Annotated in this window: 53 protein-coding genes (2 of these 53 running past the window's edge); 16 read left to right on the top strand and 37 right to left on the bottom strand. The window is 59.4% G+C overall.

Annotated elements, in window-relative coordinates; genetic code table 11:
• From recA to ACMDB8_RS05395, 4 genes are all read right to left on the bottom strand, one after another.
• Positions 1-23, bottom strand: the 5' portion of a protein-coding gene (recA, locus tag ACMDB8_RS05410) for a recombinase RecA (RefSeq protein WP_046041172.1). The gene continues 1,036 nt to the left of window position 1, outside the view; the window shows 23 of its 1,059 coding nt (coding positions 1-23); its start codon is at positions 21-23; its stop codon lies beyond the left edge, outside the window.
• A gap of 83 nt (positions 24-106) precedes the next feature.
• On the bottom strand, positions 107-607 hold the full coding sequence (locus tag ACMDB8_RS05405; protein ID WP_056722269.1) for a CinA family protein: 501 nt from the start codon (positions 605-607) through the stop codon (positions 107-109).
• Between the two features lie 118 nt (positions 608-725).
• Positions 726-1,067, bottom strand: a complete 342-nt coding sequence (locus tag ACMDB8_RS05400; RefSeq protein ID WP_056720923.1) for a phage holin family protein — start codon at positions 1,065-1,067, stop codon at positions 726-728.
• A gap of 171 nt (positions 1,068-1,238) precedes the next feature.
• A complete protein-coding gene (locus ACMDB8_RS05395; protein WP_056722271.1) occupies positions 1,239-1,973 on the bottom strand; it encodes a LexA family transcriptional regulator in 735 nt (244 codons plus the stop codon).
• A 209-nt stretch (positions 1,974-2,182) separates the two neighbouring features.
• Here ACMDB8_RS05395 and mutS point away from each other — a divergent pair, with 209 nt between their 5' ends.
• Positions 2,183-4,762 (top strand): DNA mismatch repair protein MutS, encoded by a 2,580-nt coding sequence (mutS, locus tag ACMDB8_RS05390; RefSeq protein WP_409078235.1) that lies wholly within the window; start codon positions 2,183-2,185, stop codon positions 4,760-4,762.
• A 142-nt stretch (positions 4,763-4,904) separates the two neighbouring features.
• Positions 4,905-5,243 carry a ferredoxin FdxA gene (fdxA, locus tag ACMDB8_RS05385; RefSeq protein WP_056720928.1) on the top strand — a complete coding sequence of 113 codons (339 nt, stop codon included), beginning with the start codon at positions 4,905-4,907 and terminating at the stop codon, positions 5,241-5,243.
• Positions 5,244-5,715: 472 nt separating this feature from the next.
• Here fdxA and rpoS read toward each other — a convergent pair whose 3' ends face one another.
• The 8 genes from rpoS to ACMDB8_RS05345 form a co-directional block, all read right to left on the bottom strand.
• Positions 5,716-6,723 (bottom strand): RNA polymerase sigma factor RpoS, encoded by a 1,008-nt coding sequence (rpoS, locus tag ACMDB8_RS05380; protein ID WP_056720931.1) that lies wholly within the window; start codon positions 6,721-6,723, stop codon positions 5,716-5,718.
• 105 nt (positions 6,724-6,828) lie between these two features.
• Positions 6,829-7,686 (bottom strand): peptidoglycan DD-metalloendopeptidase family protein, encoded by an 858-nt coding sequence (locus ACMDB8_RS05375; RefSeq protein ID WP_082562880.1) that lies wholly within the window; start codon positions 7,684-7,686, stop codon positions 6,829-6,831.
• 212 nt (positions 7,687-7,898) lie between these two features.
• Complete coding sequence (locus tag ACMDB8_RS05370; RefSeq protein WP_172435346.1) at positions 7,899-8,534, bottom strand: protein-L-isoaspartate(D-aspartate) O-methyltransferase; 636 nt, start codon at positions 8,532-8,534, stop codon at positions 7,899-7,901.
• 41 nt (positions 8,535-8,575) lie between these two features.
• Positions 8,576-9,325 carry a 5'/3'-nucleotidase SurE gene (gene surE / locus ACMDB8_RS05365; protein ID WP_056720938.1) on the bottom strand — a complete coding sequence of 250 codons (750 nt, stop codon included), beginning with the start codon at positions 9,323-9,325 and terminating at the stop codon, positions 8,576-8,578.
• On the bottom strand, positions 9,313-10,371 hold the full coding sequence (gene truD / locus ACMDB8_RS05360) for a tRNA pseudouridine(13) synthase TruD (protein ID WP_409078236.1): 1,059 nt from the start codon (positions 10,369-10,371) through the stop codon (positions 9,313-9,315). Before truD ends, surE begins: the two co-directional genes overlap by 13 nt.
• On the bottom strand, positions 10,368-10,841 hold the full coding sequence (ispF, locus tag ACMDB8_RS05355; protein ID WP_056720941.1) for a 2-C-methyl-D-erythritol 2,4-cyclodiphosphate synthase: 474 nt from the start codon (positions 10,839-10,841) through the stop codon (positions 10,368-10,370). Before ispF ends, truD begins: the two co-directional genes overlap by 4 nt.
• A gap of 43 nt (positions 10,842-10,884) precedes the next feature.
• The gene (gene fghA / locus ACMDB8_RS05350) at positions 10,885-11,730 is read right to left on the bottom strand and encodes an S-formylglutathione hydrolase (RefSeq protein WP_409078237.1); all 846 of its coding nucleotides are present in this window, start codon (positions 11,728-11,730) and stop codon (positions 10,885-10,887) included.
• Between the two features lie 8 nt (positions 11,731-11,738).
• The gene (locus ACMDB8_RS05345; protein ID WP_409078238.1) at positions 11,739-12,851 is read right to left on the bottom strand and encodes an S-(hydroxymethyl)glutathione dehydrogenase/class III alcohol dehydrogenase; all 1,113 of its coding nucleotides are present in this window, start codon (positions 12,849-12,851) and stop codon (positions 11,739-11,741) included.
• 107 nt (positions 12,852-12,958) lie between these two features.
• On the opposite strand from ACMDB8_RS05345, the gene ACMDB8_RS05340 reads away from it, so the two are divergent.
• A complete protein-coding gene (locus ACMDB8_RS05340; RefSeq protein WP_409078239.1) occupies positions 12,959-13,855 on the top strand; it encodes a LysR substrate-binding domain-containing protein in 897 nt (298 codons plus the stop codon).
• A gap of 90 nt (positions 13,856-13,945) precedes the next feature.
• Here ACMDB8_RS05340 and ispD read toward each other — a convergent pair whose 3' ends face one another.
• From ispD to rpsB, 23 genes are all read right to left on the bottom strand, one after another.
• Positions 13,946-14,653 (bottom strand): 2-C-methyl-D-erythritol 4-phosphate cytidylyltransferase, encoded by a 708-nt coding sequence (ispD, locus tag ACMDB8_RS05335; RefSeq protein WP_409078240.1) that lies wholly within the window; start codon positions 14,651-14,653, stop codon positions 13,946-13,948.
• Complete coding sequence (gene ftsB, locus ACMDB8_RS05330) at positions 14,650-14,928, bottom strand: cell division protein FtsB (protein ID WP_007996937.1); 279 nt, start codon at positions 14,926-14,928, stop codon at positions 14,650-14,652. Before ftsB ends, ispD begins: the two co-directional genes overlap by 4 nt.
• Before the next feature lie 171 nt (positions 14,929-15,099).
• On the bottom strand, positions 15,100-16,389 hold the full coding sequence (gene eno / locus ACMDB8_RS05325) for a phosphopyruvate hydratase (RefSeq protein ID WP_056720952.1): 1,290 nt from the start codon (positions 16,387-16,389) through the stop codon (positions 15,100-15,102).
• A 156-nt stretch (positions 16,390-16,545) separates the two neighbouring features.
• Positions 16,546-17,391, bottom strand: coding sequence for a 3-deoxy-8-phosphooctulonate synthase (kdsA, locus tag ACMDB8_RS05320; protein ID WP_409078241.1), 846 nt, complete (start codon positions 17,389-17,391; stop codon positions 16,546-16,548).
• Positions 17,392-17,396: 5 nt separating this feature from the next.
• On the bottom strand, positions 17,397-19,028 hold the full coding sequence (locus tag ACMDB8_RS05315; protein WP_056720956.1) for a CTP synthase: 1,632 nt from the start codon (positions 19,026-19,028) through the stop codon (positions 17,397-17,399).
• A 274-nt stretch (positions 19,029-19,302) separates the two neighbouring features.
• A complete protein-coding gene (tilS, locus tag ACMDB8_RS05310) occupies positions 19,303-20,631 on the bottom strand; it encodes a tRNA lysidine(34) synthetase TilS (protein ID WP_056720958.1) in 1,329 nt (442 codons plus the stop codon).
• A gap of 148 nt (positions 20,632-20,779) precedes the next feature.
• Positions 20,780-21,727: an acetyl-CoA carboxylase carboxyltransferase subunit alpha gene (locus ACMDB8_RS05305; RefSeq protein WP_008052761.1), complete on the bottom strand. Its 948-nt coding sequence runs from the start codon at positions 21,725-21,727 to the stop codon at positions 20,780-20,782.
• A gap of 139 nt (positions 21,728-21,866) precedes the next feature.
• Positions 21,867-25,388 (bottom strand): DNA polymerase III subunit alpha, encoded by a 3,522-nt coding sequence (gene dnaE, locus ACMDB8_RS05300; protein ID WP_056720961.1) that lies wholly within the window; start codon positions 25,386-25,388, stop codon positions 21,867-21,869.
• Between the two features lie 77 nt (positions 25,389-25,465).
• A complete protein-coding gene (gene rnhB, locus ACMDB8_RS05295; protein WP_056720962.1) occupies positions 25,466-26,092 on the bottom strand; it encodes a ribonuclease HII in 627 nt (208 codons plus the stop codon).
• An 11-nt stretch (positions 26,093-26,103) separates the two neighbouring features.
• Positions 26,104-27,234, bottom strand: coding sequence for a lipid-A-disaccharide synthase (lpxB, locus tag ACMDB8_RS05290; RefSeq protein ID WP_409078242.1), 1,131 nt, complete (start codon positions 27,232-27,234; stop codon positions 26,104-26,106).
• Between the two features lie 2 nt (positions 27,235-27,236).
• A complete protein-coding gene (gene lpxA, locus ACMDB8_RS05285; protein ID WP_056720968.1) occupies positions 27,237-28,013 on the bottom strand; it encodes an acyl-ACP--UDP-N-acetylglucosamine O-acyltransferase in 777 nt (258 codons plus the stop codon).
• Complete coding sequence (gene fabZ / locus ACMDB8_RS05280) at positions 28,010-28,450, bottom strand: 3-hydroxyacyl-ACP dehydratase FabZ (protein ID WP_007978374.1); 441 nt, start codon at positions 28,448-28,450, stop codon at positions 28,010-28,012. The genes lpxA and fabZ overlap by 4 nt, the downstream gene beginning before the upstream one ends.
• A gap of 108 nt (positions 28,451-28,558) precedes the next feature.
• A complete protein-coding gene (gene lpxD, locus ACMDB8_RS05275; RefSeq protein ID WP_056720970.1) occupies positions 28,559-29,614 on the bottom strand; it encodes a UDP-3-O-(3-hydroxymyristoyl)glucosamine N-acyltransferase in 1,056 nt (351 codons plus the stop codon).
• 3 nt (positions 29,615-29,617) lie between these two features.
• The gene (locus tag ACMDB8_RS05270; RefSeq protein WP_056720972.1) at positions 29,618-30,121 is read right to left on the bottom strand and encodes an OmpH family outer membrane protein; all 504 of its coding nucleotides are present in this window, start codon (positions 30,119-30,121) and stop codon (positions 29,618-29,620) included.
• A gap of 45 nt (positions 30,122-30,166) precedes the next feature.
• Positions 30,167-32,557, bottom strand: coding sequence for an outer membrane protein assembly factor BamA (gene bamA / locus ACMDB8_RS05265; protein ID WP_056720974.1), 2,391 nt, complete (start codon positions 32,555-32,557; stop codon positions 30,167-30,169).
• Positions 32,558-32,631: 74 nt separating this feature from the next.
• Positions 32,632-33,984 (bottom strand): sigma E protease regulator RseP, encoded by a 1,353-nt coding sequence (gene rseP, locus ACMDB8_RS05260; RefSeq protein ID WP_056720976.1) that lies wholly within the window; start codon positions 33,982-33,984, stop codon positions 32,632-32,634.
• 53 nt (positions 33,985-34,037) lie between these two features.
• Positions 34,038-35,228: a 1-deoxy-D-xylulose-5-phosphate reductoisomerase gene (gene ispC, locus ACMDB8_RS05255; protein WP_056720978.1), complete on the bottom strand. Its 1,191-nt coding sequence runs from the start codon at positions 35,226-35,228 to the stop codon at positions 34,038-34,040.
• Positions 35,225-36,031, bottom strand: a complete 807-nt coding sequence (locus tag ACMDB8_RS05250) for a phosphatidate cytidylyltransferase (RefSeq protein ID WP_409078243.1) — start codon at positions 36,029-36,031, stop codon at positions 35,225-35,227. The genes ispC and ACMDB8_RS05250 overlap by 4 nt, the downstream gene beginning before the upstream one ends.
• Complete coding sequence (uppS, locus tag ACMDB8_RS05245; protein ID WP_046041127.1) at positions 36,031-36,786, bottom strand: polyprenyl diphosphate synthase; 756 nt, start codon at positions 36,784-36,786, stop codon at positions 36,031-36,033. Before uppS ends, ACMDB8_RS05250 begins: the two co-directional genes overlap by 1 nt.
• Before the next feature lie 13 nt (positions 36,787-36,799).
• Positions 36,800-37,357 carry a ribosome recycling factor gene (gene frr / locus ACMDB8_RS05240; protein WP_008000041.1) on the bottom strand — a complete coding sequence of 186 codons (558 nt, stop codon included), beginning with the start codon at positions 37,355-37,357 and terminating at the stop codon, positions 36,800-36,802.
• Positions 37,354-38,097 carry a UMP kinase gene (pyrH, locus tag ACMDB8_RS05235; RefSeq protein ID WP_056720982.1) on the bottom strand — a complete coding sequence of 248 codons (744 nt, stop codon included), beginning with the start codon at positions 38,095-38,097 and terminating at the stop codon, positions 37,354-37,356. The genes frr and pyrH overlap by 4 nt, the downstream gene beginning before the upstream one ends.
• 211 nt (positions 38,098-38,308) lie before the next feature.
• A complete protein-coding gene (tsf, locus tag ACMDB8_RS05230; protein WP_008052779.1) occupies positions 38,309-39,172 on the bottom strand; it encodes a translation elongation factor Ts in 864 nt (287 codons plus the stop codon).
• Positions 39,173-39,361: 189 nt separating this feature from the next.
• Entirely contained in the window at positions 39,362-40,099 is a 738-nt protein-coding gene (rpsB, locus tag ACMDB8_RS05225; RefSeq protein ID WP_409078244.1) for a 30S ribosomal protein S2, read from the bottom strand.
• A 371-nt stretch (positions 40,100-40,470) separates the two neighbouring features.
• Here rpsB and map point away from each other — a divergent pair, with 371 nt between their 5' ends.
• From map to ACMDB8_RS05185, 8 genes are all read left to right on the top strand, one after another.
• On the top strand, positions 40,471-41,253 hold the full coding sequence (gene map, locus ACMDB8_RS05220) for a type I methionyl aminopeptidase (protein ID WP_008057306.1): 783 nt from the start codon (positions 40,471-40,473) through the stop codon (positions 41,251-41,253).
• A 41-nt stretch (positions 41,254-41,294) separates the two neighbouring features.
• Positions 41,295-43,997, top strand: coding sequence for a [protein-PII] uridylyltransferase (locus tag ACMDB8_RS05215; protein WP_056720984.1), 2,703 nt, complete (start codon positions 41,295-41,297; stop codon positions 43,995-43,997).
• 67 nt (positions 43,998-44,064) lie between these two features.
• Complete coding sequence (gene dapC, locus ACMDB8_RS05210) at positions 44,065-45,264, top strand: succinyldiaminopimelate transaminase (protein ID WP_056720986.1); 1,200 nt, start codon at positions 44,065-44,067, stop codon at positions 45,262-45,264.
• 166 nt (positions 45,265-45,430) lie between these two features.
• Positions 45,431-46,159, top strand: coding sequence for a M12 family metallopeptidase (locus tag ACMDB8_RS05205; protein WP_056720987.1), 729 nt, complete (start codon positions 45,431-45,433; stop codon positions 46,157-46,159).
• 598 nt (positions 46,160-46,757) lie between these two features.
• Positions 46,758-47,120, top strand: coding sequence for an ArsC family reductase (locus ACMDB8_RS05200; RefSeq protein ID WP_007978403.1), 363 nt, complete (start codon positions 46,758-46,760; stop codon positions 47,118-47,120).
• A gap of 32 nt (positions 47,121-47,152) precedes the next feature.
• Complete coding sequence (gene dapD, locus ACMDB8_RS05195) at positions 47,153-48,187, top strand: 2,3,4,5-tetrahydropyridine-2,6-dicarboxylate N-succinyltransferase (RefSeq protein ID WP_056720988.1); 1,035 nt, start codon at positions 47,153-47,155, stop codon at positions 48,185-48,187.
• An 84-nt stretch (positions 48,188-48,271) separates the two neighbouring features.
• Positions 48,272-49,477, top strand: a complete 1,206-nt coding sequence (locus tag ACMDB8_RS05190) for an aminotransferase class V-fold PLP-dependent enzyme (protein ID WP_056720990.1) — start codon at positions 48,272-48,274, stop codon at positions 49,475-49,477.
• Positions 49,474-49,881 carry a SufE family protein gene (locus tag ACMDB8_RS05185; RefSeq protein ID WP_056720991.1) on the top strand — a complete coding sequence of 136 codons (408 nt, stop codon included), beginning with the start codon at positions 49,474-49,476 and terminating at the stop codon, positions 49,879-49,881. Before ACMDB8_RS05190 ends, ACMDB8_RS05185 begins: the two co-directional genes overlap by 4 nt.
• Positions 49,882-49,962: 81 nt before the next feature.
• On the opposite strand, the gene tcdA is transcribed toward ACMDB8_RS05185, so the two are convergent.
• Positions 49,963-50,775 (bottom strand): tRNA cyclic N6-threonylcarbamoyladenosine(37) synthase TcdA, encoded by an 813-nt coding sequence (gene tcdA, locus ACMDB8_RS05180; RefSeq protein ID WP_056720994.1) that lies wholly within the window; start codon positions 50,773-50,775, stop codon positions 49,963-49,965.
• A 264-nt stretch (positions 50,776-51,039) separates the two neighbouring features.
• On the opposite strand from tcdA, the gene ACMDB8_RS05175 reads away from it, so the two are divergent.
• From ACMDB8_RS05175 to ACMDB8_RS05160, 4 genes are all read left to right on the top strand, one after another.
• Positions 51,040-53,631 (top strand): glycosyltransferase, encoded by a 2,592-nt coding sequence (locus ACMDB8_RS05175; protein WP_409078245.1) that lies wholly within the window; start codon positions 51,040-51,042, stop codon positions 53,629-53,631.
• A 257-nt stretch (positions 53,632-53,888) separates the two neighbouring features.
• Complete coding sequence (gene dapE, locus ACMDB8_RS05170) at positions 53,889-55,040, top strand: succinyl-diaminopimelate desuccinylase (RefSeq protein WP_057716181.1); 1,152 nt, start codon at positions 53,889-53,891, stop codon at positions 55,038-55,040.
• A complete protein-coding gene (locus ACMDB8_RS05165) occupies positions 55,040-55,849 on the top strand; it encodes a putative RNA methyltransferase (protein ID WP_223542168.1) in 810 nt (269 codons plus the stop codon). Before dapE ends, ACMDB8_RS05165 begins: the two co-directional genes overlap by 1 nt.
• A gap of 83 nt (positions 55,850-55,932) precedes the next feature.
• On the top strand, positions 55,933-56,310 hold the full coding sequence (locus tag ACMDB8_RS05160; protein ID WP_008052800.1) for a hypothetical protein: 378 nt from the start codon (positions 55,933-55,935) through the stop codon (positions 56,308-56,310).
• Between the two features lie 92 nt (positions 56,311-56,402).
• Here the strand turns inward: ACMDB8_RS05160 and ACMDB8_RS05155 are convergent, their stop codons facing one another.
• A complete protein-coding gene (locus ACMDB8_RS05155; protein WP_007954750.1) occupies positions 56,403-56,612 on the bottom strand; it encodes a cold shock domain-containing protein in 210 nt (69 codons plus the stop codon).
• 236 nt (positions 56,613-56,848) lie between these two features.
• Here ACMDB8_RS05155 and plsB point away from each other — a divergent pair, with 236 nt between their 5' ends.
• Positions 56,849-57,501, top strand: the 5' end (the start) of a protein-coding gene (gene plsB, locus ACMDB8_RS05150) for a glycerol-3-phosphate 1-O-acyltransferase PlsB (RefSeq protein ID WP_223542169.1). 1,843 nt of this gene lie beyond the right edge of the window; 653 of the gene's 2,496 nt are visible here — the first part of the coding sequence; it begins with the start codon at positions 56,849-56,851; the stop codon falls past the right edge of the window.

The raw sequence follows: 57,501 nt of genomic DNA, 5'->3' as shown, positions 1-57,501 counted from the left end.
GCTTTCTTCTTGTTGTCGTCCATTAAAGTCCTCACGTAATCAATAAGGCCTGACGGCCAACACCTGTATAAGTAGCCAGTATTATTCCACAGCGATTCCGGATCGCCTACCCCTGATTTGAGATTTCTGCCGCGGCATACCGCAGCAGCCCCTCTAGCGCGGCCTTCACCGTTTGTCGGCGGACGTCGTCACGATTACCCGGGAAGTGCTGCCGTTCACAGAACACCTGGTCTCCGACGCCCCAGGCCAGCCACACCGTGCCAACCGGCTTGTTCGCCGTTCCACCATCGGGACCGGCGATGCCACTGACCGCCACGGAGAAATACGCGCTGTTTTTTTTCTGCGCCCCCCGGACCATGGCCTCGACCACCTCGCGACTGACCGCGCCCACGGTGGTGAACAACTCCACCGGGACATCCAGTTGCAGGGTTTTCTGCCGGTTGGAGTAGGTGACATAACCGGCCTCGAACCAGGCCGAACTCCCGGGGATACGGGTGATTGCCTCGGCGATGCCGCCGCCGGTGCAGGACTCCGCCGTGGTGACGTGGGCATTGAGAACCTGCAGGCGTCTGCCGAGTTCGGCGGCGAGCTGGGTGATTTCGTTCACGGTCATCTCCTGATCGGGCGGGATGAGGTTAACCGTACACGAGCAGACCGCACTTGCAAGCGACAGGACCGATCAAAATGTAAAGAACCAGAGGCTCTGGAAAAGGCCTGTCGGGGAATCAATCTTCGACGTCACCGGACGGAAGATGTCCGATCCCCATACGCTTGGCCATCCAGCGCTCATACAACCCTAGAACCACGTCTGTACCGGCCATCGCCGCTAAACAACCACCCGCACAGGCAGCCCAGATGGAAACATTGGCGGCATGCAGCAGCATGATGACCGAGGCGCCGCAGATCATGCTGGAGCCAGACCGCAGGCCCAGGCGTCGGACAAGGGGCCAGCCACGAACGCCCTCTTTATCGGCACGCCACATTTCACCGGTAACGCCACCAAGTATTGGCAGACTGATGAGCAGCCACAGAGGCATGTCCAGCAATGCATATTGCTCAACGGTCATTTCATGCCTCCTTGAGTGAACGGTCACTCCGCGTTCTTGAATAGACAGGCAAGCAGATTATGCATTGATGCATAATCAGTCAATGCATTAACGCATTGAAAGATGATCCGATGTTTTCAGCACGCGAAAAAAAACCGCTCGGGAAGCGGTTTTTATCTGAGCGCAAGGGCGTTAGCGAGCGTACATGCCCCACCAGAAGACATGGCCGAGGATAACAATCGGCTCCTCCTGGACTTCCTGAAAGGTGTAGTCCTCGTCCGGATGCTCGTCACGATTGAAGCTGCGCAAGCGAATACCGGTCGGCAGGCGATACAGCTGCTTCACCCGCAATTGGCCGTTGTGATTGATTGCATAAAGGTCGCCGTCAACGATATCGCCAATGCCGCACTTGCCGGCATTGACCCCGACCGTGGCGCCGTCGCGCAGTACCGGCAACATGCTGTTGCCCCGCACTGTCACGCATTTGGCCTGGTCGAACTGCACACCGTTATGGCGCAGGCTTCGCTTGCCAAAGCGCAGGCTAGAGCGCTCGCTTTCTTCGATGACGAATCTTCCTGATCCCGCGGCCAATTCAACCTCGCGAAGAAAGGGGACCGACACCTCGTCGTCATCGACAGGGGTATCGTCATCCCACAGACTTATATCCTTGAGTTCCGAATGCACTGGAGCGCGCCCGGCATTAGCGGCAGACGAGACGTCCGCGCGGCCACGCAACTGGTCGGTGCTCAAGGAGAAATACTCGGCGATCTTCGAAATATGTCTATCCGAAGGATCGACGATCTTCCCGCTGAGAATGCGCGAGAGCGTGGATTGAGGCACGCCGGTGCGACGGTGAAGCTCCGTGGGGGAGATCCCGTGCTGATCGAGCAATGCTCTTAATACGGTAGACACGTTGCGTTTTTGCATATCTCGCATAGTGCTTGCTCTTCTCGATGAAGACAATGCCGATTTGCATAATCGATACATATCACGTTTTTTGCATCGTAAAAGATGTCACCCGGCCGTGGCGCCTGCGTCGGGCAGACCGCCCATGGTAACCTTGCGCCCATCGCGGAAAAGCCCGGCCATTGCCCCGCTTTTGCCCCACCTCTTTCAACGAGCTTCCTGACAATCCGATGAATAAAGCCGTCTCCGACCTGTCCTCCCACACCCCCATGATGCAGCAGTACTGGCGCCTGAAAAACCAGCACCCGGACCAGCTGATGTTCTACCGCATGGGCGACTTCTACGAGATCTTCTATGAAGACGCGAAGAAAGCCGCCAAGTTGCTGGACATCACCCTGACCGCCCGTGGACAGTCGGCTGGCCAGGCGATTCCGATGTGCGGGATTCCTTACCACGCCGCCGAGGGTTACCTGGCAAAACTGGTGAAGCTTGGCGAATCGGTGGTGATCTGCGAGCAGGTCGGCGACCCGGCCACCAGCAAAGGGCCAGTGGAGCGGCAGGTCGTGCGCATCATCACACCGGGGACGGTGAGTGACGAGGCGCTGCTCGACGAGCGTCGGGACAACCTGATCGCTGCAGTCCTGGGTGATGAGCGCCTGTTCGGCCTGGCGGTGCTGGACATCACCAGCGGTAACTTCAGCGTGCTGGAAATCAAGGGCTGGGAAAACCTGCTGGCGGAACTGGAGCGGGTCAACCCGGTGGAGCTGCTGATCCCGGATGACTGGCCCAAGGACTTGCCGGCGGAAAAACGTCGCGGTGTGCGTCGCCGCGCGCCGTGGGATTTCGAACGCGACTCGGCGCTCAAAAGCCTGTGCCAGCAATTCTCGACTCAGGATCTCAAGGGCTTCGGCTGCGAAAACCTGACCCTGGCCATCGGCGCCGCCGGTTGCCTGCTGGCCTACGCCAAGGAAACCCAACGCACCGCCCTGCCCCATTTGCGCAGCCTGCGTCATGAGCGCCTGGACGACACCGTGGTGCTCGATGGCGCCAGCCGTCGCAACCTGGAGCTCGACACCAACCTGGCCGGCGGCCGCGACAACACCCTGCAATCGGTGGTGGACCGCTGCCAGACCGCCATGGGCAGTCGCCTGCTGACCCGCTGGCTGAATCGCCCGTTGCGCGACTTGACGGTGCTGTTGGCGCGTCAGAGCTCGATCACTTGCCTGCTCGACAGTTACCGCTTCGAAAGGCTGCAACCGCAGCTCAAGGAAATCGGCGACATCGAGCGGATTCTTGCGCGGATCGGCCTGCGCAATGCCCGCCCCCGCGACCTCGCCCGCTTGCGCGACGCCCTCGGCGCCCTGCCAGAACTGCAAGTGGCAATGACGGAGCTTGAAGCCCCGCACCTCCAGCAACTCGCCACCATCACCAGCACCTACCCGGAACTGGCGGCACTGCTGGAAAAAGCCATCATCGACAACCCGCCCGCCGTCATTCGTGATGGCGGCGTGTTGAAAACCGGCTACGACAGCGAACTCGACGATTTGCAGTCGCTGAGCGAAAACGCCGGGCAATTCCTGATCGACCTCGAGGCACGGGAAAAGGCTCGCACCGGCCTGTCGCACCTGAAGGTCGGCTATAACCGCATCCACGGTTACTTCATCGAGCTGCCAAGCAAGCAGGCGGAATCGGCACCGGCCGACTACATTCGCCGCCAGACGCTCAAAGGCGCCGAGCGTTTCATTACGCCGGAACTCAAGGCGTTCGAAGACAAGGCACTATCAGCCAAGAGCCGCGCCCTGGCCCGCGAGAAGATGCTCTACGAAGCGTTGCTCGAAGACCTGATCAGCCAGCTGCCACCGTTGCAGGACACCGCCGGCGCCCTGGCCGAGCTGGATGTCTTGAGCAACCTGGCCGAACGAGCACTGAACCTCGACTTGAACTGCCCGCGCTTCGTCAGCGAGCCGTGCATGCGCATCACCCAGGGTCGTCACCCGGTGGTCGAACAAGTGCTGACCACGCCATTCGTGGCCAACGATCTGAGCCTGGACGACAACACCCGCATGCTGGTGATCACCGGTCCGAACATGGGCGGTAAATCCACCTACATGCGCCAGATCGCCTTGATCGTGCTCCTGGCGCACATCGGCAGCTTCGTGCCGGCAGCCAGTTGCGAATTGTCGCTGGTCGACCGCATCTTCACCCGGATCGGTTCCAGCGATGACCTGGCCGGCGGGCGTTCGACCTTCATGGTGGAAATGAGCGAAACCGCGAACATCCTGCACAACGCCACCGAGCGCAGCCTGGTGCTGATGGACGAAGTCGGGCGCGGCACCAGCACCTTCGACGGTCTGTCCCTGGCATGGGCGGCGGCCGAGCGCCTGGCGCACCTGCGTGCCTACACGCTGTTCGCCACCCACTACTTTGAACTGACCGTCCTGCCGGAAGCCCAGCCGTTGGTGGCCAACGTGCACCTCAATGCCACCGAGCACAACGAACGCATCGTGTTCCTGCACCACGTGCTGCCCGGGCCGGCCAGCCAGAGTTATGGCCTGGCCGTTGCGCAACTGGCAGGCGTACCGAGCGAGGTCATCACCCGTGCTCGCGAGCATTTGAGCCGCCTGGAAGACACCGCCCTGCCCCATGAAACACCGGCACCGGCCAAGGGCAAACCAGCGGCTCCGCAGCAAAGCGATCTGTTTGCCAGCCTGCCGCACCCGGTGCTGGATGACCTGGCCAAGCTCGACCTGGACAACATGACGCCACGTCGTGCTCTCGAAATACTCTATACACTAAAGACACGGATCTAACGCAGCGGCTTGCAAGCTGTTAGAATCTCGCGCGGTTTGGGATGCTGCTGGCTAATAGCCTGGCCAGCAGACTATCGCTCCCGAACCTGGCGACCCCTACGAGAAGGGGCGCAGCAAGCCGCGCCTGAGGAGAAAATTAGAAATGACCTTCGTCGTCACCGACAACTGCATCAAGTGCAAGTACACCGACTGCGTAGAAGTCTGTCCGGTGGACTGCTTTTACGAAGGCCCGAATTTCCTGGTGATTCACCCGGATGAGTGCATCGATTGCGCGCTGTGCGAACCTGAATGCCCTGCCGTGGCTATCTTCTCCGAAGATGAGGTTCCGGCCGGCATGGAAAACTTCATCGAGCTGAACGCTGAGTTGGCCGATATCTGGCCAAACATCACCGAGAAGAAAGATTCGATGCCTGATGCAGAAGAGTTTGATCGCGTCATCAACAAATCTGTAGGCAGCAAGCTCAAAGACCTCGAGCGCTGATTACCCCCCGCGTTCTCTGAAAAGGCCCCACAAGGGCCTTTTTGCTTTTCTGCAGGCAAAAAAAGGGGCGGTTTGACCCGCCCACATTTTTTCCCTATTCCCTGTGTTCCTTTTCATCGTCCTGATGAATCGCGTCCTGCGATATCCATATCCCTCATCCTTGAAGGACGTGTCTGTCCGTCGACACAACCTCAATACTAGAGTGTTCCCCTGCGGGATCAATGGCCCCTTGGCGCGAATTCCAACTGTCACACGTCATTAATAATAAAAAATAGTTATATAAATCAAAAAGATGAACACACAAAACGTTCAACATGGACGATTGCCAGGGTGTAAAAATAACGAACACTTACGCAAGTGTAAGCCTGGGCTTACAGCACGAAACCAAAATTCCGAGAGGATTCGGTCTTCTGCTCAGGCAATAAAAACCCCCGAACCAGTCGGGGGTTTCATTGCCTGAGCAGTGAGTGCCTTATTGGAACAGCGACTCGCTCGACAGACCATTTTTTTCCAGGATCTCGCGTAGCCGCTTCAAGCCTTCCACCTGAATCTGTCTGACCCGCTCGCGGGTCAGGCCGATTTCCAGGCCTACGTCTTCAAGGGTGCTGCTTTCATGACCGCGCAGGCCAAAGCGGCGTATGACCACTTCGCGTTGCTTGTCGGTCAGTTCCGAGAGCCATTGATCGATGCTCTGGGACAGGTCATCGTCCTGCAACAGTTCGCATGGATCGGTTGGACGGTCGTCAGTCAGGGTATCGAGCAGGGTTTTATCCGAATCCGGACCCAGCGAGACGTCGACCGAAGAAACCCGTTCGTTAAGGCCAAGCATGCGCTTGACCTCTCCCACCGGTTTTTCCAGCAGGTTGGCGATTTCTTCGGGTGAGGGTTCATGGTCGAGTTTTTGCGTCAGCTCCCGCGCGGCCCGCAGGTACACATTCAGCTCCTTGACCACATGAATCGGCAGCCGGATGGTCCGGGTCTGATTCATGATTGCGCGCTCGATGGTCTGGCGAATCCACCAGGTCGCATAGGTCGAGAAGCGGAAACCGCGTTCCGGATCGAACTTCTCCACCGCCCGGATCAAGCCGAGGTTGCCCTCTTCGATCAGGTCCAGCAGCGACAGCCCACGATTGACGTAACGCCGGGCGATTTTCACCACCAGCCGCAGGTTACTTTCAATCATGCGTTTGCGCCCGGCCGGATCGCCACTTTGCGACAGGCGCGCAAAATGAACTTCTTCTTCGGGTGATAGCAGGGGAGAGAAACCAATTTCATTGAGATACAGCTGCGTGGCATCAAGTGCCCGCGTGTAGTCAATGTACTTGTGTTGTTTCAAGGATGCGGAGTGTTTGGATTTGGCACGAACGGAAGGTGGAGCCGCCCCTTCATCATTCGACATCGAATCCGTATCGATGCTGCTCTCCATCAGGAGAACCTCATCGTCGATGTCAAACTCCGGCACTTCTTTACTGAGAGCCATTGTTATAGTCCTTTGGTGAGTTCGACCTCAAGCTCAAGCGGCGCCTTTATCCCTGGCAACGCTGGAGCCTGTCCCCTCTACGCGACGGAACAGGCTGGTAAGCGATCAACGACGTGGCAGGAATTGCAGCGGATCTACAGGTTTACCTTGGCGGCGAATCTCAAAATGCAGTTTCACCCGGTCTGTACCCGTTGACCCCATTTCGGCAATTGTCTGTCCGACCTTGACCTGCTGCCCCTCCCGAACCAACAACCTGCGGTTATGTCCGTAGGCACTGACGTAGGTTTCACTGTGTTTGATGATTACTAATTCGCCGTAGCCCCTTAAGCCACTCCCGGCGTATACCACCGTCCCATCAGACGCAGCTAAAACAGGCTGTCCCAAATCTCCGGCGATATCAATTCCTTTATTCAAACTACCGTTTGAAGAGAATTTTCCAATCAGAATGCCATTAGATGGCCATCCCCAGCCGGTCGGGGCTGGCCCGGGAGGGGGCAACGGAGCGGGTGCAGGCTTGCTCGCGACGGACGGTACAACCGTCGTGGTGCTGGTGGTCGTACCGTTTGCCGAACGACGGATGACCGTGGTTTTACTCGACGACGAAGGTGTTGAGCTGGACGAACTGACCACCGCCGTCGACGTTGAATCGGTACGACCATCAAAGCGAATCGTCTGACCCGGGCGGATGGTGTAAGGCGCGGGAATGTTGTTGCGTGCCGCCAGGGCCTTGTAGTCCCAGCCGTAACGGAAGGCAATGGAAAACAGGGTGTCCTTGGGCCGAACCACGTATTGTCCGGTGGTCACGGCCGGACGCTGGGTTGCGGCGTTGTTGCGGTCGACGACACGAACATCGCTGGACTTGTTGCTGGAACAACCGACCAGCAACGTGCTCAAGACAAGGCCAGTCACCAGGCGCTGAAAGCTCGTTTTACTCATACGCTGCGCAATGACTGTGAGACTCACCCGCCGCTCCCTCTGTGGTGGCTGAAAATGTGAAATACCGGAGTCCGGTAATGAACTGTCGCAAGTATAACGGGCCGTGCCCGCTTTACCTTTAATGTGGCGAATCGGTGTCGCGCACACGTTTGCTGCCTGACGATGAATCCCGTTTAACACAACGATGCCGCTGTAAGACAAAGGCAATCGAAGAGAATTCAGCGTGCCGAAACAAATGCTCAGGCCAGTGGCCCATTGAGCAATGGCACGAAGCGCACAGCCCCCAGGACATGCCTGGAAAAACCTTGTTCCTCGCGGATGATCAGCATCAATTGCTGGACTTCGCCGGCCCCGACCGGGATCACCATCCGGCCTCCCGGTGCCAACTGGTCAAGCAGTGCCTGGGGCACATCGGTCGCCACTGCGGTGACGATAATCCCGTTGTACGGTGCCAGTGCCGGCCAGCCCTCCCAGCCATCGCCCCAGCGGAACACCACGTTGCGCAGGTTCAGTTCGACCAGACGTTCCTTTGCCCGATCCTGCAGAACCTTGATACGCTCGACCGAGAACACACGCTCGACCAGTTGCGACAGCACCGCCGTCTGATAACCCGACCCGGTACCGATCTCCAGCACCTTGTCGAGGGGACCGGCCTCCAGCAGCAGCTCGCTCATGCGCGCCACCATATAAGGCTGGGAGATGGTCTGGTTGTTGCCAATCGGCAGCGCGGTGTCTTCATAGGCACGGTGCGCCAGCGCTTCGTCGACGAACAGATGGCGCGGGGTCCGGCGAATGACCTCCAGCACCCTGGCGTTGGAGATGCCTTCTTCGTACAGGCGCTGGATCAGCCGCTCCCGAGTTCGCTGGGAGGTCATGCCGATGCCGCGGCGCAGCATATCGTCTTGTTCGCGACCCATCAGCGCAACCCCTCCAGCCAGCCGTCCAGACTTCTGAAGGCATCATTGAAGGTGCGATCCAGTTGCAGCGGCGTGATCGAAACATAACCCTGCATCACTGCATGGAAATCGGTACCCGGGCCGCCATCTTCGGCATCCCCGGCCGCGGCGATCCAATAACCGGACTTGCCCCGCGGATCCACCACTTTCATCGGTGCCGCGGCTCGGGCGCGATGGCCCAGGCGAGTCAGCTGGATACCGCGGATACGGTCCAGCGGCAAATTGGGAATGTTCACGTTCAGTACCGTACGCGGTGGCAGATCCAGATCAGCATGGGCTTCAACCAGTTTGCGCGCGAAATGGGCAGCCGTGGGAAGGTTATCTACCTGGCGTGAGACCAGCGAAAAGGCAAAGGAAGGGTGTTTCAGGAAACGCCCCTCAAGGGCCGCCGCCACTGTACCGGAATACAGGACATCGTCCCCCAGGTTCGCGCCCAGGTTGATACCGGAAACCACCATGTCCGCTTCGCGCTCCAGCAGGCCGTTGAGGCCCAGGTGCACACAATCGGTTGGCGTGCCATTGAGGCTGATAAAGCCGTTGGCCAGGATTTGCGGGTGCAACGGACGGTCGAGCGTCAGCGAACTGCTGGCGCCGCTCTTGTCCTGGTCCGGGGCGATAACCACGCACTCGGTGTAATCCGCCAGCGCAGCATAAAGCGCGGCGAGACCGGGTGCTGTTACCCCATCGTCGTTAGAAATCAGAATACGCATGGGCTGTCCGTCTGCCCCACCGGCACCAGATCAACAAGCTCGCGCACCAATACGGTGGCGAAGCATCCGGCCGGCAGGACGAATTCCAGTTGCAGAATGTCCAGCGAGGGATAATGCCACGTCAACCCGCCAATGGGCAGCCGCAGGATGCGACGTTCGTGGCTCATTCCGGCGTTGATCAACCAGTCACGCAAATCCGCTTCGCGTGCGGCGATGGCCTGCTCCAGTTCATGGACAACGCCCGTGGCCGGCGAGTCACCTTCGCCCCACTGCGGACCGGTCGGATGCAGATCGAGAATCGCCAGGCGCGGGTCGCTGCACTCGGCTTCGCCTGCCGGGAAAAAGCTGCGGCTGTCGGTGAACGCCAGCAGATCGCCCACCTGGGCACGCTGCCAGGTGCCATCGGCAACTCGTGCGGCCAGCACCTGATTGAACAGAAAACTGCGCGCCGCGGAGAGCAGACGCGAGCGCACGTTGCGCTGCTCCGGCAAGGCCTTGCGCGCGGCCCAGGCGCGAGCATCGATGACGTTGCCGCCGTCATGACCGAAACGCTGGGCGCCGAAATAATTGGGGATGCCTTGTTTGGCGATCAATTGCAGACGCTCTTCAAGCGCGACCTTGTCGCCGGAAAATTGCGTCAGGCGCAACGTAAAACCATTGGCCGAGTGGGCACCGCGTTGCAGTTTGCGCTTGTGGCGGGCGGTCTTGAGGATCTTCAGCGTATCGTTTTCTGCCGCTGACAGATCAGGGTCGGCCTTGCCTGGCAGTTGCACGCTGAACCACTGGCGAGTCAACGCCTGACGGTCCTTGAGCCCGGCATAACTGACGGTGCGCAATGGCACGCCGGCAGCCTTGGCAATCCGTCGCGCCGCTTCTTCAGTATTGAGGCCGCGCTTTTCCACCCAGATCCACAGGTGTTCGCCTTCGCCGCTTAGGGGAATGTCGAGGACTTCGTCGACCTGGAAATCTTCCGCGATCGCTTTCAGGACCGCCGTGCCGAGGGCCTCACCGTAAGCCCGCGGGCCGAGCAATTGCAGTTCGTTCATGCGCGCAGCAACAAGGCAACGGAGTGCACGGCAATGCCTTCTTCGCGACCGACAAAGCCGAGCTTTTCGGTGGTGGTAGCTTTCACGTTCACTTGATCCAACTCTACTTGAAGATCCGCGGCAATCAGCGCGCGCATCGATTCGATATGCGGGGCCATTTTCGGCGCCTGGGCGACGATGGTGTTATCGACGTTACCGACTTTCCAGCCTTTGGCATGAACCAGTGCGACGACGTGACGCAACAGCGCACGGCTGTCGGCACCCTTGAATTTCGGGTCGGTATCCGGGAAATGCTTGCCGATGTCGCCCAGTGCCGCGGCGCCAAGCAAGGCATCGCTCAAGGCGTGCAGGAGGACGTCACCGTCAGAGTGAGCGAGCAGTCCGAAGCTGTGTGCAATGCGCACGCCGCCCAGAGTGATGAAATCGCCTTCAGCGAAACGGTGCACATCATAGCCGTGGCCAATACGCATAAAAAAACGCCCCGATTTTTGTCAGGGCGTGATTCTACCTGCATTAGCCAACCAGAGCATGCGCGTGATGCCGCAAGTGCTCATCGATGAAACTGGCAATGAAGAAATAGCTGTGGTCGTAGCCCGGTTGCAGACGCAACGTCAATGGGTGACCCGCCTGTTTGGCCGCCTGCTGCAAGGCTTCCGGCTTGAGCTGGTTGGCGAGGAAATCGTCGCGATCACCCTGGTCGACCAACAGCGGCAGCTTTTCATCGACCTCGGCAATCAACGCGCAGGCATCCCATTCGCGCCATTTCGAACGGTCCTCTCCCAGAAAGCGGGAGAAGGCCTTCTGCCCCCACGGGCAATCCATCGGATTGTTGATCGGCGAGAACGCCGACACCGACTGATAACGCCCCGGATTGCGCAAGGCACAGACCAGCGCACCGTGGCCGCCCATGGAATGTCCGCTGATACCGCGCTTGTCCGACGCTGGGAAATGGGCTTCGACCAATGTCGGCAATTCCTGCACGACATAGTCATGCATCCGATAATGCCGCGACCACGGTTCCTGGGTGGCATTCAGGTAAAAACCGGCGCCGAGGCCAAAGTCCCAGGCGCCATCCGGATCGCCCGGCACTTCAGGACCGCGAGGGCTGGTATCCGGTGCGACGATGATCAGCCCCAGCTCGGCGGCCATGCGCATGGCGCCGGCCTTTTGCATGAAGTTCTCATCGGTACAGGTCAGGCCGGACATCCAGTACAGCACCGGCAGCTTGCCGCCCTGCTCCGCCTGCGGCGGCAGGTACACGGCAAACACCATGTCGCAGCCGAGCACTTCCGAGCGATGGCGATAGCGCTTGTGCCAGCCGCCGAAGCTTTTCTGGCAGGAGATGTTTTCCAGGCTCATGGCGGACCTCAGAAATGGATGACGGAGCGGATGCTTTTTCCTTCGTGCATCAGGTCAAACGCCTTGTTGATATCTTCCAGGCCCATGGTGTGGGTGATGAAGGTATCCAGCGGAATCTCACCGGTCTCGGCCATCTCCACATAGCTTGGCAACTCGGTACGGCCGCGCACACCGCCGAACGCCGAACCCCGCCAGACGCGACCGGTGACCAACTGGAACGGACGGGTCGAGATTTCCTGGCCGGCACCGGCAACGCCGATGATGACCGACTCGCCCCAGCCCTTGTGGCAGCACTCCAGTGCCGCGCGCATCAGCTGCACATTGCCGATGCACTCGAAGGAAAAATCGACCCCGCCATCAGTCATGTCGACGATGACTTCCTGGATCGGACGATCGAATTCTTTCGGGTTCACGCAGTCGGTTGCGCCCAGCTGTTTGGCGATCTCGAATTTGGCCGGGTTTATGTCGATGGCGATGATGCGGGCAGCCTTGGCTTTTACGGCGCCGATGACAGCGGACAGACCGATGCCGCCGAGGCCGAAAATGGCCACGGTATCACCCGGTTTCACCTTGGCGGTGTTGAGCACTGCACCAATGCCGGTGGTAACGCCGCAGCCCAGCAGGCAGACTTTTTCCAGCGGTGCTTGCTTGGCAATTTTCGCCACGGAAATTTCCGGCAGCACGGTGTACTCCGAAAAAGTGGAAGTGCCCATGTAATGGAAAATCGGCTGGCCCTTGTAGGAAAAACGCGAAGTGCCGTCCGGCATCAGGCCTTTGCCCTGGGTCGCGCGAATCGCCTGGCAGAGGTTGGTTTTACCCGACAGGCAGAATTTGCACTGGCGGCATTCCGGGGTGTACAGCGGGATCACATGATCGCCGACCGCAACGGAGGTCACGCCCTCGCCAATCGCTTCCACGATCGCACCACCTTCGTGGCCGAGAATTGACGGAAAAATGCCTTCCGGATCTGCGCCTGACAATGTGTAGGCATCGGTATGGCAAACACCGGAGGCCACCACGCGCAGCAAGACTTCGCCGGCCTTGGGCATGGCGACATCGACTTCAACGATTTCAAGGGGCTTCTTGGCCTCGAAGGCAACGGCGGCGCGCGACTTGATCATGATGACTCTCCAGTGAATAAAAACGAGACAGGGAGTGTAATACATGGCTCAACGATGAATAATCGATGTAAATGCAAAATATTATTGCTGTACAGGGATAATCTTCGATGTCCGAAAATCGCTGGGAAGGGATCGACGAGTTTGTCGCCGTTGCCGAATGCAGCCAGTTCACCGCCGCTGCAGAACGGCTGGGCGTTTCTTCCTCACACGTCAGTCGACAAATCGTACGCCTGGAAGAGCGCTTGCAGACTCGTTTGCTCTACCGCAGTACCCGTCGGGTCACGCTGACCGAAGCCGGGCAAACCTTCCTGCAACATTGCCAGCGTTTACAGGACGGCCGCGAAGAGGCGTTGCGCGCGGTCGGTGACCTGACCAGCGAACCCAAGGGCATGCTGCGCATGACCTGCGCCGTGGCTTACGGCGAGCGTTTCATCGTGCCGCTGGTGACCCGCTTCATGGGACTGTATCCGCAACTGCGTATCGACATCGAATTGACCAATCGCCAGCTTGAGCTGGTACACGAAGGCCTCGACCTGGCGATTCGCCTCGGGCGCTTACAGGATTCACGGCTGGTCGCCACCCGCCTCGCACCGCGCCGCATGTTTCTCTGTGCATCGCCCTCCTACCTTGAGCGCTACGGTCGCCCGCACAGCCTGTCGGAACTGAGCCGCCACAACTGCCTAATCGGCAGTTCGGACCTGTGGCAACTGGAACAGAACGGACGGGAATTTTCGCAAAGGGTCCAGGGAAACTGGCGTTGCAACAGTGGGCAAGCGGTACTGGACGCGGCGCTGCAAGGCGTCGGATTGTGTCAACTGCCGGATTATTACGTGCTGGAGCACCTGAAAAGTGGCGCGTTGATTTCACTGCTGGAGGCGCATCAACCACCGAATACGGCGGTTTGGGCGCTGTATCCGCAGCAGCGGCATTTGTCGCCGAAGGTGCGCAAGTTGGTGGACTTTTTGAAGGAGGGGTTGGCTCAAAGGCCCGAGTACAGGATTTAAGATCAAAAGATCGCAGCCTGCGGCAGCTCCTACAGGACTTCAGGTGATACGTAATCGATCTTTGTAGGAGCTGCCGCAGGCTGCGATCTACTAGCGACGATTAGCCCAACGCTGTCTCAACCATTCAAGATCCTCAGGACGCGTAACCTTGAGGTTATCGGACCGCCCTTCGATCAGCCGTGGTGCCAAACCTGCCCACTCCATCGCCGAGGCTTCGTCGGTAATAACGGCATCGGCCACCAGACTGTCAGCCAGTGCGCGATGCAACGCCCCAAGGCGAAACATCTGCGGCGTGTAGGCCTGCCAGATCACACTGCGGTCCACGGTTTCGACCACACGACCGTGTTTGTCGACCCGCTTGAGCGTATCCCGCGCCGGAACCGCCAATAGCCCGCCCACAGGATCATCAGCCAGTTCAGCCAGCAATTTGTCCAGATCGTCACGACTGAGGTTCGGCCGCGCGGCATCGTGAACCAGTACCCAATCCTCATCGTCGGCACCCTGCGCATGCAAATGCAGCAAGGCATTGAGCACCGAGCCGGAACGTTCGGCGCCGCCCTCGACCCGGGCAATACGCGGATCATTCGCACACGCCAGGTTCGGCCAATAAGGATCGTCAACAGCAACACTGACCACCAGACCTTTCAGGCATGGGTGGTCAAGGAAACAGCCAAGGCTGTGTTCGAGAATAGTGCGCCCGCCCAGTTGCAGGTATTGCTTGGGACGGTCCGCGGCCATACGGGCACCGATGCCCGCGGCAGGAATCACGGCCCAGAAGGCCGGTAACGAATTAATCATTGGGCCAGCTGGTAAAGGGTTTCACCATCCTTGACCATGCCCAACTCATGGCGAGCCCGCTCTTCGACGGTCTCCATGCCCTTTTTCAACTCACTGACTTCGGCGTCCATCACCCGGTTGCGCTCCAGCAACGCCTGGTTCTCAGCTTGCTGATCGGCAATCTGCTGAGTCAACTCGGCCACTTGCGCCAGGCTGCCATTACCCACCCACAGACGGTACTGCAGGCCAGCCAGCAGCAGGAGCAAGACGAGGAACAACCAATTGGGACTGCGCATCGAATATCAGGTATCCAGTGAAAAAAGACAGCCATGCCAAAACGTGAAGCTTCTGATAGCACGAAGCCTGGAAGAACCAGGCTTGTGCATATAAGGCATCAGATTAGTGGCAAAAAACGTCGCCGTTGCGATTTTTTCGACACAATCCGCTGACTATTTACCATTTAACAATCAGCCGCGGAACTCGCTGCGACCGTTGTACTTGGCTTTGCCGTTCAACTGCTCTTCGATACGCAGCAGTTGGTTGTACTTGGAAACGCGGTCGGAACGGCACAGGGAGCCGGTCTTGATCTGGCCAGCCGAGGTGCCCACGGCCAGGTCGGCAATGGTCGAATCTTCGGTTTCGCCGGAGCGGTGCGAGATCACGGCAGTGTAACCGGCAGCCTTGGCCATCTGGATGGCTTCCAGGGTTTCGGTCAGGGTACCGATCTGGTTGAACTTGATCAGGATCGAGTTGGCGATCTTTTTGTCGATGCCTTCTTTCAGGATCTTGGTGTTGGTGACGAACAGGTCGTCGCCTACCAGCTGGGTCTTCTCGCCGATCTTGTCGGTGAGGATCTTCCAGCCAGCCCAGTCGGACTCGTCCAGGCCATCTTCGATGGAGATGATCGGGTAACGCTCGGTCAGACCTTTCAGGTAATCAGCGAAACCTTCGGCGGTGAACACCTGGCCTTCGCCGGACAGGTTGTACTTGCCGTCTTCGTAGAATTCGCTGGCTGCGCAGTCCAGAGCCAGGGTCACGTCGGTACCCAGTTTGTAACCGGCGTTGGCCACGGCTTCGGAGATCACTTTCAAAGCGTCTTCGTTGGAAGCCAGGTTCGGTGCGAAACCACCTTCGTCACCCACGGCAGTGCTCAGGCCACGGGCCTTCAGTACAGCCTTGAGGTGGTGGAAAATCTCGGTGCCCATGCGCAGGCCTTCCGAGAAAGACTTGGCACCAACCGGCTGAACCATGAATTCCTGGATGTCGACGTTGTTATCGGCGTGCTCGCCACCGTTGATGATGTTCATCATCGGAACCGGCATCGAGTAGACACCCGGGGTGCCGTTCAGGTTGGCGATGTGAGCGTACAGCGGCAGGTCCTGGTCCTGTGCTGCTGCCTTGGCCGCGGCCAGGGAAACGGCGAGGATCGCGTTGGCGCCCAGGGAACCTTTGTTTTCAGTACCGTCGAGCTTGATCATTGCCAGATCGAGCGCTTTCTGGTCGCTTGGATCCATGCCTTTCAACAGGTCGCGGATCGGACCATTGATGTTGGCTACGGCCTTCAGAACGCCCTTGCCCAGGTAACGGCTCTTGTCGCCATCACGCAGCTCGAGCGCTTCACGCGAGCCAGTGGAAGCACCGGACGGCGCGCAGGCACTGCCGATGATGCCGTTGTCGAGAAGCACGTCCGCTTCCACGGTGGGATTGCCACGGGAGTCGAGAACTTCACGACCTTTGATGTCGACGATTTTAGCCATTGTTGTAAACACTCCAAAGTTGACGAAAACGACGCAGCTGTAGGAAATCTTTGATCGTCGGCAAGTGAGGTGCAGCGGGCAGTCTTGCAGACGACAAGGCTCAGGCCCGAGGGCCTGGGCATTAAATCGTGCGGTACTTTACCGGAGAATTGAAGATTACGCGGTTTCTACCGTCGGAAAACTCTTCACCAGTTCGTCCAAAGCCTTGAGCTGGGCCAGGAATGGCTCCAGTTTGTCCAGGCGCAAGGCGCAAGGACCGTCGCATTTGGCGTTGTCCGGATCCGGGTGGGCTTCCAGGAACAGGCCAGCCAGGGACTGGCTCATACCGGCTTTTGCCAGGTCGAGGACCTGGGCGCGACGACCGCCGGCCGAATCGGAGCGACCACCAGGCATTTGCAGCGCGTGGGTCACGTCGAAGAACACCGGGTATTCGAACTGCTTCATGATGTCAAAGCCAAGCATGTCGACGACCAGGTTGTTGTAGCCGAAGCTCGAACCACGCTCGCAGAGGATCAACTGATCGTTACCCGCTTCCACGCATTTGTTCAGGATGTGTTTCATTTCCTGAGGCGCGAGGAACTGGGCTTTCTTGATGTTGATCACAGCGCCGGTCTTGGCCATCGCGACCACGAGGTCGGTCTGGCGCGACAGGAAGGCCGGCAACTGGATGATGTCGCAGACTTCAGCGACGACCGCGGCCTGGTCCGGTTCGTGGACGTCGGTGATGATCGGCACGCCGAAGGCTTGCTTGATGTCCTGGAAGATGCGCATGCCTTCTTCCAGGCCAGGACCACGATAGGAGGTCACAGAAGACCGGTTGGCCTTGTCGAAACTGGCCTTGAACACGTAAGGGATACCGAGCTTTTCGGTGACCTTCACATACTCTTCGCAAACCTGCATGGCCATGTCACGGCTTTCCAGCACGTTCATGCCGCCGAACAGCACCATGGGCTTGTCGTTGGCAATCTCGATGTCGCCGACGCGGATGATCTTCTGTGCCATCGGGGTTACGCCTTCTTCTGGTGTTGAGCCAACGCTGCCTTGACGAAACCGCTGAACAGCGGGTGACCGTCGCGTGGCGTCGAGGTGAACTCAGGGTGGAACTGGCAAGCCACGAACCATGGATGATCCGGTGCTTCAACCACTTCGACCAGTGCGCCATCACCGGAACGACCGGAGATTTTCAAGCCAGCCTCCATGATTTGCGGCAGCAGGTTGTTGTTCACTTCATAGCGATGACGATGACGCTCGACAATCACGTCCTTGCCGTAGCAACCGTGGACCAGGGAACCCGGCTCCAGCAGGCAATCCTGCGCGCCCAGACGCATGGTGCCGCCCAGATCGGAGGTTTCGGTGCGGGTTTCGACAGCGCCGGTGGCATCTTCCCACTCGGTGATCAGGCCCACGACCGGGTGACCGCTTGCACGATCGAACTCGGTGGAGTTGGCGTCTTTCCAGCCCATCACGTTACGTGCGAACTCGATAACGGCCACTTGCATGCCCAGGCAGATACCCAGGTACGGAACCTTGTTTTCGCGAGCGTATTGAACGGCAGTGATCTTGCCTTCAACGCCACGCAGACCGAAGCCGCCCGGTACCAGGATGGCGTCGACGCCTTCGAGCAGCGCGGTGCCCTGGTTTTCGATGTCTTCGGAATCGATGTAGCGCAGGTTGACCTTGGTACGGTTGCTGATGCCGGCATGACTCATCGCTTCGATCAGCGACTTGTAGGCGTCCAGCAGCTCCATGTACTTGCCGACCATGGCGATGGTGACTTCGTGCTCAGGGTTGAGCTTGGCGTCGACCACTGCTTCCCACTCGGACAGATCGGCACCGCCGCATTGCAGGCCGAAACGCTCGACGACGAAATCATCCAGGCCCTGGGAGTGCAGGATGCCCGGGATCTTGTAGATGGTGTCGGCGTCTTCCAGCGCGATCACCGCACGTTCTTCAACGTTGGTGAACTGCGCAATCTTGCGACGCGAGGAAATATCGATCGGGTGATCGGAGCGGCACACCAGCACATCTGGCTGCAGACCGATGGAACGCAGTTCCTTCACCGAGTGCTGGGTAGGCTTGGTCTTGGTTTCGCCGGCAGTGGCGATGTACGGCACCAGAGTCAGGTGCATCAGCATCGCGCGCTTGGCGCCGACTTCGAAACGCAGCTGGCGGATGGCTTCGAGGAACGGTTGCGACTCGATGTCACCCACGGTGCCACCGATCTCGACCATTGCCACGTCAGCATCGCCCGCGCCCTTGATGATGCGGCGCTTGATTTCGTCGGTGATGTGCGGGATCACCTGGATGGTTGCGCCCAGGTAGTCACCACGGCGCTCCTTGCGCAGGACGTGTTCGTAGACACGGCCGGTGGTGAAGTTGTTGTTCTGGGTCATGGTCGTGCGGATGAACCGCTCGTAGTGGCCCAGGTCCAGGTCGGTCTCGGCGCCGTCGTGGGTGACGAACACTTCACCGTGCTGGAACGGGCTCATGGTGCCCGGGTCGACGTTGATGTACGGGTCCAGCTTCAGCATGGTGACCTTAAGTCCCCGCGCCTCCAGGATGGCCGCCAATGATGCCGATGCAATGCCTTTCCCCAATGAAGAAACAACACCGCCCGTGACGAATATGTAGCGCGTCATGAAAAACCCTAGAAGTCTGCGTTAAAGCGGTCCGAGCCGCCGGGGAAAGCGAAGGAAGGCCGAAGCCCCCGATCACCTGCATTAATCACAGTGCACCTTTCAAAAAAACCGCCGCGTTGGGACAGACCGGAAAATGAAACACCGGTTCGTTGCTCGCTACACATTTTTTGGAATCGCCCAGCAAAGACTGCTTGGTAATCGGCAACTCCTGCAATTCAGGCGAATCCACAGAAGTTGTATCAAGAAGGGAGCGTAGTCTACCGGAAAGCCCCTTTCAGCTCAAACCTTGATCTTCGTTCAGTGGCCGCCAATGCAAATGCCAGTCGCCGAGTGCACCACCATCGAGCCCCTTGAGGTTCGCTACCGCCAGCAGTTGCCCGTCTTTGTAGAGCAGCGGCAATCTGCCGCGTACGAAGGACGGTACAGCGCTTTCATTGAGCAAACGTTTCAAGTCCCGATGGCCGCGGCCTGGCAATGCCATGATCTCTCCCCCTTCACGATAGCGGATATGCAGCGGGCCATCGGGGATTTGGCCGGTGAGCCAAAGCATTCCATTGCCCGGGATAGCCAGCGGTGACGCCGGATCCAGCCACGCCCCGGCGACGGGCAGAGGCCGCATCCAGTGGCCGGACAGCCACCAGATCCGCCCGTCCGACCGATGCAGTTCGCCATCGGCCAGCCGCCACACCGGGCAGGCATCACCGGTGGCATCGCGCAAGTCCTCCCAACCCGACCAATGGTCAGTATCCGGCAAGCGGCTCAACGGTCCGAGCCAATGACTCAAGGCGTTGCGCTGCCGGGCATCAGACAATTGCGCAAGGGGCGCCAGTTCAAGGGATCGCAATCCCAGCCAAGCGAACTCACTGGCAGAACTGGCCTTATGCAGATCCAATTCCGCCAGTTCTTCGAGCAGCCCCTGCGCTTCAGTCAAATGCGCCGCGCTGCGGGCCATGGTCGCCACCGCTTGCGGCCAGCGCTGGATCAGCACGGGGAAGACTTGATGCCTAAGGTAATTGCGCGAGTACTGCCGATCCTGGTTCGAGGGATCTTCGATCCAGCTCAAGCCATGCTCATTGGCATAAGCCTCCAGTTCAGCCCGCGTGACATCAAGCAATGGCCGCAGCAGATGCCCCTTGCCCAACGGGCGCTGACGCGGCATCCCGGACAATCCACGCACCCCGGCTCCGCGCAACAAGCGAAACAGCAGGGTTTCCGCCTGATCGTCGCGGTGCTGGGCCGTCAGTAGCACTTCGTTGTCCTGAACGGTTTCAGTGAAGGCCTGATAACGCGCATCCCGGGCTGCACGTTCAAGGCTGGCACCCGGCTGCACCTGCACGCGAACCACTTGCAGCGGCACACCCAGCGCAGTGCACACGGCACGACAATGTTCCGGCCACGCACCGGCCACGGCTTGAAGGCCATGATGGACATGGATGGCGCTCAGCGCCGGCAGGGATTCAGTTTTGGAGAGTGTTGCCAGAAGGTACAGCAGGACAGTGGAGTCAAGGCCGCCGGAGAAGGCAATGCGCCAGGTCGCAGCATTGCGCCATGGTTTCAGATTCAGCAAAAGCCTGGAAGGCAAATCAAATGCGGACCGCCCCATATCTGCCTCCTATGCACAAATCAAATGTGGGAGCGAGCTTGCTCGCGATAGCGGCCTGACATTCAACATACTCGTCGACTGTCATCCCCTCATCGCGAGCAAGCTCGCTCCCACAGTGGTTTGCGTCGCTGGCCGAATCGGTATTCGATCAGAGACCGTAGCTCATCAGTCGATCATAACGACGCTTCAACAGCGCATTGTTATCGAACTTCTTGAGCATCGCCAGTTGCGAGCTCAGTTCGGCGCGGATCGATGCGGCTGCGGCAGCCGGGTCACGGTGCGCGCCGCCCAATGGCTCGCCAATCACCTTGTCCACGATGCCCAGGCCCTTGAGGCGCTCGGCGGTAATGCCCATCGCTTCTGCGGCATCCGGCGCTTTCTCGGCGGTTTTCCACAGAATCGAAGCGCAACCTTCCGGCGAGATCACCGCGTAGGTCGAGTATTGCAGCATGTTCAGCTGGTCGCAGACACCGATCGCCAGTGCACCACCGGAACCACCCTCACCGATCACGGTGGCGATGATTGGGGTTTTCAGGCGAGCCATGACACGCAGGTTCCAGGCAATCGCTTCGCTCTGGTTGCGCTCTTCAGCGTCGATGCCAGGGTAAGCGCCCGGGGTGTCGATGAAGGTCAGGATCGGCATTTTGAAACGTTCGGCCATTTCCATCAGGCGGCACGCCTTGCGGTAGCCTTCCGGACGCGGCATACCGAAGTTGCGGCGAACTTTCTCGCGCACTTCACGGCCTTTCTGGTGGCCGATGATCATCACCGGCTTGTCGTCCAGACGTGCAATGCCACCAACGATGGCAGCGTCGTCCGAGAAGTGACGGTCACCGTGCAGTTCGTCGAACTCGGTGAAGATGTGTTCGATGTAGTCCAGGGTATACGGACGTTTCGGGTGACGCGCCAGACGTGCGATCTGCCAGCTGGTCAGCTTGCCGAAGATGTCTTCGGTCAGCGTTTTGCTCTTGTCCTGCAGGCGGGAGATCTCATCGCCGATATTCAGCGAATTGTCATTACCGACCAAGCGCAACTCTTCGATCTTGGCTTGCAGGTCGGCGATCGGCTGTTCGAAATCTAGAAAATTCGGGTTCATAGGCGTCCGTCTTGGGTCGAGTCCCAAGGGTTCTTGGGCCGGCCGGTTGTCTATTCGCGCCCTACCTTAAGGGACAGGCGCGTTGAGGTCGAGATTAAAAATTCAGGTCGAGGTCAGGGCAATCTGATAGCACTGACCGTCAACGGTATTGGAGGAAGACGTTGTCTCGCCCGAACTGGTCACGCAGGGCTTGAATCAACGCATCCGCCGGATCGATTCGCCAGCCTTCGCCGAACTGCAACATGGCCTTCGCATCGGGGCTGGTGTAGTCCATGGTGACCGGGCACGCGCCGCGGTGACGCTTCAACAGTTCACCCAGCCAACGTAGCTGATCGCCCTTGAGGTCCTTGGCATGCAACTTCAGGCGCAAGCTTTCGGCCAGATTGGTACGCGCATCCTCCATGCTCATCACCCGCTTGACCCGCAACTTCAGGCCACCGGAGAAGTCATCGTTGCTGACTTCGCCTTCGACCACCACCATCGCGTCGGTCTGCAACAGCGACTGCGCGGAATGGAACGCTTCGGAAAACAGCGAGGCCTCGATCCTTCCGGAGCGGTCGTCGAGGGTGATGAACCCCATCTTGTCGCCCTTTTTGTTCTTCATCACCCGCAAGGCGATGATCATCCCGGCAACAGTCTGGGTATCACGCGCCGGTTTCAGGTCGATGATGCGCTGGCGGGCGAAGCGACGGATTTCACCTTCGTATTCGTCGATCGGGTGACCGGTCAGGTACAGGCCGAGGGTATCTTTCTCCCCTTTCAGGCGCTCCTTGAGGGTCAGTTCCTTGGCCTTGCGGTGGTTCGCGTAGACGTCGGCGTCTTCTTCGACAAACAGACCGCCAAACAGGTCGGAGTGACCGCTGTCCTGCGTACGCGCGGTCTGTTCGGCCGCCTTGATCGCCTCTTCCATGGCGGTCAGCAGCACCGCCCGATTGCGGTCGATGTTGGCCTGGTAGGCTTTCTGCTCGTCGTGGAAATACGGCCCGAGGCGATCCAGTGCACCACTGCGGATCAAACCGTCGAGGGTGCGCTTGTTGATACGTTTGAGGTCGACCCGTGCGCAGAAATCGAACAGATCCTTGAACGGACCGGCCAGACGCGCTTCGGTGATCGCCTCGACCGGGCCTTCACCCACGCCCTTGATGGCGCCCAGGCCGTAAATGATCCGGCCTTCGTCGTTCACCGTGAACTTGAATTCGGACGTGTTCACGTCCGGCGCGTCGAGACGCAGCTTCATGGTCCGCACTTCTTCGATCAAGGTCACGACCTTGTCGGTGTTGTGCATATCCGCCGAGAGTACCGCGGCCATGAACGGCGCCGGGTAGTGCGCCTTCAGCCATGCGGTCTGGTACGACACCAGGCCATAGGCGGCGGAGTGGGATTTGTTGAAGCCGTAACCGGCGAACTTTTCCACCAGGTCGAAGATGTTACCGGCGAGGTCCGCGTCGATATTGTTGGTGGCGCAACCTTCAATGAAGCCACCGCGCTGCTTGGCCATTTCCTCGGGTTTTTTCTTACCCATGGCTCGACGCAGCATGTCCGCACCACCGAGGGTGTAACCGGCCATGACCTGGGCAATCTGCATCACCTGTTCTTGATACAGGATGATGCCGTAAGTCGGTGCCAGTACCGGCTTGAGGCCTTCGTACTGGTAGTCCGAGTGCGGATACGCCAACTCGGCGCGACCGTGCTTACGGTTGATGAAGTCGTCCACCATGCCCGATTGCAGCGGGCCCGGACGGAACAGCGCCACCAGTGCGATCAAGTCTTCCAGGCAGTCGGGCTTGAGCTTTTTGATCAGCTCTTTCATGCCGCGGGATTCAAGCTGGAACACCGCCGTGGTTTCGGCTTTTTGCAGCAGTGTGTAAGTCGGCTTGTCGTCCAGCGGGATGAACGCGATGTCGAGCGGCGGCTCGTTGACCTTGGCGCGGTCGCGGTTGATGGTTTTCAGCGCCCAGTCGATGATCGTCAGCGTTCGCAGGCCGAGGAAGTCGAACTTCACCAGGCCAGCCGCCTCGACGTCATCCTTGTCGAACTGGGTTACCAGGCCGTCACCGGCTTCGTCGCAATAGATCGGCGAGAAGTCGGTCAGCTTGGTCGGCGCGATAACCACACCACCGGCGTGCTTGCCGACGTTACGCACAACGCCTTCGAGCTTGCGGGCCATCTCCCAGATTTCCGCGGCCTCTTCATCGACCTTGATGAAGTCGCGCAGGATCTCTTCCTGCTCATAGGCTTTTTCCAGGGTCATGCCGACTTCGAACGGAATCATCTTCGACAGACGATCCGCCAGGCCATAGGACTTGCCTTGCACCCGTGCCACGTCGCGGACCACAGCCTTCGCCGCCATGGAACCGAAGGTGATGATCTGGCTTACGGCATTGCGGCCGTACTTCTCGGCTACGTAGTCGATTACCCGGTCACGACCGTCCATGCAGAAGTCGACGTCGAAGTCGGGCATCGATACCCGTTCCGGGTTGAGGAAGCGTTCGAACAGCAGGTCGTATTCCAGCGGATCGAGGTCGGTGATCTTCTGTACGTAGGCCACCAGCGATCCGGCACCCGACCCCCGGCCAGGACCTACCGGTACGCCGTTGTTCTTGGCCCACTGGATAAAGTCCATCACGATCAGGAAGTAACCGGGGAACCCCATCTGGATGATGATATCCAGTTCGAAATTCAGTCGGTCGACATAGACCTGACGCTTGGCTTCGTAGTCTTCGGTGGTGTCTTTGGGCAGCAGAACACTAAGGCGCTCTTCCAGGCCGTCGAAGGACACCTTGCGGAAGTACTCGTCGATGGTCATGCCATCGGGGATCGGGAAGTTGGGCAGGAAGTGCGTCCCCAGTTTCACTTCGATGTTGCAGCGCTTGGCGATCTCGACGGTGTTTTCCAGCGCCTCGGGAATGTCGCTGAACAGCTCGGCCATTTCCTTGGCGCTTTTGAGGTACTGCTGATCGCTGTAGTTCTTCGAACGCCGCGGGTCGTCCAGGGCACGGCCCTCACCGATGCACACACGGGTTTCGTGGGCGGCGAAGTCTTCCTGCTTGATGAAGCGCACATCGTTGGTCGCCACCAGCGGCGCACCGAGCTTCTCGGCCAGGGCCACGGCGCCGTGCAGCTGCTCTTCATCGTTGGGGCGATTGGTGCGCTGGATTTCCAGATAGAAACGATCCGGAAACACTTCCATCCATTCCCGCGCCAGGGTTTCGGCCTCGGCGGGGTTGCCGCTGAGCATGGCCTGGCCGATCTCGCCTTCTTTGGCCGCCGACAGCATGATCAAGCCCGAGTTGGCTTCAGCAACCCATTCGCGCTCGATGATGACCGCGCCATTGCGCTGACCATCGATGAAACCGCGGGAAATCAGCTCGGTAAGGTTGCGATAGCCTTCGGCGTTCATCACCAGCAGGCTGATCCGGCTCAGCGGGTTGTCCGGATCCTTGTTCGACAGCCACAGGTCAGCGCCGCAGATCGGCTTGATCCCGGCACCCATGGCGTTTTTATAGAATTTGACCAGGGAACACATGTTGTTCTGGTCGGTGACCGCTACGGCAGGCATGTTCATGCCAACCAGGGTCTTGACCAGCGGTTTGATCCGCACCAGACCGTCGACCAGGGAGTATTCAGTGTGCAGGCGTAGGTGAACGAATGAAGCCGGCATAGTGATCCTGTCTGTAAACATGAAGACAACAAGGCCCGGATTGTACCGGGCCTTGGTAAAAAAAATCAGCCTTGCGACTAACTCTCTACGACGCTCTCTAGCGCCTCATACGCCAGACGCACCGGGGCAAACGAACGCCGATGAATCGGGGTCGGCCCGAGCCGTGCCAGCGCTTCCAGATGAACGGGGGTCGGGTAGCCTTTGTGCCCACCAATGCCGTAGCCCGGGTAGATCAATTCGAATGCGGCCATTTCACGATCACGGCTGACCTTGGCCAGGATCGATGCGGCGGCGATAGCGGGAACCTTGCTATCGCCCTTGACCACGGCTTCGGAACGCATCGGCAGTTTCGGGCAACGGTTGCCGTCGATCATCGCCAGCTTCGGCTGAACGTGCAGCCCGGCGACCGCGCGCTGCATGGCCAGCATGGTGGCGTGCAGGATATTCAGCTCATCGATTTCTTCGACCTCGGCGCGAGCGATGCACCAGCTCAGGGCTTTTTCGCAGATTTCGTCGTAGAGCTTTTCGCGACGGGCTTCGGTGAGTTTCTTCGAGTCGTTCAGGCCGAGGATCGGGCGATTCGGATCAAGGATCACTGCCGCCGTCACCACCGCGCCACAGAGCGGGCCGCGACCCACTTCATCGACACCGGCAACCAACTCTTCGATTTCAGCGACCAAGGTGAAATCCAGCCCCATCTGCATATTCGGTTTACTCATTTTACTTGGCCGATCAGGTTCAGCACTGCGTCCGCAGCCTGGTTGGAGGCATCCAGACGCAGGGTCCGGTGTATCTCGTCAAAACCGCGGGTCTGCTCTTCGCCACCCTCGATCAGCGGCGACAAGGTCTGGGCCAGCGCTTCGACCGTGGCATCGTCCTGCAACAACTCGGGCACCAGCAGACGCTGGGCCAACAGGTTCGGCAACGAAATATAGGGGCTTTTCACCATGCGCTTGAGAATCCAGAACGTCAGCGGCGCCAGGCGATAGGCGACCACCATCGGCCGCTTGTACAGCAGCGCTTCAAGCGTTGCAGTGCCGGAGGCAATCAACACCGCATCGCACGCTGCCAGGGCCAGATGAGACTGGCCATTGAGCAGGGTCAGCGGCAGATCGCGACCGGCCAACAGTTCTTCCAGCTGTGCACGACGTTGCGCACTGGCGCAAGGCATGACAAACCGCACCCCCGGGCGCAGCGCACGCAAGCGCTGGGCCGTATCGAGAAACAACGCACCGAGCCGGCCAACTTCACCGCCGCGGCTGCCGGGCATCAACGCCACCAGCGGCCCGTCGGGCAAGCCAAGTTCGGCCCGCGCAGCAGCGCGATCGGCCTGGAGTGGAATGGCGTCGGCCAGGGTATGGCCGACGAACCGCACCGGCACGCCTTTCTCTTCGTAGAATCTGGCTTCAAACGGGAACAGCGTGAGCATCAGGTCGCAGCCTTCGCGAATCTTCAGCACGCGTTTCTGCCGCCAGGCCCAGACCGACGGGCTGACGTAATGCACGGTCTTGATCCCGGCCTGGCGCAACTTGAGTTCGATATTGAGGTTGAAGTCGGGCGCGTCGATACCGATGAACACATCGGGTTTCGCGTCGATCAGGTCGGCGACCAGCTTCTTGCGCCTTGCAAGCAGCTCGCGCAACCGGCCCAGCACTTCCACCAGGCCCATGACGGACAGACGTTCCATCGGAAAATACGAGGTCAGGCCTTCTGCCTGCATCAACGGACCGCCAACACCAATGAATTCGACGGCAGTGTGACGAGCCTTGAGCGCACGCATGAGGCCCGCACCCAGAATGTCACCGGAAGCTTCACCCGCTACCAGCGCAATACGCAGATTGGCCATGGTTAGCGAGTGATGCCGCGAGTCGAAGACTGGATGGAGTCGCGGAACACCGCTACTTCCGGGAATTGCGCAGAAGGCTCGGCGAGTTCGGCAAGCGCCTGCTCCACGGTCAGGCCCTGGCGGTAGACAATCTTGTAGGCACGACGCAGCGCGTGGATCGCATCTTCGCTGAAGCCCCGACGGCGCATGCCCTCGAAGTTCATGCTCCGGGCTTCAGCCGGGTTGCCGAACACCGTGACATAGGCAGGAACATCCTTGCCGATCGCCGTACCCATGCCTGAAAAGCTGTGGGCGCCGATGTGGCAATACTGGTGAACCAGGGTAAAACCGGAGAGGATCGCCCAGTCTTCCACATGCACATGGCCCGCCAGTGCGGTGTTGTTGACCAGGATGCAGTGGTTGCCGATAACGCTGTCGTGGCCGATGTGGGCATAGGCCATGATCAGGTTGTGATCGCCCAGGGTCGTTTCCGAGCGGTCCTGGATGGTGCCACGGTGAATCGTCACGCCTTCACGGATGACGTTGTGATCACCGATCACCAGGCGGGTTTCCTCGCCCTTGTACTTAAGGTCAGGTGTATCTTCGCCCACCGAGGAAAACTGGTAGATGCGATTGTGCTTACCGATTCGGGTCGGGCCCTTGAGAATCACGTGCGGCCCGATGACTGTCCCCTCGCCGATTTCCACACCTGCGCCGACGATCGACCACGGGCCGACCTCGACGCCGTCAGCCAGAACGGCTGTCGGATCGATGATTGCACGAGGGTCAATCAAACTCATAGCTTGCGTTCCGCACAGATGATCTCAGCCGAGCAGACAGGCTTGCCATCGACCGAAGCCTGGCATTCGAACTTCCAGATCTGACGCTTGCAGCTGATGAACTTGGCTTCAAGGATCAACTGATCACCCGGCAATACCGGCTGGCGGAAGCGCAGCTTGTCGGAACCGACGAAGTAATAGAGCGTGCCGTCGGCCGGTTTCACGTCAAGCATTTTGAAACCAAGGATTCCGGCAGCCTGAGCCATTGCCTCGATGATCAATACGCCCGGCATGATTGGATGCGCAGGGAAGTGACCATTGAAGAACGGTTCGTTGATGCTGACATTCTTGTAGGCACGAATGCGCTTGCCTTCAACATCCAGCTCCACTACCCGGTCCACCAGCAGGAACGGGTAACGGTGAGGCAGGTATTCGCGAATCTCGTTGATGTCCATCATTTCGGGGGGAAGCCTATGTAAAGATTGGGGGCGCGCGACGGGCGCACGCTCCACTAGCAAATCAGGGACGCAGTCTAGCGACTGCGCGCACTTGATATGGAAATGGTATCAGCCATCTGATGAAGCATTACCGTCAGGGGTCACTTCCCCTGCCTGCTTTTCCAGCTGTCGCAGACGTCGCGCGATGTCATCGAGCTGACGGATACGTGCCGCGCTTTTGCGCCACTCGGCTGCCGGCTGCATGGCCGTACCGGAAGAATAGGCGCCAGGCTCGGTAATCGAGTGGGTCACCATGGTCATCCCGGTAATGAAAACGTTGTCGCAAATGTCGATGTGTCCCACCAGGCCTACGCCACCGGCGAGCATGCAATGCTTGCCGATTCTGGTGCTGCCGGAGATCCCGACGCACGCCGCCATGGCGGTGTGATCGCCCACCTGAACGTTGTGGGCAATCTGAATCTGGTTATCGAGCTTCACGCCGTTACCGATGACGGTATCGGCCAACGCACCGCGATCTATAGCCGTGTTCACGCCGATTTCAACATCATCGCCGATCAGCACACCACCGATCTGGGCGATTTTCTGCCAGATACCTTTTTCATTGGCAAAACCGAAGCCTTCGCCGCCGAGCACCGCACCGGACTGAATGACGACACGCTTGCCGACGCGCACGTCGTGATACAAGGTCACTCGCGGCGCGAGCCAGCCACCCTCGCCCACCACGCTGCGAGCGCCAATGAAGCAATGCGCGCCGACAGTCGTACCGGCTGCCACCTGCGCACCGCTTTCGATCACCACAAAAGCGCCGATACTCGCCGCCGGGTCGACAACCGCATCCGCCGCGATCACCGCCGTCGGATGAATCCCGGCTGCCGCCTTGGGCTTGGGATCGAACAGGTGAGAAACACGCGCGTAGGCTGCATACGGATCCGGCACCACCAGCACATCCCCGCCATGACCTTCGGCGTCAGCGGCCTTGAGCAACAGGGCTGCTGCCTGACTGCCTGCCAGGTACTTGCGATATTGGGGGTTTGCAAGAAAGCTCAACTGAGCTGGGCCAGCCTCCTGCAAGGTGGCTAGCCCAGTAATTGCTTTCTCGGGGTCGCCACGTAGCGTGGCGCCGAGGAACTCGGCCAGCTGGCCGAGCTTAATGGTCACGGTCATGGGTTACTTCAGCTGATTCATGCGCTCGATAACCTGGCGAGTGATGTCGTACTGAGGTTTGACATCAATCACTGCGCCACGCTCGAAGACCAGGTCAAAAGCACCTTTCTTGATGACTTCTTCCACAGCGCTGTCCAGTTTCGGCTTGAGCTGCTTCAGCATTTCACGGTCGGCAACGGCTTTGGCTTCGTTCAGCTCCTTGGACTGGAACTGGAAGTCACGGGCCTTTTGCTTGAATTCAAGCTCCAGACGCTCACGCTCGCCCTGCTGCATTTTGTCGCCACCGGCCATCAGACGATCCTGAATGCCCTTGGCGCTGGTTTCCAGCGACTTGAGCTTGGTCAGTTGAGGACCGAACTTCTTCTCGGCATCCACGGCGTATTTCTTGGCCGCGTCGGACTCCAGCAGAGCCATCTGATAGTTCAGAACAGCAATTTTCATGTCGGCGAACGCCGGACCAGCGACCAGTACGCTGGCCAGGAGAACCAATTGAGTCAACTTACGCACGATGCACTCCTACAAAATTCATTGTCGTTATCTTGGGTCAGACGCTTAGAACGTCTGGCCGAGAGAGAATTGGAACACTTGAGTTTCAGCGTCATCCGGTTTCTTGACTGGCATGGCCAGGGCGAAACTCAGAGGCCCCAGTGCGGTGACCCAGGTCACTCCCACACCGACAGAACTGGCCATGTTGCTCAGACTGACATCGTTACACTGCGTATTGGACTTCGACGCAGGGTTGGTGTTGGTCGTCTGCTCGCATTTGGAGTCGAATACGTTACCCACATCCCAGAATACCGAAGTACGCAGGGATCGTTGATCCTTGACGAACGGCAGCGGGAACAGAATCTCTGCACCACCCTGGATCAGGACGTTACCACCGAACGGCAGTGGATCCTGGTCCGGGTCAGCAAGAGTACCCGGGTTGCCCGTTTCGAGTGCGCCGCGGCTCGGAGTACTACGCGGCCCCAGTGTACTGTCCTTGAAGCCACGAACCGAGTTGAAACCACCAGCATAGTAGTTTTCATAGAATGGCAAGCCTTCGGTCGAACCGTAGCCGTCGCCATAACCCAATTCGGTGTGCAGGCGCATGGTGTAGTTTTCACTCAGCGGCTGGAACAACTGACCACGGTAGTCGAGTTTGAAGAACGACAAGTCACTACCCGGCACAGTGACTTCCGCCGTCAAGCTTTGGGAGTGACCACGAGTCGCCAAAACGCCTTTGTTCAGGGTGGACTCGGACCAACCGGCCGAAGCCTTGAAGTTCAGGTACTTGTCGCCTTCCTGGTTAACGAAGTCGAAGATCTCGTCGACGGTGTAAACGCCAGTCTTGATCGTGTCCTGTTGCGCATTCAGGCCGAAGGTCAGACGCGAAGTCTCGCTGATTGGATAACCGACACTCACACCGGCACCCAGGCTGTCCACGGCGTAGCTGGCGACGTCGGTATCGAGTTCGTCATAGTCAGTGGTGCGGTAGAACGCGTTGTAACCCAGGCTCACGCCGTCGGCGGTCCAGTAGGGGTCGACAAAACCGAAGTTATAGCGGGTCTGGTATTCGCTTTTGGTCAAGCCGACGCTGACCTTGTTACCGGTACCCAGGAAGTTGTTCTGGGTGATCGAACCACCGAGGATCAAACCGGCGCTCTGGGCGAAACCGACGCTGGCGGTAATCGAACCGGAGGCTTGTTCTTCAACGCTGTAGTTGACGTCTACCTGGTCATCGACACCCGGCACGGCCGGAGTCTCAACGTTGACTTCCTTGAAGAAGCCCAGACGTTCCAGACGGGTCTTGGACTGATCGATCAGGTAGGTCGAAGCCCAGCCGCCTTCCATCTGGCGCATTTCACGACGCAGCACTTCGTCTTCGGACTTGGTGTTGCCACGGAAGTTGATGCGGTTCACGTAGGCACGCTTGCCCGGATCGACCGCGAACAGGATGTCTACGGTGTGATCTTCTTCGTGCGGTTGAGGCACGCCGTTGACGTTGGCGAAGGTGTAACCCTCGTTCCCCAGGCGACGGGTGATCAGTTCGGAGGTGGTGGTCATCAGCTTGCGCGAGAACACCTGGCCTTTTTGCACCAGCAGCAGGGACTTGACCTGGTCTTCAGGGACTTTCAGGTCACCGCTGAGCTTGACGTCACGAACGGTGTACTTGTCGCCTTCGTTGACGTTGACGGTGATGTAGACGTGCTTCTTGTCCGGCGTAATGGAGACCTGGGTCGAAGCGATATCCATGTTGATATAGCCACGGTCCAGGTAGTAGGAACGCAGGCGCTCCAGGTCACCGGACAGTTTCTCACGGGCGTACTTGTCGTCGTTCTTGAAGAACGACAACCAGTTGGTGGTCTTGAGTTCGAACAGGTCGATCAGGTCTTCATCAGGGAAAACCGTGTTGCCCACAACGTTGATGTGCTGGATAGCCGCAACGGTGCCTTCGTTGATGTTGACCTTCAGGCCGACGCGGTTACGCGGCTGTGGCACCACTTCGGTGTCGACGGTAGCCGAGTAGCGACCCTGGGCGACGTACTGGCGTTGCAGTTCGTTACGCACACCTTCAAGGGTGGCACGCTGGAAGATCTCGCCTTCGGCCAGACCGGATTGTTTGAGGCCTTTCATCAAGTCTTCGGTAGAGATCGCCTTGTTACCTTCGATCTCGATACTGGCGACCGACGGACGCTCGACTACCGTGATGACCAGGACGTTGCCATCGCGGCCCAGCTGGATATCTTGAAAGAAACCGGTTTTGAACAACGCACGAGTGGATTCCACCAGGCGACGATCATCCGCCTGTTCACCGACGTTCAACGGCAAAGCACCAAAGACGCTACCCGCGGAGACCCGCTGGAGGCCATTGACGCGAATATCAGAGATAGTGAAGGACTCGGCGTGAACTTCGGCGATCATCAATACGGTGAGAACCGCAGTTAGCAGCAGACGTTTCATGAAGTCCTTTCTTATTCCAACTGGCAATAAACAAACTGCCGCAAAATGCGGCAGATTCGCAATTCAGCGAAGCGTTACAGTCGACCCAGATCATTGACAAGAGCAAGCAACATCACCCCAATCACCAAACTGATGCCGATCTGTATCCCCCAACCTTGCACCCGATCTGACAAGGGACGACCACGCACCCACTCGATCAGATAAAACAACAAATGCCCCCCATCCAGTACCGGAATGGGCAACAAATTCAGAACACCCAAGCTAATACTCAGATAAGCAAGGAAATTCAGGAAATCAGCAACACCCGACTGGGCCGAAGCGCCCGCCACTTTAGCAATGGTTATCGGTCCACTCAAGTTTTTTACCGAGAGCTCACCGAACAACATTTTCTTCAGTGAATCGAGGGTCAGCACGCTCATGGTCCAGGTGCGTCGTGCCCCTTCGCCAATTGCTGCCAATGGCCCGTAGCTGACCTCGCGGATCATCTCCGGCGGCCAGTCGATCGCTTTCACCCCTGCCCCCAAATAACCGCTGGGCGATTTGCTCTCGCCGCGAGCGGCAAGCGTCACAGGGACGTCGATTTGAGCACCGTCGCGCTCAACCCGCAGCATGATTTTGGTATCGGGATGCTTACGGACGGTATCGACAACCTGCTGCCAGTCATCCAGCGCACGGCCATCAAGCGCCAGCAACCGGTCACCAGTCTTCAGGCCGGCAGCCTGAGCCGGCCCCTTTGGATCGAGTTCGGCCAGGACAGGCGGCAATGCCGGACGCCACGGACGAATCCCCAATGAATGGATAGGATCGGGCTCATCAGCCCCTTTGAGCCATTTGTCCAGCGCAAGTTCACGAGGAGAATCGGTCGTGGAGCCTTGTTCGCGCACCAATACCTGCAATGAACCGCTCTCGCCCAGGCGACGCACCAGTTGCAGATTCACCGCCGCCCAGCCGGAAGTCGCCTCGCCATCAATGGCCACGATTTCCTGGCCGGGGCTCAAACCCGCCTTGGCTGCAATACTGCCGGACTCGACAGCGCCGATGACCGGACGCACCTGCTCGCTGCCGAGCATCGCCAACGCCCAGAAGAACACCAATGCCAACAGGAAGTTGGCTATCGGCCCCGCCGCTACGATGGCTATGCGCTGACGAACGGATTTGCGATTGAAGGACTGGTCGATCTGGTCGAGCGGCACTTCACCTTCGCGCTCGTCGAGCATCTTGACGTAGCCACCCAACGGGATGGCGGCGACGACAAATTCGGTGCCCTGCTTGTCATGCCAGCGCAGCAAAGGCATGCCGAAGCCTACGGAGAAGCGCAGCACCTTGACCCCACAGCGACGCGCAACCCAAAAATGGCCGAACTCGTGGAAGGTAACCAGCACACCCAGAGCGACCAGGGTGCCGACAATCATATAGAGCGCGCTCATCTACTTTCTCCGCATTCCTATCCGCTGCTGCGTGGGCCAACTATCCACAGCATTTACCGCCCGTGACGGCTCAACCATTGTCCGGCCAGCAATCGCGCCTTCGCGTCTGCCGTGAACACTGCATCGAGATCATCCACAGCCACTACGGGCTCCAGATTCAGTACTTCCTCGATGATACTCGCGATTTCCGGGTAACGAACCCGTTCGTCGAGAAATGCCGCCACCGCCACCTCGTTCGCCGCATTGAGCATGGCCGGCGCGCTGTTACCCGCTTCGGCCGCCTGACGGGCCAGACGCAGGCAAGGAAAACGCTCTTCATCGGGCGCCTGGAAGTCCAGTCGCGCAATGGCAAACAGATCCAGCGGCGCCACACCCGAATCGATCCGCTCCGGCCAGGCCAGGGCATTGGCGATGGGCGTGCGCATGTCCGGATTACCCAGCTGTGCCAGAACGGAACCGTCGACGTAGTCGACCAGCGAATGGATCACACTTTGCGGGTGAATCACCACCTCGACCTGGGATGGCCTGGCATCGAACAGCCAGCAGGCTTCGATCAACTCAAGCCCCTTGTTCATCATGCTGGCCGAGTCCACGGAGATTTTTCGCCCCATGGACCAGTTCGGATGAGCACACGCCTGATCGGGAGAAACATGCGCCAGCTCAGCCATTGGCGTCTGCCGGAACGGACCGCCTGAAGCCGTCAGCAAAATCCGGCGCACACCGACCGACTCAAGGCCACGGGCATAATCCAGCGGCATGCACTGGAAAATCGCGTTGTGCTCGCTATCGATCGGCAGCAACACCGAACCACTCTTGCGCACGGCCTGCATGAACAGCGCGCCGGACATGACCAGCGCTTCTTTATTAGCCAGGAGGATCTTCTTGCCAGCCTCGACCGCCGCCAGTGTCGGACGCAATCCCGCCGCACCGACGATGGCCGCCATGACCGTATCGACTTCCGGATCGGAAGCGACCTGGCACAAACCCTCCTCGCCCACCAGGACACGGGTCGAAAGACCCGCCGCGCGCAAATCATCCTGCAGGGTACGGGCAGCTGCGACTTCAGGTACCACGGCAAATCGCGGGACATGGCGCACGCAAAGCGCCAGCAATTCACTCAAGCGGGTGAAGCCAGTCAAGGCAAAGACCTGATATCGATCCGGGTGACGAGCGATGACGTCGAGCGTACTCAGGCCAATCGAGCCGGTCGCGCCCAGAACGGTAATCTGTTGCGGGCGGCTCATGGGGCCGCCATCCACAGCAGCACCGCAAACAGCGGAATCGCTGCCGTCAGGCTATCGATACGATCCAGCACGCCGCCGTGACCCGGAAGCAGATTGCTGCTGTCCTTGATCCCGGATTGACGCTTGAACATGCTTTCAGTGAGATCACCCACCACCGAAATGAACACGATCAGCGCGGCACCGACCAACCCCTTGAACAGTTCGGCCACCGTCCAGTCGCGCACCAGAGCAACGATTGTGGTAATCACCAGGCTCAACGCCAGACCACCGTACACGCCTTCCCAGCTTTTGCCCGGACTGACCTGCGGTGCGAGCTTGCGCTTGCCGAAAGCACGACCGGAGAAGTAGGCGCCAATATCGGCCCCCCAAACCAACACCATCACTGCCATGATCAGCCAATTACCCAGCGGGTATTGCTTGATCTGCACCAAGCCTTGCCAGGCCGGCAGGAGAATCAGCAGGCCGATCACCAACTTGGTCGCCGCATTGGACCAATGCTCGCTCGAACGCGGATAGGTCAGCACCAGATACGTCGCCACTGCCCACCACAGCACCGAAGCGCCCAATACCCAAGGCGCGAGGCCGGGCAGGATGTACATGAGGAACAGCGCCAAAGCGACCACAGCGGCATAGCCGACGCGGAACGCTTGAGCGGCGAAACCCGCCAGACGCGCCCATTCCCAGGCACCGAGGGTCACGACCAGCCCGATGAACAGTGCAAAACCGGAACCTTCAAGCAGGAAAAACCCGCACAGGGCAATCGGTAGCAGGATCAGCGCGGTGATGATTCGTTGTTTAAGCATTAAACCCGGGCTCCAGCCTCGACCTGCTCGCTCGTTTTACCGAAGCGGCGCTGGCGGGAAGCGTAATCGGCCAGCGCATTGCGCATGGCATCGTGTTTGAAGTCCGGCCAGAACAGGTCGGAGAAATACAGCTCGGCATAGGCCAACTGCCAGAGCAGGAAGTTGCTGATGCGGTGCTCGCCACCGGTACGGATACACAGGTCCGGCAGCGGCAGGTCGCCCGTGGCCAGACAGGTCTGCAGCAGATCGGGCGTGATGTCTTCCGGACGCAGGTGTCCGGCCTGGACCTCTCGCGCCAGTCGTTGCGCTGCTTGCGCGATATCCCACTGACCGCCGTAATTGGCGGCTATCTGCAGGACAAATCGATTGGCGCCGGCCGTCATGGCCTCGGCTTCACGCATGGCAGCCTGCAGCTCTGGATGAAAACGCGAGCGATCGCCAATGATGCGCAGGCTGATGTTGTTGTCGTTGAGGCGCTTGGCCTCTCGACGCAGCGCCTTGAAGAACAGATCCATCAAAGCGCTGACCTCATCGGCCGGACGCTGCCAGTTCTCGCTGGAAAAGGCGAACAGGGTCAGCACTTCGACCTTGGCCTCGGCACAAACTTCAATGACGGCACGCACCGCATCCACGCCCGCTTTATGCCCGGCGACACCCGGCATAAAGCGTTTTTTCGCCCAGCGATTGTTACCATCCATGATGATCGCGACATGGCGCGGCACCGCGGACGGTGCAGACTGCTTGGTCTTTTCCATGAAAACGCGACCCTTATACGGCCATCAGGTCTTTTTCTTTCTGCGCCAGGTCCGCGTCGATTTTAGCCACGAACTTCTTGGTCAGATCGTCGATCTCGCCAGTCGCACGACGCTCCTCGTCTTCGCTGATCTCTTTTTCCTTGACCAGATCCTTGAGCTGGCTGTTGGCATCGCGACGGATGTTGCGCACGGCAACACGGGCATCTTCAGCGACGTCACGAGCCTGCTTGGTGAAGCCCTTGCGGGTTTCTTCGGTCAGGGCAGGCATGGAGATCAGCAGCAGTTCGCCGAGGTTGGTCGGGTTCAGGTTCAGACCCGCGCTACCGATCGCCTTGTCGACGGCACCCAGCATGTTGCGCTCGAAAGCAACGACTTGCAGGGTACGGGCGTCCTTGACGGTGATGTTGGCCACTTGCTTGATCGGGGTGTCGGAGCCGTAGTACGGCACCATCACGCCTTCCAGGATGCTCGGGTGCGCCTGGCCGGTACGAATGCGGCCGAAGTTGTGCGCCAGCGATTCCACGGATTTCTGCATGCGCTCTTGAGCGTCTTTCTTGATTTCGTTGATCATTGTGCGCCTTCCTCGATCAGGGTCCCTTCCGCGCCGCCGTGTACGATATTCAGCAGGGCGCCGGGCTTGTTCATGTTAAATACGCGTAGTGGCATCTTGTGGTCGCGGCACAAGCAAATGGCCGTCAGATCCATCACACCCAGCTTGCGATCCAGCACTTCATCATAAGTCAGATGATCGAACTTCTCGGCATGCGGGTCTTTGAACGGGTCAGCGGTGTAGACGCCATCGACCTTGGTCGCCTTGAGCACGACGTCGGCATCGATTTCGATTGCACGCAGGCAGGCTGCTGAATCCGTCGTAAAGAACGGGTTGCCGGTACCGGCCGCGAAAATCACCACGTCCTTGGAGTTCAGGTGGCGCATGGCCTTGCGACGATCGTAGTGATCGGTCACGCCAACCATGGAAATAGCGGACATCACGATGGCCGAGATGTTGGCGCGCTCGAGAGCGTCGCGCATGGCCAGGGCGTTCATCACAGTGGCCAGCATGCCCATGTGGTCGCCGGTGACACGGTCCATGCCAGCCTTGCTCAGCGCTTCACCGCGGAACAGGTTGCCACCACCGATAACCAGACCGACCTGAACACCGATGCCGACCAACTGGCCAACTTCCAATGCCATGCGATCCAGAACTTTCGGATCGATCCCGAACTCTTCCGAGCCCATCAGGGCCTCGCCGCTAAGCTTGAGTAGAATGCGTTTATAGCGAGCCTGATAACCACTGCCCTGCTGAGCCATTGCGAATCTCTCCTGCGGCGTATTTTAAAAATTCTTTGCGAGCTGTTTACAGCTGGCTGTTCAATCTAGCTTGGCGCTGCTTCAGCGCCATCGGAACATGGCTTTGTAAGCCAGTTCCAAAGGGAAACCAAATAAAAATTGATACCCCATCTGAAAAGAGGCTGCGCGCGTGAGCGGGCAGCCTCTTCTGGGCGACAGTTAAAAAACCGTCTTATTGCTTGGCGGCAGCCAGCTGGGCAGCAACTTCTTCTGCGAAGTTGTCCACTGGCTTCTCGATGCCTTCGCCTACTTTGAAGTAAGTGAAGGAAACGATTTCAGCGCCGGCTTTCTTGGCCAGGGCACCTACGGTGACTTCCGGGTTCATGACGAAAGCTTGCTCGACCAGGCTGGCTTCAGCCAGGAACTTGGTGATGCGGCCAGCGATCATCTTCTCGACGATTTCTGCCGGCTTGCCTTTCATCTTGTCTTCGTTCAGGGTCAGGAAAACGCCCTTCTCGCGCTCGATGGCCTCTGGCGAAACCTGCGATGGCAGCAGGAACTCAGGATTGCTTGCCGCCACGTGCATGGCGATCTCTTTGGCCAGCTGAACATCGCCGCCCTTGAGAACAACAGCAACACCGATCTTGTTACCGTGCAGGTAGGTGCCGACAACGTCGCCCTCTACGCGCACCAGGCGACGAATGTTGACGTTCTCGCCTACTTTGGCAACCAGTGCTTCACGAGCCGATTCCTGAGCGGCGATCAGCGGAGCTGCGTCGGTCAGTTTTTCGTCGAAAGCTTTTTCTACACAGGCAGCAACGAAGTTCTTGAAGTCGTCTTGCAGGGCCAGGAAGTCGGTCTGCGAGTTGACTTCCAGCAGCACGGCTGCCTTGTCGTCAGCCTTGATGGCGATAGCGCCTTCAGCGGCAACGTTGCCGGCTTTCTTGGCAGCCTTGATGGCGCCCGAAGCACGCATGTCATCAATGGCTTTCTCGATGTCGCCGCCAGCCTTGGTCAAGGCCTTTTTGCAGTCCATCATGCCTTCGCCAGTACGCTCGCGCAGTTCTTTGACCAACGCTGCAGTAATCTCTGCCATTTCAAAATCCTCTTGGATAGGTTTTCAACCATTCCACCCGATCGAACGGGCGATCAATTCTTCCCCAACCACCCTTGTTAGCTGCCGCACGTTACAGATAGAGCAGTGGGCGCCGACAAATGGTTTTCGAGGTGGCAAAAAGGGGGCCAAGCCCCCTTTTTGCTTACTGAGTCAACGCCAGGGCGTCAATTACTCAGCTGCAGCCTGAGTTTCTTCAGCTGCGAACTCAACGGTGCCGCCGGCAACATTGTTGCGACCGCGGATGACAGCGTCAGCCATCGCACCCATGTACAGCTGGATAGCGCGGATTGCGTCATCGTTGCCTGGGATGATGTAGTCAACGCCTTCCGGGCTGCTGTTGGTATCGACTACGCCGATAACCGGGATGCCCAGCTTGTTGGCTTCGGTGATCGCGATGCGCTCGTGATCAACGTCGATAACGAACAGAGCGTCTGGCAGACCGCCCATGTCCTTGATACCACCCAGGGAACGATCCAGCTTTTCCAGGTCACGAGTGCGCATCAGCGCTTCTTTCTTGGTCAGCTTGGCGAAAGTACCGTCTTCGGCTTGAACTTCAAGGTCACGCAGACGCTTGATGGAAGCACGGATGGTCTTGAAGTTGGTCAGCATGCCGCCCAACCAGCGGTGATCGACGTACGGCGAACCGCAACGTGCTGCTTCTTCAGCAACGATCTTGCCAGCGGAACGCTTGGTGCCGACGAACAGAATCTTGTTTTTGCCCTGGGCCAGACGCTCTACGAAAGTCAGAGCTTCGTTGAACATTGGCAGGGTTTTTTCAAGGTTGATGATGTGGATCTTGTTACGCGCGCCGAAAATGTACTTGCCCATTTTCGGGTTCCAGTAACGGGTCTGGTGACCGAAGTGCACACCGGCCTTCAGCATATCGCGCATGTTGACTTGGGACATGATAGTTCCTTAATAAGTCGGGTTTGGCCTCCACGTATCCCAATGACCAACCAGCAGCATCAGCTGAAGGCACCCAGGTCATCGTGTCGACACGTGTGTGGATTTAGGCTTTACGGGACATCCCCGGAAAGCGGCGCATTTTATACCATAAGGCAGGGCAAAACGGAACCCGGATTCTGAAATCCTGGCGAGCGTTTTGCTCAATCCCTTGGAATCCGCCAAGAATGCACCATTCTATAGAGAGAAGCGATGCACACAGGCGCAGATTTGCGCTGCTCGTCTGGTAGAATCGCATTTTTCAGGGCCGCGAAGTTCGATCGCGCAATGCCCTTTCCGTTTAGAAAGCGCCGCCTGGCGCAGAGAGAGCCTGTATGACCGTCACCCTCAAAACCCCCGAGGATATCGCCAAAATGCGTATCGCCGGCAAACTGGCCGCCGATGTGCTGGAAATGATTGCCGAATACGTCAAGCCGGGCGTTACCACCGACCAACTGAACCAGATCTGCCACGACTACATCGTCAATGAGCAGAAAGCCATCCCTGCCCCGCTCAACTACAAGGGCTATCCAAAGTCGATCTGCACGTCGATCAACCATGTGGTCTGCCATGGCATCCCGAACGACAAGCCGCTCAAGGATGGCGACACCCTGAACATCGACGTCACCGTCATCAAGGACGGTTACCACGGCGATACCAGCCGCATGTTCCACGTCGGCACCGTGCCGGTCTGGGCCGAGCGCCTGTCCCAGGTGACCCAGGAATGCATGTACAAGGCGATCGAGATCGTCAAGCCCGGCTGCCGCCTGGGCGACATCGGCGAAATCATCCAGAAGCACGCGGAAAAGAACGGCTTCTCGGTGGTTCGTGAATTCTGCGGCCATGGTATCGGCAAGGTGTTCCACGAAGAGCCGCAGATCCTGCACTACGGCCGAGCCGGCACCGGAATGGAACTCAAGGCTGGCATGACCTTCACCATCGAGCCGATGATCAACCAGGGCCGTGCCGACACCAAGGTACTGGGCGATGGCTGGACCGCGATCACCAAGGACCGCAAGCTCTCGGCACAGTGGGAACACACCCTGCTGGTGACCGAAACCGGTTACGAGATCTTCACCTTGCGCAGCGATGACACCATCCCTCGCGTTTCGGCCTGATCCCGTTACCGTACATCGCCTATAGAAAGGAAAGCCAATCGATGCCGCAGGTGGATCCCGAACTCTTCGACCGCGGCCAGTTCCAGGCTGAACTGGCCCTGAAGGCAAGCCCGATCTCGGCCTTCAAGAAGGCGATCCGCCAGGCCCGCGAAGTGCTCGACACGCGCTTTCGCAACGGCCGGGACATTCGCCGGCTGATCGAGGATCGCGCCTGGTTCGTCGACAACATCCTGCAAAAGGCCTGGGAGCAGTTCAGCTGGAGCGAGGACGCCGACATCGCACTGGTCGCGGTCGGCGGCTACGGCCGTGGCGAATTGCACCCCTATTCCGACATCGACTTGCTGATCCTGCTGGACAGCGCCGACCACGAGGTTTTCCGCGATTCCATCGAGCGTTTTCTGACGCTGTTGTGGGACATCGGCCTGGAAGTCGGTCAGAGCGTTCGTTCGGTCGACGAGTGCGCCGTCGAGGCCCGCGCCGACCTGACGGTCGTCACCAACCTGATGGAAAGCCGCACCATCGCCGGCCCCGAGCATTTGCGCCAGCGCATGCTGGACGTCACCGGTACCGGGCACATGTGGCCGAGCAAGGACTTCTTCCTGGCCAAGCGTGCCGAACAAAAGGCTCGCCACCACAAGTACAACGACACCGAATACAACCTGGAACCCAACGTCAAAGGCTCACCCGGCGGCCTGCGGGATATCCAGACGATTCTGTGGGTAGCCCGTCGCGAGTACGGCACCCTGAACCTGCGGGCACTGGCTGGGGAAGGGTTCCTGGTGGAGAGTGAAAACGCCCTGCTCGCCTCCTCCCAGGAGTTCCTGTGGAAGGTTCGCTATGCCCTGCACATGTTGGCTGGCCGCTCCGAAGACCGCCTGCTGTTCGATCACCAGCGCACTATTGCCGGGCTGCTGGGCTTCAAAGGCGACGACGCCAAGCAAGCCATCGAAAACTTCATGCAGCAGTATTACCGGGTGGTCATGAGCATCGCCCAGCTCAGCGACCTGATCATCCAGCACTTCGAGGAAGTCATCCTCGCACCGGAAGACGAATCGCCACCGCAGCCGATCAACTCGCGTTTCCAGTTGCATGACGGCTACATCGAGGCACGCAACGACAACGTTTTCCGCCGCACGCCGTTCGCCATGCTCGAAATCTTCGTGCTGATGGCCCAGCAGCCGGAAATCAAGGGCGTGCGCGCCGACACCATTCGCCTGCTGCGGGAACACCGCCACCTGATCGACGACGACTTCCGCAACGATATTCGCAACACCAGCCTGTTTATCGAATTGTTCAAATGCAAGATCGGCATCCACCGCAACCTGCGGCGCATGAATCGTTACGGCATCCTGGGGCGTTACCTGCCCGAATTCGGTTTCATCGTCGGGCAGATGCAACACGACCTGTTCCACATCTATACGGTCGATGCCCACACCCTGAACCTGATCAAGCACCTGCGTAAGTTGCAGTACACCCAGGTGTCGGAAAAATTCCCGCTGGCCAGCAAGCTCATGGGAAAACTGCCCAAACCCGAGCTGATCTACATGGCAGGCCTGTACCACGACATCGGCAAAGGCCGACATGGCGACCACTCGGACATCGGAGCGGTCGATGCCGAGGCGTTTTGCCAGCGCCATCAGCTGCCAGTGTGGGACAGCCGCCTGATCGTGTGGCTGGTGCAAAACCACCTGGTGATGTCGACCACCGCCCAGCGCAAGGACTTGTCCGACCCGCAGGTGATCCACGATTTCGCCCAGATCGTCGGCGACGAAACCCGCCTCGACTACCTGTATGTGCTCACCGTCTCCGACATCAACGCCACCAACCCGACCCTGTGGAACTCCTGGCGCGCCAGCCTGCTGCGCCAGCTCTACACCGAGACCAAGCGCGCCCTGCGTCGCGGCCTGGAGAACCCGGTGGATCGCGAAGAGCAGATCCGCCAGACCCAGAGCGCCGCCCTGGATATCCTGGTGCGCGGCGGCACCGACCCGGACGACGTCGAGCAGTTGTGGGCGCAGCTGGGTGACGACTATTTCCTGCGCCACACCGCCGGCGACGTCGCCTGGCACAGTGACGCGATCCTCCAGCAACCGGCCGACGGCGGACCACTGGTGCTGATCAAGGAAACCACCCAGCGCGAGTTCGAAGGTGGCACGCAGATCTTCATCTACGCCCCTGACCAGCACGACTTCTTTGCCGTGACCGTGGCCGCGATGGACCAGCTCAACCTGAACATCCACGACGCCCGGGTCATCACCTCCAGCAGCCAGTTCACCCTCGACACCTATATCGTGCTCGACACCGACGGCGACTCGATTGGCGATAACCCGGCGCGGGTAAAACAGATCCGCGAGGGCCTGACCGAAGCCCTGCGCAACCCGGACAACTACCCGACCATCATCCAGCGCCGGGTACCGCGTCAGCTCAAGCATTTCGCCTTTGCGCCACAGGTGACGATCCACAACGACGCCCAGCGCCCGGTGACGGTGCTGGAACTCACGGCGCCCGACCGCCCGGGCCTGCTGGCGCGCATTGGCACGATCTTCCTGGAGTTCGACCTGTCGTTGCAGAACGCCAAGATCGCCACCCTCGGCGAGCGCGTGGAAGACGTGTTCTTCATCACCGACGCCAACAATCAGCCGCTGTCCGACCCGCTGCTGTGCAGCCGCCTGCAGGATGCGATCGTCGAACAGCTGAGCGTCAACCAGGAACCTGATATCAAACTGTCGCGCATCAGCATCTGAATCAACATATTTCCCCTGTGGGAGCCCCCTAGCCACAAGCTCGCTCCCACATTGAAAGAGGCCCCCGATGAACAACGCTCTGTCCCAGCTCCAGCCCTACCCGTTCGAGAAACTCCGCGCCCTGCTCGGCAGCGTGACGCCAAACCCGGACAAGCGTCCGATCGCGCTGTCCATCGGCGAGCCGAAACACCGTTCGCCAAGCTTTGTCGCCGAGGCTTTGGCCAGCAATCTGGAAAAAATGGCCGTGTACCCGACCACACTCGGTATCCCGGAGCTGCGTGAAGCCATCGCGGCATGGTGCGAGCGGCGCTTCGATGTCCCCAAGGGCTGGATCGACCCGGCGCGCAACGTGCTGCCGGTCAACGGTACCCGCGAGGCCTTGTTTGCCTTCACCCAGACCGTAGTCAACCGTGGCGATGACGCGCTGGTAGTCAGCCCGAACCCCTTCTACCAGATCTACGAAGGCGCGGCGTTCCTCGCAGGGGCCAAGCCGCATTACCTGCCGTGCCTGGACGAAAACGGCTTCAACCCGGATTTCGACGCCGTGTCGCCGGACATCTGGAAGCGCTGCCAGATCCTGTTCCTGTGCTCGCCAGGCAACCCGACCGGCGCCTTGATCCCGGTCGACACCCTGAAAAAACTGATCGCCCTGGCCGATGAACACGATTTCGTAATCGCCGCGGACGAGTGCTACAGCGAACTGTATTTCGACGAACAGACTCCACCACCAGGCCTGCTCAGCGCTTGCGCGGAATTAGGCCGCAAGGACTTCAAACGCTGCGTGGTGTTCCACAGCCTGTCCAAGCGTTCAAACCTGCCAGGCCTGCGTTCGGGCTTTGTGGCCGGTGATGCCGACGTCCTCAAGGGATTCCTGCTCTACCGCACCTACCACGGCTGCGCGATGCCGGTTCAAACCCAACTGGCCAGCGTTGCCGCCTGGAATGACGAAGTGCACGTGCGCGCCAACCGGGCGCTGTATCGCGAGAAGTTCGATGCGGTGCTGGAAATCCTCAGCCCGGTCATTGACGTACAGCGGCCGGATGGCAGCTTCTATCTGTGGCCGAATGTAGCCGGTGACGACGCTGCGTTCTGCCGCGACCTGTTCGAGGAGGAGCACGTGACCGTGGTACCGGGTTCTTATCTGTCGCGGGATGTCGATGGCGTCAATCCGGGAGCCGGACGCGTGCGCATGGCGTTGGTTGCGCCGTTGGCGGAGTGTGTCGAGGCTGCCGAGCGCATTCGTGATTTTGTCACTCGTAATCGATAATTCAAAAACCACCCGCACTGTGCAATGCAGTGCGGGCGACCTTCAACTAGCGCAACACTCTCTAATAGTCAGAAACTTTACCTTCGAATAACTAAAAAACTAATCTCCACGCCTAACCCAAGCGTTTTTTTTCAACCTTAGGAAGTTATCGACAAGGAGATAGTCAATGCTGAATGAACAGCCCTGCAAAATTATCGGCCCATTAAATGAGCAAGATTCATACGAGACGGCCATCAATGAAAACCCCAGCAATGCCCCCACCGCATCACCAGGTGGTCGAAACAAACGCGGCGTCGCCATTCATTCCAAGTTCTGGGCTAGCCACAGAACGCTGAAAATTGCTTTCCTCAACCCGCCATCCAGCACACACCGTGAGGCAGCGATAAAGGCCATCAAAGTATGGCAACCCTCCATCAATCTCAAACTGGATTTTGTCAACGGCACAGAGGGCGATATCCGTATCACCATGGAGCCCCCCCTTAACTACTCCGCCATTGGCACTGATGCCATGTTGCGCGGTCCTGATGAAAACACAATGAACATCGGCACGGATCCAGAGCACCCCGGATTCGAAGCCACTGTTCTACATGAATTTGGCCATGCGCTGGGGATGCAACATGAACATCAACATCCAAAAGCCGATATTCCATGGAACAAACCCGCCGTCTATGATTTTTACTTATCCGCCTATCAGTGGAGCAAAGAAGAGGTCGATCACAACTTATTCAAATTACTTGAAGACAAACTCACCCGCACGACGGTCTACGATCCAACTTCAATCATGCACTACCCCATATCCAACGAACTTACGACGGGCGATTGGTCGGTACAAAAAAATACGATACTTAGTCAAAATGATCGTCGCCTGATGCGCAAGATTTACCCAAAACAATAATGCAGCCGGATTCAAGACATTACTTACCAACTCACTTTACCGCTCCAAGCCTGGCCTCACTTCGGTCCAATTCCCCCCAACACCTCGCGCAACACGTCATCACCCATCTGGTGATGACGGCTGAGGCTGTACAACTCCAATTGATGGCGATACTCGGACATCATTCGCGCCTTGAGCTCTGCGGCCGTCGAAGAACAACAGCGGCGGCAGAAACAGAAACAGAAACAGAAACAGAAACAGAAACAGTTCAGGGTCGATTGCCACATGCAAACCCAGCGTCGCCAGGCGAGTAAGGCCCCAGCGGCGGTTTGCATAAACAGTGGTTCCCGGAAAATCGACAGCATTGAAGTGCCATATTGGCCGCTTAGACTACGGGTGTCCCTTGCACCTACGTCGCACAGGTACAGAGTGCCCTGAAACACCGCAACCCCTGTGGGAGCGAGCCTGCTCGCGATGGCTGCGCATCAGCCAACCATGATGCTGGATGTCATGGCCCAATCGCGAGCAGGCTCGCTCCCACAGGTTTTGCGTTTTAACTGAAAGGCCATGGCATAATCCCGGACCAATTATTTCCAGCACCTGCAAAGGGGGCAAATCCTTGACCGTTTCAAGCAAAACGTTGCACCTTTTCGGCATCAAAGCCTGCGACACCATGAAAAAGGCGCGCACCTGGCTCGATGAACACGCTGTCAGCTATGACTTTCATGATTACAAGGCGGTCGGTATCGACCGTGAACACCTGACCCAATGGTGCAGCGAGCACGGTTGGGAAGTGGTGTTGAACCGTGCAGGCACGACCTTTCGCAAGCTCGACGACGAACGCAAAGCCGATCTCGACCAGACGAAAGCCATCGAACTGATGCTCGCACAACCCTCGATGATCAAGCGCCCGGTGCTCGATCTCGGTGACCGAACCCTGATTGGCTTCAAGCCAGATATCTACGCGGCCGCGCTCAAGTAAGCAGCCCGTTCAATTTTGTTAGAGGTATACACATGTCCACTACCCTGTTCAGCCTGGCCTTCGGCGTCGGCACTCAAAACCGTCAAGGCGCATGGCTGGAAGTGTTCTACGCCGCCCCGGTACTCAAGCCATCGGCTGAAGTCCTCGCCGCTATCGCACCGATCCTGGGCTACACCGAAGGCAATCAGGCCATCGCGTTCAGTACCGCACAGGCCTCGCAACTGGCTGAAGCCCTGAAAAGCGTCGACGCTGCCCAGGCGGCCCTGCTGACCCGCCTGGCCGAGAGCCACAAGCCGCTGGTTGCCACCCTGCTGGCTGAAGACGCCCAGCTGTCGTCCACCCCCGAGGCCTACCTCAAGCTGCACCTGCTGAGCCATCGCCTGGTCAAGCCGCACGGCCTGAACCTGACCGGGATTTTCCCGTTGCTGCCAAACGTGGCCTGGACCAGCCAGGGCGCGGTCGACCTGAGCGAGCTGGCCGAACTGCAACTCGAAGCCCGCCTGCGCGGCGAACTGCTGGAAGTGTTCTCGGTGGACAAGTTCCCGAAAATGACCGACTACGTGGTTCCGGCCGGCGTGCGTATCGCTGACGCGGCGCGTCTGCGCCTGGGCGCTTATGTGGGCGAAGGCACCACCGTGATGCACGAAGGCTTCATCAACTTCAACGCCGGCACCGAAGGCCCGGGCATGATCGAAGGCCGCGTATCCGCTGGCGTATTCGTCGGCAAGGGTTCGGACCTGGGCGGCGGTTGCTCGACCATGGGCACCCTGTCGGGCGGCGGCAACATCGTGATCAAGGTCGGTGAAGGCTGCCTGATCGGCGCCAACGCCGGTATCGGTATCCCGTTGGGCGACCGCAACACCGTCGAGTCGGGCCTGTATGTGACCGCCGGCACCAAGGTGGCGCTGCTGGACGAGAACAATCAACTGGTCAAAGTGGTCAAGGCCCGTGAACTGGCTGGCCAGCCGGACCTGCTGTTCCGTCGCAATTCGGAGACCGGTGCCGTGGAATGCAAAACCCACAAATCGGCCATCGAACTGAACGAAGCGCTGCACGCTCACAACTAAGTGCCGCAGGCACCTGTGGGAACGACGGTGCGTCGCTCCCACAAGGTCCGGTGTACATCCGCCCAAGTTCACAGGGCTGAACACATGATGATTCTCTCTCCCTGGCGTGCCGATTTTCCGGCTATCGCCGCCCTGCAACGGCAAGACCAGACCTATCTGGACAACGCCGCCACCACGCAAAAACCTCAAGCCCTGCTCGATGCCCTGGCGCACTACTACGCCAATGGCGCGGCCAACGTGCATCGGGCGCAGCATTTGCCCGGCGCCCACGCCACCCAGGCGTTCGAGGACAGCCGCCGCAAGGTTGCGCAATGGCTCAATACTGGCGATTGCGGGCAGATCATTTTTACCCACGGTGCGACATCCGCGCTGAATCTACTGGCCTATGGCCTGGAACATCTTTTCAATCCGGGCGACGAGATTGTCATCAGCGCCCTGGAGCATCACGCCAACCTGCTGCCGTGGCAGCAACTGGCGCACCGTCGCGAGCTGAAACTGGTGATCCTGCCGCTGGATGCCGAGGGCGTGATCGACCTTGAAGCCGCGGCCGGTCTGATCGGCCCACGCACGCGTCTGCTGGCGGTCAGTCAACTTTCCAACGTGATTGGCGCGTGGCAGCCGCTGCCTGAATTACTGGCACTGGCCAAGGCGCACAACGCCCTGACCGTGATCGACGGCGCCCAGGGCGTGGTTCATGGTCGCCACGACGTGCAAGCGCTGGGCTGCGACTTTTATGTGTTCTCCAGCCACAAGCTCTACGGCCCCGATGGGTTGGGGGTGCTGTTCGGTCGCAATACGGCGCTGCAACAACTGCGTCCCTGGCAGTTCGGCGGTGAAATGGTGCTCGATGCCAATTATCAAGACGCACGCTTTCGCCCGGCACCGCTGGGTTTCGAGGCCGGGACGCCGCCGATTGCCAGCGTGATCGGCCTTGGCGCGACACTGGATTACCTCGCCGGACTCGATCAGGACGCCGTGTCCGCCCATGAAGCTGCGCTACATGCCTGCCTGCTCAAGGGCCTGGAGGCGCGCAACGGCATCCGCCTGCTGGGCAAGCCACAAGTGGCGCTGGCCAGTTTCACCGTCGAGGGTGTGCATAACTCCGATCTCGCGCATTTGCTGACCGAACAAGGGATCGCGGTGCGTGCTGGCCATCACTGTGCGATGCCGCTGCTCAAACGCTTCGAACTGGCCGGAGCGATTCGGGTGTCGCTGGCGTTGTACAACGATTCCGAAGACCTGGAGCGGTTCTTCGAAGCCCTGGATCAGGCACTGGAGCTATTGCGATGAACCTGCCCGCCGATGCCGTGACGGCACTGGACACCTTTCAGAAAGCGGCCGGCTGGGAACAACGCGCACGCCTGCTGATGCAATGGGGCGAGCGCCTGCCGGCGTTGAGTGAGGCGCAGATGTGTGATGCCAACCGGGTGCACGGCTGTGAAAGCCAGGTGTGGCTGGTGGGCGAATTGCGCGATGGCCACTGGCAATTCAGCGCCAACAGCGATGCACGGTTGATTCGCGGGTTGGTGGCGTTGCTGCTGGCGCGGGTCAACGGCTTGTCGGCGGCCGAGTTGCAGCAGGTGGATTTGCCGGACTGGTTCAATCAGTTGGGGCTGGGGCGGCAGTTGTCCGAGTCCCGCAGCAATGGTTTGAATGCGGTGCTTCAGCGAATGCGTAGCCTAAGCGACGCGTAGGAGCTGCCGAAGGCTGCGATCCTTGGCGCCTTTGGGCACAACAGCTCTTGAAGATCAAAAGATCGCAGCCTTCGGCAGCTCCTACGGCTTGACCCGCTCCGCCGGCCGCCGCACACCCGCGACAATCTTGTCCACAGCCTTGGTCGCCGCGACCATACCAAACGTCGCCGTCACCATCATCACCGCGCCAAACCCGCCGGCACAATCGAGCTTGACCCCATCACCGACAAAACTTTTCTGCAGGCAAATGCTGCCGTCCGGTTTTGGGTAGCGCAGTTGCTCGGTGGAAAACACGCACGGCACGCTGTAATGGCGGGTCACCGTGCGTGAGAAGCCGTAGTCGCGGCGCAGCGTGGAACGTACTTTCGAAGCCAATGGATCATTGAACGTGCGATTGAGGTCGCAGACCTGGATCAACGTCGGGTCAATCTGCCCGCCCGCGCCGCCGGTGGTGATGATCTGGATCTTGCGCCGCTTGCACCAGGCGATCAGCGCGGCCTTGGCGTTGACGCTGTCGATGCAGTCGATTACGCAGTCGATGTTCGGCGTGATGTACTCGGCCATGGTGTCGCGGGTCACGAAGTCAGGCACCGCGTGCACCGTGCAGTCCGGGTTGATCCCGCGCAGACGCTCGGCCATCACCTCGACCTTGGGCTTGCCCACAGTGCTGTCCAGCGCGTGCAACTGGCGATTGGCGTTGCTGACGCAGACGTCGTCGAGGTCGAACAGCGAAATCTCGCCCACGCCACAACGGGCCATGGCTTCCGCCGCCCAGGAACCGACACCACCGACGCCGACGATCGCCACATGGGCCGCGCGCAGGCGCTCAAGGCCTTCGATGCCATACAAACGGGCGATGCCAGCAAACCGCGGATCTTCTGTACTCATGACCATTACCCCAAAAACCGGCGCGCATTATAGGGCCGTCGGCGCCCAAGAGCATCATTGCGCTATGAACGGGCAACATCCACGAAAACTACATCGAACAAAGATTCGCCCTACACGCTCTAACGAAAGAACTTAAACCGACTTGGATTGCCCAATGTCCGGCAATTCCGTGTCCGCTGTACGACCAGAGAATGCCCGGTGTAGGATGCGCGCCCCTTGGCGACCGCCAACCGTTCCTTCGTTCCACAGTCTTTGGAACCCGAAATAACTATGTCATCGCGTAAATTTGGACTCAACCTGGTCGTGGTGCTCGCCATCGCCGCCTTGTTTACCGGCTTCTGGGCGCTGATCAACCGCCCGGTCACCGCCCCCAACTGGCCTGAACAGATCTCCGGCTTCTCGTACTCGCCCTTCCAGCAGGGCCAGTTCCCGCAGAAGGACCAGTACCCGACCGACGATCAAATGCGTCGCGACCTGGAGATCATGAGCAAGCTGACGGACAACATCCGCATCTACTCGGTCGATGGCACCCTGCAAAACATCCCGAAACTGGCGGAAGAGTTCGGCTTGCGGGTAACCCTGGGGATCTGGATCAGCCCGGACCAGGAACGCAACGAACGGGAAATCACCCGCGCCATTGAAATCGCCAATTCCTCGCGCAGCGTGGTTCGCGTGGTGGTCGGCAACGAGGCCATTTACCGCAAGGAAATCACCGCCCAGGCACTCAGCGTCATGCTCGATCGCGTGCGCGCTGCCGTGAAAGTGCCGGTGACCACGTCCGAACAGTGGCACGTGTGGGAAGAACATCCGGAACTGGCCAGGCACGTCGACCTGATCGCCGCGCACATCTTGCCTTACTGGGAGTTCGTCCCGATGGACAAGGCCGGGCAGTTCGTCCTGGATCGCGCCCGCGACTTGAAAAAGATGTTCCCGAAAAAACCACTGCTGCTGTCCGAGGTGGGCTGGCCGAGCAACGGCCGCATGCGCGGTGGCGCCGATGCCTCACCGGCAGACCAGGCGATCTACCTGCGAACCCTGGTCAACAAGCTCAACCGCCAGGGCTTCAACTACTTCGTGATCGAAGCGTTTGACCAGCCGTGGAAAGTCAGCGACGAAGGTTCCGTCGGCGCCTACTGGGGCGTGTTCAACGCCGCGCGCCAGCAGAAATTCAACTTCGAAGGCCCGGTGGTAGCGATTCCGCAATGGCGCGTATTGGCCATTGGCTCGGTGGTATTGGCGCTGTTGTCGCTGACCCTGCTGATGATCGACGGATCGGCCCTGCGCCAGCGCGGTCGCACCTTCCTGACCTTCATTGCGTTCCTGTGCGGTTCGGTGCTGGTGTGGATCGGTTACGACTACAGCCAACAATACAGCACCTGGTTCAGCCTGACCGTGGGCTTCTTGCTCGCCCTCGGTGCGCTCGGGGTGTTTATCGTGCTGCTGACCGAAGCCCATGAACTGGCCGAAGCGGTGTGGGTGCACAAGCGCCGGCGCGAGTTCCTGCCGGTGGAAGGCGACTCCAGCTACCGCCCGAAAGTGTCGATTCACGTGCCCTGCTACAACGAACCGCCGGAGATGGTCAAACAGACCCTCAACGCCCTGGCCAACCTCGACTATCCGGACTTCGAAGTCCTGATCATCGACAACAACACCAAGGACCCGGCGGTCTGGGAACCGGTGCGCGATTATTGCGAAACCCTCGGCCCGCGCTTCAAGTTCTTCCACGTCGCACCGCTGGCCGGCTTCAAGGGCGGCGCGCTGAACTACCTGATCCCGCACACCGCCAAGGATGCCGAAGTGATCGCGGTGATTGACTCCGATTACTGCGTGCACCCGAACTGGCTCAAGCACATGGTGCCGCACTTCGCCGACCCGAAAATCGCCGTGGTGCAGTCGCCGCAGGATTACCGCGACCAGAACGAAAGCACCTTCAAGAAGCTCTGCTACGCGGAATACAAAGGCTTCTTCCACATCGGCATGGTCACCCGCAACGACCGTGACGCGATCATCCAGCACGGCACCATGACCATGACCCGTCGCTCGGTGCTCGAAGAACTGGGCTGGGCCGACTGGTGCATCTGTGAAGACGCCGAACTGGGCCTGCGGGTATTCGAAAAAGGCCTGTCGGCGGCGTATTACCACACCAGCTACGGCAAGGGCCTGATGCCCGATACCTTCATCGACTTCAAGAAACAGCGTTTCCGCTGGGCCTACGGAGCGATCCAGATCATCAAGCGTCACACCGCCAGCCTGCTGCGCGGCAAGGACACCGAACTGACCCGCGGCCAACGCTACCACTTCCTCGCGGGCTGGTTGCCGTGGGTGGCGGACGGCATGAACATCTTCTTCACCGTCGGCGCGCTGTTGTGGTCGGCGGCGATGATCATCGTGCCGCAACGGGTCGATCCGCCGCTGCTGATCTTCGCAATCCCGCCATTGGCGCTGTTCGTGTTCAAAGTCGCCAAAATCATCTTCCTCTACCGTCGTGCGGTCGGAGTGAATTTGAAGGATGCCTTCTGTGCGGCGCTGGCCGGTCTGGCGTTGTCCCACACCATCGCCAAAGCGGTGCTGTACGGCTTCTTCACCAGCAGCATTCCGTTCTTCCGTACGCCGAAGAATGCCGACAACCACGGCTTCTGGGTGGCGATTTCCGAAGCACGGGAAGAGATGTTCATCATGCTGCTGTTGTGGGGCGCGGCGCTGGGGATCTTCCTGGTGCAGGGCCTGCCGAGCAACGACATGCGCTTCTGGGTCACCATGCTGCTGGTGCAGTCGCTGCCGTACGTCGCGGCGCTGATCATGGCGTTCCTGTCGTCGCTGCCGAAACCGACCGCCGAACCTGAAACGGCACCTGTCGTCTAAATCTCTGCGGATGCACTAAACGGCGGCCAATGGTCGCCGTTTTGCTTTAAGATAAGCGCCATTTTGCGGGGCTTGGCGTGATACAGGTCGTACTGACCGCACACAATTCCTGTGGGAGCGGGCTTGCTCGCGAATGCGTTGTAACAGTCCAGGAGTATGTTGACTGACACACCGCATTCGCGAGCAAGTCGAAGCGTCGAACCGCCGCCCCCATATTAAAAGCCAAAGCCCATATCTAATGATTTCCGGAGTTTTCCATGACGGCCCACGCCGACCTTTCGCCGACCCTCCAACTCGCCATCGACCTGATCCGCCGTCCGTCCGTGACGCCGATCGACGCCGATTGCCAGAAGCAGATGATGCAGCGCCTGGGTGATGCCGGTTTCACCCTGGAACCGATGCGCATCGAAGATGTGGATAACTTCTGGGCCACCCACGGCCAGGACGACGGTCCGGTGCTGTGCTTCGCCGGCCACACCGACGTGGTCCCGACCGGCCCGGTGGCGGCCTGGCAGATCGAGCCGTTCAACGCGCTGATCGACGAACACGGCATGCTCTGTGGCCGTGGCGCCGCCGACATGAAAGGCAGCCTCGCCGCCATGACCGTCGCCTCCGAGCGCTTTGTCACCGACTACCCGAATCACAAGGGCAAAGTCGCCTTCCTGATCACCAGCGACGAAGAAGGCCCGGCGCACCACGGCACCAAGGCCGTTGTTGAGCGCCTGGCCGCGCGCAAGGAACGTCTGGACTGGTGCATCGTCGGCGAACCGTCGAGCACCACCCTGGTGGGTGACGTGGTCAAGAACGGTCGTCGCGGCTCCCTCGGCGCCAAGCTGACCGTGCGCGGTGTGCAGGGCCACGTGGCCTACCCGCACCTGGCGAAGAACCCGATCCACCTCGCAGCCCCTGCCCTGGCGGAACTGGCTGCCGAGCATTGGGACCACGGCAACGACTTCTTCCCGCCAACCAGTTTCCAGATCTCCAACGTCAACTCCGGTACCGGCGCGACCAACGTGATCCCGGGTGACCTGGTGGCGGTGTTCAACTTCCGCTTTTCTACCGAGTCGACAGTCGAAGGCCTGCAAAAGCGCGTCGCCGACATCCTCGACAAGCATGGCCTGGACTGGCACATCGACTGGGCGCTGTCTGGCCTGCCGTTCCTCACCGAACCGGGCGCGCTGCTCGACGCGGTGTCGGCGAGCATCAAGGACATCACCGGTCGTGAAACCAAGGCGTCCACCAGCGGTGGTACCTCCGATGGCCGCTTCATCGCGACCATGGGCACCCAAGTGGTTGAACTGGGCCCGGTCAACGCGACCATCCACCAGGTCAACGAGCGCGTACTGGCCGCCGATCTCGACGTGCTGACCGAGATCTACTACCAGACCCTGATCAAGTTGCTCGCCTGATGCTTGCGTGCCCGATCTGCAGTGAGCCGCTCAATGCGGTGGACAACGGCGTGGCCTGCCCCGCCGGGCATCGTTTCGACCGCGCTCGCCAGGGTTACTTGAACCTGTTGCCGGTGCAGCACAAAAACAGCCGCGACCCTGGGGATAACCAGGCGATGGTCGAAGCCCGCCGCGACTTCCTGAACGCCGGGCACTACGCCCCGGTGGCCAAGCGTCTGGCGGAACTGGCTGCTGGTTATGCACCGCAGCACTGGCTGGACATCGGTTGTGGCGAGGGTTACTACACCGCGCAAATCGCCGAGGCACTGCCATATGCCGAAGGTTATGCCCTGGACATCTCCCGGGAAGCGGTCAAACGCGCCTGCAAACGCAACCCGAAGCTGACCTGGTTGATCGCCAGCATGGCGCGGGTGCCGCTGGCTTCCGGCAGTTGCCAGTTCCTGGCCAGTGTCTTCAGCCCGCTGGACTGGGAAGAAGCCAAGCGCCTGCTCAGTGTTGGCGGCGGCCTGATGAAAGTCGGGCCAACCAGCGGCCACCTGATGGAACTGCGTGAGCGGCTGTACGACGAAGTGCGCGAGTACATTGACGACAAGCACCTGGACCTGGTGCCGGAAGGCATGGCATTGGCGCACAGCGAGTCGCTGACGTTCAAGCTGACGCTGGTCAGCGGTCAGGACCGCGCCAACCTGCTGGCCATGACGCCCCACGGCTGGCGCGCCAGTGCCGAGCGTCGTGCTGCCGTTATCGAACAGGCCGAGCCGTTCGAGGTCACCGTGTCGATGCGCTACGATTATTTCGTTCTTCAATAACTTTCTATCTTTTGGTCTCGGGCAAATGCTCAAGACCGGCTAAATCCGCGAATGGATTTTTCAGACCCGCAGTGAGGACATCCATGCGCCAACCCGATATCGAGATTTACCTGAAAGACGCCGACGTCGACCACAAGGCCATTTCCGCCTGGCTGGGTGCGGCATTGGGCCCGTGCACCGATTGGGTCCAGAAGGGCCAGACCTACAAGTGCAAGGCTGGCAACGTGCCAGTGACCTGGCTGCCAAAAGCCGTCGGCAAGTGGAATAGCCTGTACCTGGAAAGCGACCAGACCCCGTGGGACGACGACATCGCCTGCGCTCGCGCTGCGTTTGCCGCGCTGAACGTGGAAGTGCGTTGCGCACCGGGCACCTGGGTCGAGGAAGAAGGTGAAGAGACAGCGGACCGCTGGATTCGCATCAGTGTCGATGGTGAAGAAGAAATCACCTGGAAAACCGCATAAAAGCAAAAAGATCGCAGCCTGCGGCAGCTCCTACAAGGTTATGTGTACATCTGTAGGAGCTGCCGCAGGCTGCGATCTTTTGATCTTGAAAGTTACAACCCCACCACATCCTCAGCCTGCAACCCCTTCTGCCCTTCCACCACCGCGTATTCAACCTGCTGGCCTTCGGTCAGCGAACGGTGGCCTTCACCGCGAATCGCGCGGTAGTGCACGAACACGTCCACCCCGTCCTCGCGCTGAATGAAGCCGTAGCCCTTGGCGTCGTTGAACCACTTCACATTGCCGGTTTCGCGTGTTGCCATTTGTTCATACTCCCTTTTTATTATTGATCGGGCTTTTCGCAGGAAAGCCTCGGGAACGTCAGCCTGCGCATACCGGTCCCATGAGGGCAACGGCGACAGAGCGCCGAGTATATGACAGACGTTAAAACTCTCAACAGGAGTTTACTTCGCCGCTTTTTTGCCGATTTTAAGCGAATCCGGCACACTATCGCCCTCCCGAGCAAACGCTTGGTTTTATTCACTCACGCAGAAGCCGTATGACCCGCTCCCCGTTCCGCCGTCTTGTGTTTGGCACCCTGCGCCGACTGTTGTATCTCTGGGTTCGCTCCGAGACGATCAACCAGTCGTCGTTCACCCTCAACCTCGACCGCAGTCGTCCGGTGTTCTACGTCCTGCAAAACCCTTCGCTGACCGACCTCGCCGTGGTCGACACCGAATGCAGCAAGGCCGGCCTGCCACGTCCGGTACTGCCGGTATCGGTGGGCAACCTGCTGGAACCTGCCGCGTTCTTCTACCTGACACCGGACCCCGACTGGCTCGGCCGTCAGGACAAGCGCGGCGCGCCGCCGACACTGACCCGCCTGGTCAGTGCCCTGAGCCAGAACGCCGCAGAAGATGCGCAGATCATTCCGGTCAGTGTGTTCTGGGGCCAGTCGCCAGACAGCGAAAACAGCCCATGGAAACTCCTGTTCGCCGACAGCTGGGCCGTTACCGGGCGCCTGCGTCGCTTGCTGAGCGTCATCGTGCTGGGACGCAAGACCCGCGTGCAATTCTCCGCGCCGATTCACCTGCGCGAACTGATCGAGCACGACAAGGGCCACGAGCGCACCGTGCGCATGGCCCAGCGCATCCTGCGGGTGCACTTTCGCAACCTGAAGGCCGCGGTGATCGGCCCGGACATTTCCCACCG

Origin of the sequence: Pseudomonas monachiensis (genome assembly GCF_047345015.1) — a bacterium.
Taxonomy (GTDB): Bacteria; Pseudomonadota; Gammaproteobacteria; order Pseudomonadales; family Pseudomonadaceae; genus Aquipseudomonas; species Aquipseudomonas monachiensis.
Note: the sequence above shows the minus strand (reverse complement) of the source record. Positions and strands in the feature narration are given on the sequence as shown.

What these genes read in the sequence shown, in the direction of transcription:
- ACMDB8_RS05400 (WP_056720923.1), bottom strand. Translation starts at nt 1,067, where the DNA reads ATGACCGTTGAGCAATATGCATTGCTGGACATGCCTCTGTGGCTGCTC.
- ACMDB8_RS05395 (WP_056722271.1), bottom strand. Translation starts at nt 1,973, where the DNA reads ATGCAAAAACGCAACGTGTCTACCGTATTAAGAGCATTGCTCGATCAG.
- mutS (WP_409078235.1), top strand. Translation starts at nt 2,183, where the DNA reads ATGAATAAAGCCGTCTCCGACCTGTCCTCCCACACCCCCATGATGCAG.
- fdxA (WP_056720928.1), top strand. Translation starts at nt 4,905, where the DNA reads ATGACCTTCGTCGTCACCGACAACTGCATCAAGTGCAAGTACACCGAC.
- rpoS (WP_056720931.1), bottom strand. Translation starts at nt 6,723, where the DNA reads ATGGCTCTCAGTAAAGAAGTGCCGGAGTTTGACATCGACGATGAGGTT.
- ACMDB8_RS05370 (WP_172435346.1), bottom strand. Translation starts at nt 8,534, where the DNA reads ATGACCTCCCAGCGAACTCGGGAGCGGCTGATCCAGCGCCTGTACGAA.
- surE (WP_056720938.1), bottom strand. Translation starts at nt 9,325, where the DNA reads ATGCGTATTCTGATTTCTAACGACGATGGGGTAACAGCACCCGGTCTC.
- truD (WP_409078236.1), bottom strand. Translation starts at nt 10,371, where the DNA reads ATGAACGAACTGCAATTGCTCGGCCCGCGGGCTTACGGTGAGGCCCTC.
- ispF (WP_056720941.1), bottom strand. Translation starts at nt 10,841, where the DNA reads ATGCGTATTGGCCACGGCTATGATGTGCACCGTTTCGCTGAAGGCGAT.
- fghA (WP_409078237.1), bottom strand. Translation starts at nt 11,730, where the DNA reads ATGAGCCTGGAAAACATCTCCTGCCAGAAAAGCTTCGGCGGCTGGCAC.
- ACMDB8_RS05345 (WP_409078238.1), bottom strand. Translation starts at nt 12,851, where the DNA reads ATGATCAAGTCGCGCGCCGCCGTTGCCTTCGAGGCCAAGAAGCCCCTT.
- ACMDB8_RS05340 (WP_409078239.1), top strand. Translation starts at nt 12,959, where the DNA reads ATGTCCGAAAATCGCTGGGAAGGGATCGACGAGTTTGTCGCCGTTGCC.
- ispD (WP_409078240.1), bottom strand. Translation starts at nt 14,653, where the DNA reads ATGATTAATTCGTTACCGGCCTTCTGGGCCGTGATTCCTGCCGCGGGC.
- ftsB (WP_007996937.1), bottom strand. Translation starts at nt 14,928, where the DNA reads ATGCGCAGTCCCAATTGGTTGTTCCTCGTCTTGCTCCTGCTGCTGGCT.
- eno (WP_056720952.1), bottom strand. Translation starts at nt 16,389, where the DNA reads ATGGCTAAAATCGTCGACATCAAAGGTCGTGAAGTTCTCGACTCCCGT.
- kdsA (WP_409078241.1), bottom strand. Translation starts at nt 17,391, where the DNA reads ATGGCACAGAAGATCATCCGCGTCGGCGACATCGAGATTGCCAACGAC.
- ACMDB8_RS05315 (WP_056720956.1), bottom strand. Translation starts at nt 19,028, where the DNA reads ATGACGCGCTACATATTCGTCACGGGCGGTGTTGTTTCTTCATTGGGG.
- tilS (WP_056720958.1), bottom strand. Translation starts at nt 20,631, where the DNA reads ATGGGGCGGTCCGCATTTGATTTGCCTTCCAGGCTTTTGCTGAATCTG.
- ACMDB8_RS05305 (WP_008052761.1), bottom strand. Translation starts at nt 21,727, where the DNA reads ATGAACCCGAATTTTCTAGATTTCGAACAGCCGATCGCCGACCTGCAA.
- dnaE (WP_056720961.1), bottom strand. Translation starts at nt 25,388, where the DNA reads ATGCCGGCTTCATTCGTTCACCTACGCCTGCACACTGAATACTCCCTG.
- rnhB (WP_056720962.1), bottom strand. Translation starts at nt 26,092, where the DNA reads ATGCAGATGGGGCTGGATTTCACCTTGGTCGCTGAAATCGAAGAGTTG.
- lpxB (WP_409078242.1), bottom strand. Translation starts at nt 27,234, where the DNA reads ATGGCCAATCTGCGTATTGCGCTGGTAGCGGGTGAAGCTTCCGGTGAC.
- lpxA (WP_056720968.1), bottom strand. Translation starts at nt 28,013, where the DNA reads ATGAGTTTGATTGACCCTCGTGCAATCATCGATCCGACAGCCGTTCTG.
- fabZ (WP_007978374.1), bottom strand. Translation starts at nt 28,450, where the DNA reads ATGATGGACATCAACGAGATTCGCGAATACCTGCCTCACCGTTACCCG.
- lpxD (WP_056720970.1), bottom strand. Translation starts at nt 29,614, where the DNA reads ATGACCGTGACCATTAAGCTCGGCCAGCTGGCCGAGTTCCTCGGCGCC.
- bamA (WP_056720974.1), bottom strand. Translation starts at nt 32,557, where the DNA reads ATGAAACGTCTGCTGCTAACTGCGGTTCTCACCGTATTGATGATCGCC.
- rseP (WP_056720976.1), bottom strand. Translation starts at nt 33,984, where the DNA reads ATGAGCGCGCTCTATATGATTGTCGGCACCCTGGTCGCTCTGGGTGTG.
- ispC (WP_056720978.1), bottom strand. Translation starts at nt 35,228, where the DNA reads ATGAGCCGCCCGCAACAGATTACCGTTCTGGGCGCGACCGGCTCGATT.
- ACMDB8_RS05250 (WP_409078243.1), bottom strand. Translation starts at nt 36,031, where the DNA reads ATGCTTAAACAACGAATCATCACCGCGCTGATCCTGCTACCGATTGCC.
- uppS (WP_046041127.1), bottom strand. Translation starts at nt 36,786, where the DNA reads ATGGAAAAGACCAAGCAGTCTGCACCGTCCGCGGTGCCGCGCCATGTC.
- frr (WP_008000041.1), bottom strand. Translation starts at nt 37,357, where the DNA reads ATGATCAACGAAATCAAGAAAGACGCTCAAGAGCGCATGCAGAAATCC.
- pyrH (WP_056720982.1), bottom strand. Translation starts at nt 38,097, where the DNA reads ATGGCTCAGCAGGGCAGTGGTTATCAGGCTCGCTATAAACGCATTCTA.
- tsf (WP_008052779.1), bottom strand. Translation starts at nt 39,172, where the DNA reads ATGGCAGAGATTACTGCAGCGTTGGTCAAAGAACTGCGCGAGCGTACT.
- rpsB (WP_409078244.1), bottom strand. Translation starts at nt 40,099, where the DNA reads ATGTCCCAAGTCAACATGCGCGATATGCTGAAGGCCGGTGTGCACTTC.
- map (WP_008057306.1), top strand. Translation starts at nt 40,471, where the DNA reads ATGACCGTCACCCTCAAAACCCCCGAGGATATCGCCAAAATGCGTATC.
- ACMDB8_RS05215 (WP_056720984.1), top strand. Translation starts at nt 41,295, where the DNA reads ATGCCGCAGGTGGATCCCGAACTCTTCGACCGCGGCCAGTTCCAGGCT.
- dapC (WP_056720986.1), top strand. Translation starts at nt 44,065, where the DNA reads ATGAACAACGCTCTGTCCCAGCTCCAGCCCTACCCGTTCGAGAAACTC.
- ACMDB8_RS05205 (WP_056720987.1), top strand. Translation starts at nt 45,431, where the DNA reads ATGCTGAATGAACAGCCCTGCAAAATTATCGGCCCATTAAATGAGCAA.
- dapD (WP_056720988.1), top strand. Translation starts at nt 47,153, where the DNA reads ATGTCCACTACCCTGTTCAGCCTGGCCTTCGGCGTCGGCACTCAAAAC.
- ACMDB8_RS05190 (WP_056720990.1), top strand. Translation starts at nt 48,272, where the DNA reads ATGATGATTCTCTCTCCCTGGCGTGCCGATTTTCCGGCTATCGCCGCC.
- ACMDB8_RS05185 (WP_056720991.1), top strand. Translation starts at nt 49,474, where the DNA reads ATGAACCTGCCCGCCGATGCCGTGACGGCACTGGACACCTTTCAGAAA.
- tcdA (WP_056720994.1), bottom strand. Translation starts at nt 50,775, where the DNA reads ATGGTCATGAGTACAGAAGATCCGCGGTTTGCTGGCATCGCCCGTTTG.
- ACMDB8_RS05175 (WP_409078245.1), top strand. Translation starts at nt 51,040, where the DNA reads ATGTCATCGCGTAAATTTGGACTCAACCTGGTCGTGGTGCTCGCCATC.
- dapE (WP_057716181.1), top strand. Translation starts at nt 53,889, where the DNA reads ATGACGGCCCACGCCGACCTTTCGCCGACCCTCCAACTCGCCATCGAC.
- ACMDB8_RS05165 (WP_223542168.1), top strand. Translation starts at nt 55,040, where the DNA reads ATGCTTGCGTGCCCGATCTGCAGTGAGCCGCTCAATGCGGTGGACAAC.
- ACMDB8_RS05160 (WP_008052800.1), top strand. Translation starts at nt 55,933, where the DNA reads ATGCGCCAACCCGATATCGAGATTTACCTGAAAGACGCCGACGTCGAC.
- ACMDB8_RS05155 (WP_007954750.1), bottom strand. Translation starts at nt 56,612, where the DNA reads ATGGCAACACGCGAAACCGGCAATGTGAAGTGGTTCAACGACGCCAAG.